Below are 56316 nucleotides of genomic sequence, written 5' to 3' on the forward strand. Positions count from 1 at the left end.
CCCCGATAGCCCACATCCCGCCCACATCCCGCCCACATCCCGCCCACATCCCGCCCACATCCCGCCCACTTCAAGCCCGCATCGCGCCCACTGCTTCCTGCCCGGCAGCCAACGGGCGCGGCCGGTACAATCGCAGGTTTCGCATCGACGCAGTTTTCATCCGGATTCCCATGAGCAAACCCGCCCTGACCCTCAAGTTCAAGTGCAAGAAGTGCGCAAAACCCGTCACGCTGTATCTGCAGAAAACGTCGGCTTGCTCGCACATCACCCCGTACCAGGGCTTCTGCAAGTGCGGCGAGATGATGCGCCACGCCACCGGCGACAAGGATGCCGTGGAGTCCTTCGTGCATTCGATGGATAACAGCTGGATGCATCACCACCATCACCATCACTAAGATGACCGAAGGCTGGCGGCCGGGCGTCAAGGACCCGATGCGATTCCTGGGCGGCTATCCGCCCAATGTGCTCGACCAGGTGCGCGCCGCAATGGCTGCCGGCACGCTGGGCGACCACATCGCGCGCCGCTACCCCGCGCGTCACACGATCCAGACCGACCGCGCGCTCTACGACTACACTGCCGAGATCAAGCAGGAATACCTGCGCAGCGCCCCGCCGCTGCACAAGGTGGGGTACGACGCGCGGCTGGACACCGCGCAGCACGCGCTGGGCCTGCATACGGCCATCTCGCGCGTACAGGGCGGCAAGCTGAAGGCAAAGAAGGAAATCCGCGTGGCGTCGCTATTCAAGGAAGCGCCGCCCGAATTCCTGCGCATGATCGTCGTGCACGAATTGGCGCACCTGAAGGAATCGGACCACAACAAGGCGTTCTACCGGCTCTGCGAGCATATGGAACCGCAGTATCACCAGCTGGAATTCGATACGCGGCTGTTCCTGGCGTGGCGGGAAACGGAAAAGGCGGACAGCCGCGAAGCCGCCCGCCCGTGACTACTTCGTAGTCGTTTCTTCAATATTCAAACGGTCAGTCGCAGCTGTAGCGGAACTTGTCGTTCAACGCGAGCGGCAGCACCAGTGTCCGCAGGTTCAGCGCCTGCGCCTTGGCGCACAGCTTCTGCCGCGTGGCGGCATCCTTCCACTTCGACTGATATTCGACGTTGAACACGGGCTTGCCCTGCACCGTGAAGGCCGAATAGCCGCTGCACTCGTTGTACTGGAAGCACTGCTCGTTCACCGCAAAATCGAACGACGGCGCCAGGTCGCTCAACTGGGCGACGGCATTCTTCAGCCCGATGGCCAGGCCCCGGGCATGCGCCTGATCGGCCAGGAAGCGGTTGTAGTCGAGCTGCGTGGCAGCCGTAAGCGGCAGACCCGGGTTGTTGGTATAGCCGTCGACGTTGTCCGCATCGATGCCATCGCAACCCTTCGACTTCGCCAGGTCCATGCGGGCCTGCATGATGGCGCGCACGTTGGCCGAGCGTGTGTCGAGCCAGCGCTCGCCCGCCCAGCCGTCCAGCGCATTACCCATATCCGCCGGCTTGAACTTCGAGAAATCGGGGCGCCAGTCCTCGCTGCTGCCTGCCGAGAAATAGCACACCACCCGCTTGCCCTGCGCCTTCAGCGCGTTAATGGTGGCTTGCGGCGTATCGAACAGATCGATGTCGTAGACCGCGACGTTGTAGCTGGTGTTGATCGTGCCTTGCAGCTGAAGCTGCCATGTGTCGGTGACCGACGGCATCCACCGCGTGGGGCTGGCCGTGACACTGCTGCTGACGGCCTGCGTCGAAAACGTGGATGCCTCGGAAACGCGCACCACCGATCCGCCACTATCGTCCCCGCCCCCGCCGCAAGCGGCCAGCGTGGCGACGAGACTTGCCAGGGCCAGTCGCACCGGGCGACGGCCTGCCAGTTTGCTTTGCATGTTTGACCTCTCCTGTTGTACCCAACAAAGAACTACCAGCTATGTATTGCCCTTTTCGGAAAGGGTCGATTTGGCGTGACACCGATTATGCGCGAGACAAGCGCTGATGCCATAGCTTCGAGGTTGACCGCCCCAGCCATCGCACCAGACGCCGCAACCCTGGAGGGGACTTGTCTGCTTTAGCGTTATCGGATGGCGGTGGGCAAACTGAAGGGATGCTCGGGAGCGTCGGTGCCGCAATAGTAGGGTTGACGAGATGGTTTGCTTTGAGAAAATTCTGACAACCAATCAGAAAGAGGCAACTATCAATGCCGCCCACCGGATCGCCCCCAAATTCGCCCCCGGAGCTGCCGCACTTCGTAGTAGGCAAAGCCTATAGCCGGCGTAAAGAAATCACTGGACGGTTCGGAGGCAGTTGGCAAAGCGGCATCGCGCCATCCGACCAGTCGCCCGCGATATTCCTTTTTACCGGAACCAGTGGCGAGAAATACGGCTATCGCGACGGATTCACCAACGACGGTTATTTCCGATATTCCGGTGAGGGTCAAGTTGGCCCCATGACTCTGAGCGGGGGCAACCTTGCGATTACCGCCCATACCTCGAAGGGCAAGGCTCTCCACTTATTCGAGTACACGGGGAAGGGCAAGCCATATATCTACCTGGGCGAATTCGTCTATGGTTCCCACGTCGTTGAGCGAGGCCCTGATCGAAAGGGGGATTTACGCGACGTAATTATTTTTTGCCTCGTTCCCGTGGATTTTCCGATGCGTTTTGAGCGAGAAGAAGACCTGGAAGATGGTCCCTCCCTTGAGAATTCTGACTCTGCCCCCCAAGACCTCACGACCCTACGCGCAAAGGCACTGAGCGCCTGCACTGTGCCTGCAGGCAGCATTGCTCCGAAGGAAGCCATAAGAGCGATTTACCATCGCAGCGTCCAGGTGAAGCGTTACGTTTTGGCTCGAGCGGCGGGACATTGCGAGCTATGCAACGCACCTGCGCCGTTCAAGAAGAAGGACGGGAGTCCATACCTCGAGCCACACCACATCAATCGCGTCTCAGACGGCGGTCCGGACCATCCATTACACGTCGGAGCCATTTGTCCTACGTGCCATCGGAATATCCACTTTGGATTGGATGGCAACGAGGAAAACGAGAGGCTTCGGAAGATCGTAGCGGCGCGAGAAGCGTAAAACGAAAAAAAGCCACGCTCTCGCGTGGCTTTTTCACATGAAACTGGTGCGGCTGCAGGAATTCAATTCATCTGGCAAATTCTTGATACACAAGGATTTTTAAAATTCGCAAACTCCTCAATGCCCCCAAAAATGCCCCCATCCCGGGGGGCCTGCCAGTATTTTGACGTTGGCTTGTTGGGCCTTCCCCCAAAGTCACAAGGCCAGCCGGAGCATCGCGCATATTATCCGCCGTCCCACGCCCAAACAATCCAGTACCGTCCGCCAGTCTGCAAGACCTGCTCATCACCGGCGCGCGATTGGGAAACTCGCTCCTATTCCCAGTGGTGATGCCTCCGACAAGATCGCAAAGTGGGCCCTCGATGAACGCCAAACCGACCGCCCTCTGCACCTACCTCGCGCACTCTGCCACTGTCCGCTTCCTCGTTGCGATGGGCATTAGCGACGCTAGATTAGTGGGACTTACACGCCAGGTTTCGAAGCAACCTTTACGCCACTTCAATTTGGGGCTAAGGTTGGGCGATTACCAACCCTCTGTTAGACTTTGCTCTGTTTTTATCTACTTTAGGCGATTTGGATAGGTAAGAGTGGACACAATGACCTCAGAACCTTGGGTTTCCGTCGAGCAAGTCGCTCTGCACTTGGACGTGGCCAAGGACACCATCTACCGCTGGCGCGAACACCGGGGTCTGCCCGCGCATCGCGTCGGCCGCCTGTGGAAGTTCAAACTGTCTGAAGTGGACGACTGGGTGCGCATGGGCGGCGCTGATGAAAGTGCGCAAGAAATTGACGAATCGAAATGAAGCGCATCAAAGGGCGAATCGCGTGAGCCTGAGCGGTCAGTCCTTGCGAGCGGCCACTGGCAAAGGCCGTGAAATGTAACGGGTTCGCCAACAACTACATCGCGTTCGGAAACGTTCATACCGAAAAAGTTAATTAACGCGGTTCGTGCGCTTTGGGTGTAACAACGCACAAGCGGCGGTACTGGTGCGTCAGAGAGGCTATCGGACAACTGCGTCTTACCGCGATAGTTGGGATACACCGGCTCAGCGCCCATGAATCAAAGGCTTCACCGAGGCCACATGTTGGTGGCGCAACGATCGCCAAGTCAGCGACTAGGGCTCTTAGGATGAAACAGGTGTTTCATCCCCAGGTTTCGGGAGAATGAATGGACAAATCCCAGCTCAGTGAGCGCGATATCTGCACCAAATTCATTACGCCCGCCATCCAGCAAGCGGGGTGGCAGCAACATCAGTTTCGTGAGGAGGTGAGCCTCACCGACGGCCGCGTAATGGTGCGCGGTAGGCTCGCAGCGCGCATCAAGAACCCCGAAGCCAAGGGCGGCCCCAAGCGTGCCGACTTTGTGCTCTATGCCCGGCCCAACGTGCCGATAGCAGTGGTTGAAGCCAAGCAAGCGAAGTTTTCGACCGGCCACGGCATGCAGCAAGCTTTGGCTTATGCCGAGATGTTAGATGCACCCTTCGCCATCAGCAGCAACGGCAATGGTTTCCTTCTGCACGACCGCAGCGGGCTGACATTCCCCATTGAGCGCGAGCTCTCGCTCAATGAATTCCCGTCGCTGGATGACCTGTGGCCGCTTTACCAGCAATGGAAGGGCCTTGCTGAGCCAGCCGCGGTCAAACTGGTCGAGCAGCCGTTCTACGCCGATGGCACTGGCAAAGAGCCACGCTACTACCAGCGCGTTGCCATCAACCGCGCCATTGAGGCTATCGCCAAAGGCCAGCAGCGCGTGTTATTGGTCATGGCCACGGGCACAGGCAAGACTTACACTGCCTTCCAGATCATCTGGCGGCTTTGGAAGGCCAAGGCCAAGAAACGCATTCTGTTTTTGGCTGACCGTAACATCCTGGTTGACCAAACCATGCAGCAGGATTTCGCCCCCTTTGGCGAGGTGATGCACAAGGTCACGAATCGTGAGGTCAAGAAGAACTACGAGATCTATCTGGCGCTCTATCAGGCGGTGACAGGCCGAGAGGAATGGAAGCAGATCTACCGCCAGTTCCCGGCGGATTTCTTCGACCTGGTGGTCATCGACGAATGCCATCGCGGCAGCGCTGCCGATGATTCCGCCTGGCGCGACGTGCTTGACTACTTCTGCAGCGCCACCCATTTGGGCCTGACCGCGACGCCCAAGGAAACCAAGGACGTGAGCAACATCGCCTACTTCGGCGACCCTGTCTACACCTACTCACTTAAGCAGGGCATCGAGGACGGCTTTCTCGCTCCCTACAAGGTCATCCGCATTGCCACGGACGCCGACGCCGTGGGCTACACGCCCGAGAAGAGCAAGATCGACAAACTCGGCCAAATCGTTGAACAGCGGCAATACAATATCAAAGACTTCGACCGCAACCTGGTGCTGGAAAAGCGCACCCGGCTCGTGGCCAGCAAAGTTTGGGAATACCTTAAGGCCACCGACCCGATGGCCAAGACCATCGTCTTCTGCGACGACCAAGACCATGCCGAACGCATGCGCCAGGAGTTGGTGAAGATCATCCCCGCTGCCGCCAGCAACCGTCGCTACGTGATGCGCATCACTGGCGACGACAACGAAGGCAAGGCCCAGCTCTCCTACTTCATCGACAACGACGAGCCGTATCCGATCATTGCCACCACCTCCAAGCTGCTCACCACCGGAGTGGATGCCAAGACCTGCAAGCTCATTGTGCTGGACCAGAACATCAGCTCAATGACCGAGTTCAAGCAGATCATAGGTCGCGGCACTCGCCTTCGGGAGGACTACCAGAAGCTCTACTTCACCATCATGGACTTTAAAGGCGCCACGCGCCTGTTCGCCGACCCTGATTTCGACGGCGAACCTGTGACGATCTATGAGCCCAAGCCCAAAGAGCCAGTGCTACCGCCCGAGGAACTCAGCCCAACTGACTTCGGTGAGTTGGAGCTCCCGCCCTACGAGCTCGACACTACAGGCGGCGACGACACCCCGCCTGGCAGCAATAATGGCGGCGGCGCTGGCGAAGGCCGCGTGAAATATGTGATCGACGACGTGGAGGTGCGCGTCGCCGTCGAGCGTTCGCAGTACCTCGATGCCAACGGCAAGCTCATTACCGAGGACTACCGCGTCCTGCTCAAGGACGACATCAAGAAGGCGCTGCAAGCCGAGTTCGGCAGCCTCACCGAATTCCTACGCCGTTGGAACAGCGCGGAGCGCAAGCAAGCCGTACTGGAGGAATTGGCTGATCACGGCGTGCCACTGGACATCCTGCAACAGGCCGTGCCCAACGGCAGCGAGCTCGATGTCTTCGATCTAGTCGCGCATGTCGCCTTCGATCAGAAGCCGCTTACCCGCCGGGAGCGCGCCAACCAGGTCAAGAAGCGCGATGCCTTCGGCCAGTACGGCGAACAGGCCCGCGCCGTGCTCGAAGCCCTACTTGACAAGTTCGCCGACCATGGGGTGCAGGACATCGAAGATGCTCAGGTGCTGGAACTTCCGCCGTTTGATCAATTTGGCAGCAAGACCCAGATCCGGCGCGGCATCTTCGGCAGCGTCGAGCAATACACCCACGCCGTGCAGCTGCTCGAACAGGCGCTCTACGACCAGAATAAACTGAAACTGGCCTGATCCACGTAAGGCTACGTGAAGCGAGAACAACGCAATGAATCTCAGCAGTACCATCAAGTCCATCCAGGACATCATGCGCAAGGATGACGGTGTCGATGGCGACGCCCAGCGCCTGGGCCAGCTCACTTGGATGCTCTTTCTCAAGGTCTTCGACCAGCGAGAAGAAGAGTGGGAAGATGACAACCCCAAGTACCGGTCGCCGTTGCCCGCGCGCATGCGCTGGCGCCACTGGGCCGCTTACGTGGCAGGCCCCGATGGCAAGAAGAAGCCACAGATTTCCGCCAGCGAGGTGATCGGTTTCGTCAATAACGAGCTGTTTACCACGCTCAAGGACCTGGACGCGAATGCTAGCCCTCAGCACAAGGTGATCCGCAGCGTCTTTGAAGACGCCAACAATTACATGAAGTCAGGTCCCCAATTGCTGGCTGTGATCGAGAAGCTGGAAGAAGCTATCAACTTTCACGACTTCAAGACTCGCGCCAACCTGGGCGACGTGTACGAGCAATTGCTCAACGATCTGCGCGGCGCCGGCAACGCTGGTGAGTTCTACACCCCGCGCGCCATCACGCAGTTCATGGCCGATCGTGTGAATCCGAGTCTCGCCCAGCGCGAATCGGTAATGGACCCGGCCTGCGGCACTGGCGGCTTCCTGACCGCCGCCATCGACCACCTGCGCAACCAGCTCTCCACCAAATCGTCGGCCGCCGACAAAGCCGCCATCGAAGCTCTGATCCGCGGCATCGAAAAAAAACAGCTGCCACACTTGCTTTGCACCACCAACATGCTGCTTCACGGCATCGACGTGCCCAGCCAAATTGAGCACCGCAATACCTTGGGCATCGGCTGGAACGAATGGAGCGCACATGACAAGGTGGATTGCGTCATCACGAACCCGCCTTTTGGCGGCTATGAGGAAGATGGGGTAGGCAACACCTACCCGGCCGACCTGCGCACCCGCGAGACGGCCGACATGTTCATGGCCCTCATCGTTAAAAAGCTCCTTAAAGAAAACGGCCGCGCTGCCGTGGTGCTGCCCGACGGCTTCCTCTTTGGCGACGGCATCAAGGCTACGCTGAAGAAATTGTTGCTGCGCGACTGCAAGCTGCACACGATCGTGCGCTTGCCCAAAGGCGTGTTCGCGCCCTACACCACTATCAAGACCAACCTGCTGTTCTTCACCAAGTGCTCAGTGGTGGACGACGGCACCGAGCACTTTCACACCGACACCATCTGGTATTACGAGCACCCCTACCCGCCGGGCTACAAGAGCTACAGCAAAACCAAGCCCATACGCTTAGAGGAATTCAAACCTGAGCAGGACTGGTGGGGCAGCGAAGCAAATGACTTCGCTGACCGCGTGGAAAACGAATTCGCCTGGAAGGTGGACTTCAAAGTCAAGCGAGAACAGGCCGAAGCCGCCGCGCAGCCGCATTGGAATCGCGCCGAACAACTGGGCAACGACGCCAGCACGCTAGAAAACCGAGTGCGCGACCTGCGCGAATCCATCAAGGGCATGAGCGACGCAAAGCAGCGCAAGCCGGTGGAAGACGAGATCGACACCCTGCGCGCCCAAGCCGACGGCCTGCGCCTGCAAGCCCGCGACGCCCAGGCCGCCGGCGACCGCCTGTACTGGCCCATCTACAACCTGGACCTGAAAAACCCCAACGCGCCGGAGGACGAAAGCCACGACCCCGACGTGCTGCTGGAAAAATACAAGACCCTTCTCGGCCAGATTGAGGAAACCGAGAATCACCTAAAGAGCGAACTCGCTGCCGCACTGGCGCACCACTTTGTCAGCGAGGACGCCTGATGGACGCGCAGCAGTTTCTTAGCGAATTCGGGCATATCGCCAATGCGCCGGGGGGTGTGGCGCGATTGCGTGAGTTGGTCTTGGCGATGGCAGTGCAGGGGCGTCTAGTTCTTCAAGACGAGTCAGAGGAACCTGCCGCCAAGCAGCTGGAACGCATCAAGACAATTGCATTGAACAGACCAGCGGTAGGGAGACGGAAGAAGGCACCCGCAACAAGCCATATTGACGGCACGGCAACTTCGCAATTGCCACGAGGTTGGGTCAATACCCGTCTGTCTGCTCTTGTGCGCGTTCTCAATGGACGCGCTTATTCAAAGCAAGAGCTATTGGAAGCGGGGACACCAGTCTTGCGCGTTGGAAATCTGTTTACGTCGGACCATTGGTACTACTCCAACTTAGAACTGGACGATGACAAGTACATCGACGCTGGTGACCTACTCTACGCATGGTCAGCGTCATTCGGTCCGTTTATTTGGCAGGGTAAGCGCGTCATCTACCACTACCATATCTGGAAATTGGATCTTTTCAGTGACGCGGACGTCGACAAGAAATTCCTCTACACTTGGCTGCTTGAAAAGACTCAAGAAATTAAAGCTGCGGGTCATGGAATTTCCATGGCACACATGACAAAAGAGAAATTCGAGCAACTCGTCATTGCGCTTCCACCGCTGAAAGAACAAACCCGCATCGTCGCCAAAGTCGACGAGCTGATGGCCTTGTGCGACCAATTGGAGAAACAGCAGGCAGACCGCCGGAAACTGCAAAACGCCTTGCGCCAGTCCACCCTGCAAGCCCTCGCCAGTGCCCAAAGCCCGCACGAACTGCAAGACAGCTGGCAACGCCTGCAAACGAATTTCAGGCGCTTGTTCAGCGCACCTGAGGACGTAGACGGGATGCGCGGCCTCGTCCTCGATTTGGCGGTCCGAGGATTGCTAGTAGAGCAATCAGATTCGGATGAGCCCGTTGTATCTTGGTTGGCAAGAGTTGCGACGCTGAAAGCGGATCTGGCGAAGAAGAAACTTATTGCCAAACAGACCACCTTCGTTGATGTTTCTCTGGAGGACTATCCGTTTTCTGTGCCGAGTGGCTGGGCGTTTGTGCGCCTCGGCCAAGTTGCCAACAAGATCGGTTCAGGGAGCACACCGCGAGGCGGGCGGGAAGTCTACGTAAAGGAAGGCGTTCCATTCCTGAGGTCGCAAAACGTTTGGAACGACGGTCTTCGACTAGCTGGTGTCGCTTACATCACCAATAGCGAACACGAGCGGATGGCTGGCACGACGGTGTTGCCGAATGACGTACTCCTCAACATAACAGGCGCGTCTCTCGGACGCTGTGCACTTGTTCCCTCTGACTTCGGCGAGGCAAACGTCAGCCAGCACGTGACCATCATCAGGCCTACAGATCCCCAGGTACGCGAATATCTTCATTTGTGTCTGTTGTCACCATATTGCCAAGCGCTCATCTGGGGCCGACAGGTCGGTATGGCGCGAGAGGGGCTTAGCAAGAAAGTGCTGGAACAGTTCGAGATCCCATTCCCGCCGATTCCCGAACAACATCGAATCGTGGCACGCGTATCTGAGTTGATGCGGTATTGCGACGAAATTGCAGAACAGCTTCGCAGCACGCAAAAGGCGGCTGAACGATTCGCAGCGTCGGTTGTCACCGCCCTCACCGGCATCTCCATCGAACAAGAAGAGGAGCCCCCCATGAAAGCCCCGCAAACTGAACTGGTCGCACCGCTGCGCTTAGGTACGCCACCCGACCTAAAGGCTCAGGCCCCGCTGGCCACCCTGCTGGCCCGCCACAAGGGCGAGATGTCGGCCCGTGACCTGTGGCAGCGCTTTGGCGGCGAGATCGATGCCTTCTACGCCCAACTTAAGGCCGAGGTGGCGCACGGCTGGATCGCCGAGCCTGCGGTGGCCGAAGTGCGCGAAAGGCTGACCGAAGCGGCAGGGGGCTAAGGATGCAGCTGCGGCACCTGGCTATTCCACACTTCCGCAATTTGCGCGAGGTGGTGATCGACTTCGCGACGCAGATGTCGCTCATGCCGGGCGAGGCCGCCGGTACGGCGCCCAAGTCCATCCGCAGCCATGCCTTGATCGGCCAGAACGGGACCGGCAAGTCCAACCTAATCGAGGCGCTGATCACAATCTTCCGCGACGTGGATCTAGACCGCGACGCGGCGCACGACTATACGCTGGAATACGAGATCCGCGGTTATACGGTGCGTCTGCAGGCCGATACTCGCAAGCAGAAGCGGCCCTTCGTGTGGGTTGACGGCAAGAGCGAATCACAAGGCTATCTGCTGAAGAACCGCGAGCTGCTGCCCTCGCACATCTTTGCCTACTACTCCGGCCGCAACGAGCGCATAGAGACCCTGTTCCAGGAGCACCAGCGCCGCTTTAACCAGCGCCAGGAAATCACGACCGACGAGGTGTTGCCCGAACAGTTGCTGGAGAACTTCACCGCGAGCGAAGCGGACATCCGTGCGCTGGAAGAAGCCAAGCGCCGTCGTGAGGTCCGGCTGAAGCAGGCGGGCGACGACCGCCTTCGCCGACTGTTCTACTGCCGGGGCGGCCACAGCCAATTGGTGCTACTGGCCTGCCTGCTGTCAGACGACCCGGTATTTCAGAAGGTGCTGAAGAACCTGCACATCGAGGCGCTGGAGTCCGCCCTGTTCGTATTGAAAGAGCCGCACCGCCTGCGCGAGAAGCGCCGGGGCGGCAAGTTCGATGAGAACGAGCTGAACGAAGGCGATCCGCGCTTTTGGTATGCACGCGGCAATGTCGTGAGCGAATTCCTCGACAAGCTTTGGCAGGTCGCCTGGGCGCCCATCGAGGTGGAAGCGACCCGGCAGATCGACTTCCGAGGCCGCACCGAGAAGCAAAAGCAACTCTACTTGTTCGTGTCCAGCCACGCCAAGCTCAAGCAGTTGGGCGGACTAGTGGGTGGCACCGACAGCTTCTTTCGCTACGCCGAAGGTGCCTACATCGGTGACCTGATCGACGAGGTGCGCATCACGGTGAAGAAGCGCGAGATGGGCGACGGACACGACGGCAAGGTGAGCTTCACTCAACTCTCCGAGGGTGAGCTGCAGATGCTCACCGTGCTGGGCCTGATGCGCATTACGCGCGAAGACCACTGCCTGTTCCTGCTCGATGAGCCCGACACCCACCTGAACCCTATCTGGAAGCTCCGCTACTTCGACGACATCGAAAGCGTTCTAGGTGACACCCATGAAGCCGGTTTCAATAGCGCCAGCGTTAGCGGCGCCTTTGATGCAGCTTCGGGGCAATCGCAGATCCTTGTCACCACCCATGACCCGATGATGGTGGGCGGACTCAAGCGCGAACAGGTGCACATACTGCGCCAACAGAACGAGCGCACCGTGGTGGAGGTACCCGACGAGCACCCGCAGGGCATGGGCGTGACCGGGCTGCTGAAGAGCGAGCTTTTCGGTCTATCTTCCACGCTGGACATCGAAACCGAGCGGCGCCTGTTCCGGCGCAACGAGCTGTTCGTGAAGTCGCCCCGCACACCCCAGGAAGATGCCGAGCTTTCCCGCCTATCCGCCGAGCTGGCTGACCTAGGTTTCTCCACCGCGGACTTCCGCGACCCGGATTACGCGCTGTTCGTGCGCAAGATGGCGCAGCATCGCAAGTTCCGCCAACCCTCGCTTACGCCGGAAGAACAGGCCGAACAGGACCGCATCGCCGATGACATCATTGACGAGATCCTGCGTGAGGAGGGAGGCAAATGATCTTCATCGATCTCGAAAACAAGCTGCCCACTGATATGGACTTACCGGATGATGTCCGCTGGTCCCAAGCAGACTGGGATGCCTGGCTAGTTGAGTCTTCGCGTCTGGTTGGCGAGCTTGCGATGCTTGATGCAGCGGCGAAGATCAAGGCTCGCAATGAGCTTATCGACAAGTACAGTGGCCATTGGGGAAAATTGAAGCCTTGGCTGCTGGCATTGTCTGGTGGAAAGTGTTGGTTTACCGAGGCCCGGGACATTGCATCGCACCTAGATGTCGAACACTTCCGTCCCAAGAAGGCTGCTCGCGGCAGCAAGGGGCCCGAGCGCGATGGTTATTGGTGGCTGGCCTTCGACTACATGAACTTCCGCATCGCCGGCACCGTGCCGAATCGAAAGAAGGGCGCTTGGTTTCCACTCCGATACGGCTCCCGATGCTCGACGTACAACCAACGTTGCGAAGGGGATGAAGTCCCTCATTTCCTCGACCCAACGAATGCCTACGACGTTACGCTGCTGGCGTTCGATGAAGAAGGGAAAGCCGTTCCTGCACCTGGCATCCCACGTTGGGAACATGTGCGGGTGAAGCGCACAGTGGAGCGGCTGAAGCTCACAGAGCACAAGGCGTTAGCTGAGGAGCGGCGGAAGGTTTGGCAGAACACCACAAAGCTGATAAATAAGTATCTGCAAGCGCTGTCGGAGACACGAAGTTCTGCGGCCGCCCGCGAACGCGCGAAGGCCACAGCTCGCGACATTGTCTCCCTTACCAAGCCAGACGCAGAGCTTTCGGCAGTGGCGAAATGGTGCATTCGTTTGCGCAACGATCCAAGTGTTTCAAGACTTTTAGGTTGAAGTAAAAGCAACTCGGCGTTTTAGTTGAGATGCCCACAAAGCCGCAGCAACCTGCGCCAGTATCAATAAGCGCGGCGACCGCGGCCTGCACAGCAAGCTACGGCACATTGCGTGCTTCCTGTGCGCTATCCGTGCCACTTGCAAAACGGCAACCAAGCGACCTTCTCTTCAAAATTGCTGAGAGAAGGCCGCTAAATCAGTCCTGATAAAGATCAATACGTTAGCCGAGGGGGGTAGTTCTACGCCGTTGGTACGGGCTCAAAATCCCACGCCTTTGCAAGAGTAGCGAGGCTGACCAGCATTTGCTCGGCCGTCGAGAGAAGAACGCTGGCTACCAGCCGCCCCTCGACGAGGGCAAAGCCTTGTACGGTCATTTCCCCCACGAATCCATGCGGGAGCATGGAGGTTCCGTCGGTTTCACGCACGCCTGCGACGATCAACAGCCCTTGCTTGTCGCGCTCCACTTGGACCGGCAAGCGGCCGTGCCGACCTGCGAACCAAGCAGAAATGAAAGGCTCATCCTCGTCGGATGAGACGCTGACATAGTGGATGGAATCACCCGTTTTCAAGACGGCCAACAGGCGCCGATAGAGCACGTAGGTGAGCAGTTCGGCGTGTTCCCCGTTCATCCGGGCCTTGCGTAGCAGGTACAGGCGGCCCGCCGCTCCGCGGCGCACGTTACGGCGCCCACAATAAGCAATTGCCTCGGGGTGCTGCACGATTAGAGCGCGCCAGAGCTCGTCCGGCGCCTGACCCTGCACGAGTGTAGCGAGCGAGACCTCCACACCCCGGCCGAGGTCGATGCGGTCAAGCACCGTCTGCACCAGCTTGCGCTTGGTCGAGGCCCCGTCGCCCTGGCCGGCGCGGAGCAATCGCTTCCAGCTCTCGTCACGCTCAGCGTTGTGCAGAAAGCTGTGGTTACGGCCAGAATGCAGCAGGTAGTCCCCATGTACCAGCAGCGCTCGCTCCCACAAGTGCTGGGGCAGTGGACGTAAGCCATCTTCCCCGAAGACGCAGCAGGCTTTGTCCCGGTAGTTGTTGAAACGAACAAGGCGGTCGGCTTCCTGCTCTGGGTTCCAGGTGAAGCCGGCTTGTTCGTTCCAGTCGTCAAGCACGCCAGCGAAATCCAGCAAGAATTCGACTTGCCCGGCGAAGTAGCCGTGCCGCTCGGCAGACTCAATGGCGTTCCGCCAGTCATCCTCGCGTAGCATAAGGAACGCCTTGATGCGCTCTTCTCGCACTTGCTGTCCGTAGAATCCCTTCACCCCTTTCCCAGCAGGAGAGGCCAAGTACGACAGAATCCCTGTCGCGTGCGCCAGCAGTTCTTGCACCGACTGCGCACTGCGGTTGAAATCGTCCAGCCGATCGTACGGTGTGTTCAAACTGAGGTTCACCACCACCCGCATCCAATCTCCGAATGCTGAAGCGCCGCCATTGGGGTGGCCGGTGAGGAAACCGCAGTAGGCGCTGAACTGCACCAGCTCCGCGTAGCTGAGCCGAGTCGCATCCTTAAGCAGTCGCTCGATGAACGCCCGTTCGTCAAAGGCGCAGCCCTCGGGCAGCATCGGCCGGATTCCAGCCTCGTAGCCCGCCCACGCATCCAGCAGCGTTACGAAAGTACGCGTGAAAGCCTCGTCCAGACACCCGGCCTCTTGATAGCGGACGAATGAGAATCCCTGCTGGCCATTGCGCAGTGCGTGCATCAGCGCGTCGTGCAATTTTTGGCCGGGACGCCGGGTCACTGTCACTACAGCGCGCACCAGATTCATGAATCGGTCGTCAAACAGTGCGGTCTGTCGGTCGCGATAGTGCCACAATACATCGGCCCATGTAGTGTCAATCCGGTGACTGATGTACTCGCTGGCACGCATGGGCCGATCGTGCAACTCGAAACGATCGTCGGGCACCACCGAGTCGACATGGTGCTCCAGGCGAGCTTTGAAGGTCTCAAAGCTGGTCAGTGGCTTGCCCCGCGCGTTCATCTTGATGTAGAGATCGTCCGACAGGCCGAAGTCCTGCAGGTTAAGCAGTTGGAATGTGACTGCCGGCCGATCGGGACTCGTCAGCCGTCTGTACAAACCCTTTCCATCGGCAAAGCGCGCGTCGATCTCGTCCAGCATAGTCAGCGCAGACTGAATGGTTGGGTCCATCTTCCAGGACAGGAAGAACCACGGCTGGTCTGTGATATCGACAGAGAGTTTTGCTCCCTGCCGTTGTTCTGGCTGCCACTCCAGTAGCGCGTCGAAGAATTCACGGCTGCTGGGGCGTACCGCATAGGTGAACCTCGCGCCGCGCGCTGGGGACGCCCTCCGCATGAAATCAGGGGCGCATCCATCTTTCACGGCGAGGTACCAGTGCAGAAGCAGCAGCGTCGTCAGCCGCTGTTGTCCATCCAGCGGCGCGAATGCGCCGCTACCGTCGAGGCTGCCATAGATGAAGTCCAGATCCAGAGGCAATGTGTGATCGTCCTCGGACTTGTCTAACGCATCCCGCAGAGCTTGCAGGAACGCCGCGCGCACTTCCGCCTCGCCCGCGCGGCCTTGGACATAGTCCCGTTGCAGGATGGGAATGCACACATCGGGATGCCGCTCAAATAGGGCCACGAAGCTCAATCTTTCCCCGGAGCTCATGCAGCCTCCCCATGAACAGTGAAAAATTTCGAAAGAGTTGAAGCTATCTCCGCGCGGTAGCTGTCCGCGTCACGCGGCGACCAGAACAACATGTTGGCGATGTCCTTGCTGTAGCACTTGAGAAAGACGTTGCGCGTGCATAGCGGCACGAAGGTACCCGCCTCGTCCAACCCCAGAATCCACCGGCGCTTGACCGGGAAGATGGCGTTCTTATAGGCCCGGTTAGTACCTTTGTCGAGCAGCGCCAGATTGCCGATCCCGTTATCCACATCCGGGTCGTTGGCTTCGCCCACACGTCGCAGGATGTCGTCATATAGCGCGTCGAATGCCTGCCCATAGGTACCCTGCTCGGTCAGCAGCGCGCGGATGCGTATGCTCAGGTCCTGGTCCTGGTCCTCAGGACAATGCGCGAAGTAGTCGGCGACGTTGCTCAGCCAGAGCCGCTGGGCGTCGGCCTTGTCCGGCCTGTCCGAGGCGACCGCTTTTACATGCTCGATGTCCCACGCCTCCTTCTTAAATGCATCGAACGGAAACCGGAGGTTGGAACGCGGGTTAGCCAGCAAAGTGGCGACGTTGAACAACAGTAAAATGGACCTGATCCGACGCGAGTCACGTCCATACTCTAAATCAGCCAAGCGCACTTCGATGACCTCGCGCACAGCATTCGGGTCGCCCCAGTCACAGGCGAGGCCGACCTTGCGCGCAATCCGGTCGCGCAACCTAGCCTGGAAGGCCCTCTTCGCTGCGCCCTGCGCCAGCACCCGGAGCCCCTGAATATCCTCCCCCTCGTGGACCAAGAATCCGACCAAATGGTAGAGGACACGGTCATTGAACCACTCTTCTAGGGACATGAACGACTGCTTCACCCGCAGCCACTCGTCCTCCGCTAGGCGCTTCTCCTCCTGAAGCCTGTGGTTGAAAAAGTGGAAGGTCTTGTAAGGGTCCCCCGGCTCCGTCTGCCAGCCCTCGATTCGGGCATGGAGGTCGAATAGGTACTCGATCCGGTTCTGTGGAATACCGGCACCGCTGTGCATGAAGTACCAGAACTGGTCCGACTGAAGCACCTTTTCAATGGTGTCCCATTCCTGCGCGATGCGCAGTTGTTCCTGGGAGACGGCCGGCGCCGCGAAATTGCCTGAGCGCAGGAAGAGCGCACGCACCAATTCCGAGTTCGTCAGCGGGATCTTGCCCACATTAAGTCGAGTGAACGCTGGGATCGCGGCCTGCGCCTCCGGAAGTTCGTACCAGATAACCCTCACGTTTCTTCCTGCCTTGTCGTCATTGACTAAGGCCTGTAGGACCTTCATACGATGGCTGCCGTGCCGGCCCTGGAACCAGGTTTCGATAGCGGCATAAGCGTTGCAGATGTGGAAGTAATCGATATTCTTGTCGGCCTGGGCGGAGTCGATCCGCTGCAAGAAGGCCTCGCTGTCCTTACGCGTCTCATAGGCGAGCCGGAACGGGTCCTGGTCCAGGGCCTGCATAAGGTCGCGCAGGAACGTCAAGACGAGGTGGATGGTGGTGAGACGTTGCTGGCCGTCCACCAGCTCCCAGTCTCCCAACTCAGCGCGCCGTTTAACCACGATGGGTTGCAAGCAGTAGAAGGCGCTTCCACCGCCATCCGCCAAGGCCTGAAACTCCCATATGTCGTCCAAAAGCTCAGTCACCTGACGCTTGGTCCAGCGGTAGCCTCGCTGGTAGGAAGGGATAAAAAATCTTTCGCCCAGCAGGTCGCTAATGGGCCTTAGTGATAGTTGCGCTGCCATTGACTCTCCCTTCTCTTCCTTTCCGCTCCCGCGCAATTGAGCACTGTACTAGAAAGAAGTGGTGTCAGCGTTTTACGATTTCTAACTTTGACATCAAGACGCTCAGGCTTGTGGGCGCGCAAGCTCGGCTGCCTCGCGATCGAGCTGGCGATTCGCTTGGGCTTGCTCAATCGCTTGGCGGCACGTCCCCTACATTCAGTACGTATTGCTCGCGCTCGCAGATTGAAAAATAATTCGAACACATATCACTCCTGGGTGTGCGGTGAATGTCCATCGCATCGAACCGCGTAGCCCGGATCTATAACTATCCATGGAGAGATCATGACGTTCAGTAATTCCCCTCTCGAATACTTGCTCGCATTCGCCATTGTCTTTCTGATCGGTGCGTGCTGGAGGAGTTTCGACAACAAAAAGTACATGCCATGACGCCTAGTTGCCCACAATGCCTCTCATCACGAGTAGTGACCCGCGACTACGCACGAAAGGCCACCGGCATTATCGGCGCTGTCGCCGGTGCAGCCAGCAGCTTTGGTGCATCCCTGAAGGGTGCGCGCGCAGGCGGCTGGGCCGGTGGCCGGGTTGGATCCATTGCCGGCCCCACCGGCATGACGCTCGGCGCTATCACTGGCGCCATCCTGGGCGCACTGGCCGGTGGGGCGGCGGGTTGCTCCGCCGGATCAGTGCTCGGCGAATTGATCGACGACAAGATCCTCGACAACTACCGCTGCCTGGACTGCAAGCATACGTTCGCCTCGGCCGGGTCTCGCGCCCCCCGGCGATCGCCCTCCGACAACGCGTCCGCGCAGGCGTACGGAATCGATCCCTTCGATCTGAGCGAGGGCGACGAGCCGTTCTCGCTGCCTCGCACCTAACGCTTTAGTAGGCGCTGTCTCAGCGCCGTTTCTGTACTGCCCCCCCACTCTCTCATCCGCCCGGCACCTGCCGGGCTGTATGCACTTGTCTTCCCAAAGGAGCAATTCATGCATCTCGTCCAATCGATGGCCTACGCCAACGAAACCCCGTGGCACGGCCTCGGCAACCAGCTTGCCTCCAACCAGCCGCTCGAGGTCTGGGCACGCCAAGCCGGTATGAACTGGACCATCGAATCATCCGAAGTGCGCTTCGTTTCCGGCAACGCTGGCCTGGGCGCAATCCATGCCTTTCCCGACCAGCGGGTGCTGTACCGTTCAGACACCAAAGCGCCACTGTCGGTTGTCTCCAGCCGCTACCAGGTGGTGCAGCCCTCGGAGGTGCTCGAGTTCTACCGAGATCTGACCGAAGTCGGCGGCTTCGCGCTGGAAACCGCTGGCGTCCTCAAAGATGGTAAGAAACTGTGGGCCCTCGCCAAGACGGGCCAGTCCGGGCTTCTCAAAGGCCGCGACAAGGTGGAGGGCTACCTGCTGCTTGCCACCGCATGCGACGGCACCCTTGCCACCACTGCCCAATTCACATCCGTCCGTGTGGTCTGCAACAACACGCTGCAGATCGCACTTGGCAATGGCACCTGCGCCGTCAAGGTGCCGCACCGCAGCCAGTTCGACGCGCAGGCCGTCAAGCGCCAACTGGGCATCGCGATCTCCTCCTGGGAGGCGTTCATGGTCCGCACCAAGGCGCTCGCAGAGCGCAAAGTCAGTGACGCCGCCGCCGAAGCCTTTTTCCGGCGCGTGCTCACCTACCCCGCCACGAACAACGGCGACCGCGAGGTGGCCGTCGTCAACGAGCGGGCGATCAAGGCCGTGGGGCAGCTTTATGCCGGGCGCGGCAAGGGCGCCGACTTGCCGTCCGCGGCAGGGACGGCATGGGGCCTCGTTAATAGCATCACCGAGTATGTCGACCACCACCGTCGCGCCCGCAGCGACGATCACCGGCGCGATGCCGCCTGGTTCGGCCAAGGCGCACAACTTAAGCAGAAGGCTTGGGACGACGCTCTGAAGCTTGTCCTTTGAATGCGCTCCCCTTATGCATCTTCCACAACCCGGCAGTCTCGACTGCCGGGCTTCGTCTATCTGGAGGTTCCATGAATGCCCTGCTGCCCAACCCGGCACATAAGCGCCAAGCCGCGCTGCGGCTGGTCAAAACAACAGAACTGAACCGCGACGACTGGTTGGCGGTACGCAGAACTGGCATCGGTGGATCGGATGCCGCAGCCGCGGTCGGCCTCAATCCCTACAAGAGCCAACTGGAACTTTGGCTGGAGAAGACCGGCCGGGATGCCGATCTGCCGAAACCCGATCCTAACGACACGAGTGAACCCGTATATTGGGGCGCACTCTTGGAGCCCATCGTAGCGGCGGCCTATACCCAGCAAACCGGGCGACGCGTGCGCAAAGTCAATGCCGTGCTGCGGCATCCGACTGTGTCCTTCATGCTCGCCAACATTGATCGGGAGGTCGTCGGGGCACCGGACGTGCAGATTCTCGAGTGCAAGACGGCTGGCGAATTCGGCGCCCGACTGTGGCGCGACGGAGTGCCCGAGTACGTAGCTCTTCAAGTGCAACATCAACTAGCCGTCACCGGTAAACAAGCCGCGGATGTCGCGGTGCTGCTGTGCGGCCAGAAACTGGAGGTCCATCGAATCGAGCGGGACGACGCGCTCATCGGGCGACTAATCACTCTGGAAGCCGCATTCTGGCATCACTGCCAGACCGACTCCCCGCCGCCAGCGGATGGCTCAGAGTCTGCGGAAGCCGCGTTGCGCTGCCTCTATTCCAAAGACTGCGGGCAGACCGTGGACTTCACGGACGACCGGACGCTGAGCGCAGCCTTTGCCGATCTGGTCGCGCTGCGTGCCGGTCTGGCCGAGCGTGCTGAGGCGGAGGCCAAGCTCAAGCAGGCTATCCAGCAAGCAATGGGAGACGCCTCCCGCGCGTTGTTCGAAACCGGCGAAGTCACCTTCAAGCGCAGCAAGGACGGTACCGGCGTCGATCTCAAGCGACTGCTGGCCGACCACCCGGAGTTGCAAGAGCCCTATGCCCTTACCAAGCTCGGCACCCGCCGCTTTTTGTTGTTTCCCCAAGGAGAATCCACATGCTGAAAGGATTGGCCATCACACCCCCCGTCATCGGGCGCATTTCCATCGGCCGCGTCATCGAAAAGAACGGCAAGCGGCTTCCCGAGAAGGACGATCAATTTACATTGACGACTCAGGTCCAGAGCCGGGACGGCTGGATGCTGCATCCGCTCAACGAATCGCTGCGCAAGGCCACGCCGGGCAAGTTGCGGGCGATTCCGGTGCGGATGCTGTTCAACGATCCGGATCTGAACCTGCGCGCCAAATACACGCTGTTCGATCGCGAAACCGGCCGGCCAGTTTGTGTCGGCAACGGAGAGGTCTGCAAGCGCGTGGAGCGCGATGGCATCACCAGTCTGCCTTGTCCGTCGCCGGAGCGCTGCCAGTTTGGTGGCTCGGGCGGCTGCAAGCCGTATGGCCGGCTTAACGTGATTGTGGGGGATGAGGACGAAATGGGTTCATTCCTGTTCAGGACCACCTCCTACAACAGCATCCGAGCGCTTGCGGCGCGACTGCACTACTTCAGTGCCGTATCCGGGAACCTACTGGCCTGTCTCCCGCTGGAACTGAAATTGCGTGGGAAATCAACGGCACAGAGTTATCGGTCGGCCATCTATTACGTCGACCTGGGCGTTCGGTCGAGCAGTACGCTGGAGGAGACGCTGACCCAGGCGCGAGAACTCGACGGGCGTCGCAAGGCGTCCGGCTTCGACCAGACGGCCTTGGATGCAGAGGCTCGGCTTGGCTTTGCCAATGGAACCTTCGAGGATAGCCCTGAAGAGGCTACGGCCATCGGGGATGAGTTCTATCCTGACGCTCCCGAATGTGCGCTCGAGCCGGACGAGCCGGAGAAGGCTGATGCAGGGTTGCCCACGTTGCGCGACAAGCTTGACCGCAAGGCGGCGCAACTACGGGGAGCAGTGGCATGATCGGGCCGTCCCGCTGGGTAGTGCCGCTCGCGATCGGCGCGACGGCCACAGCGGTCTGCCTCTCAGTGCTGGCCAGCTGGCAGCGTGGCGGGGCACTGGCGGAGCGGCTGGTGTGGGTGGCGACCGGTCTCGTCCTGGTCTTGTGCGCACACCTGCTGCCCGCCCTGATCCGGGATGCTCGGCCGGCCGTACGCGGCATGGTGGCCGTCTTGTGGCTCGCCTGCATGGTCACTGCCTGCTACGGCCACCTGACATTCTTCCTGCTGGCGCAGCTGCGTGCGGGAGAGCAGCGGGCGGCTTCAGTCGCCGCACCAACTCCGCCACTTGAGCGCAATCTCACGGCGGTGATGGCAGAACGGGCGACGGTCACGGGGCAGTTGGCGAGAGCGAATGCCCGCGGCTGCCAACGCGACTGCGAGTCACTGGAAGCGCTTCGCGTGACGCTTGCCGCCAAGCTTGACGCGCTGAATGCCGAAGCCGACGAAATCAGGCGTCATCAGGCGACAAATGACCGGGCTATGGCTCAACGTGACGCCATGGCGACCGACCCGGTCACGGCGCGACTGGCCGGACTGCTTGGCACGACTGGTGCGCGCATCGATCTACTGTCGGGGTTGGCATTTGCGGCAGTCCTGGAAGGCGTCGCCTGCCTGCTGTGGACGGTCGGGCTGCAGTCGCGTCCGCAGGCTCCCGATCCCCTCTTACGACCGGCTCCTATCAATCGGAGTCATGCGTCCGCACCGGCGAGCCAGAAGGTCGTCACGAATAGTCGTCGCCCGGAAGCACCGCCAGTCTCATCGTTGGTTGGCATGAAGTCCGGCTATACGGACGCCGACGTAGCGCAGCTCGCCCAGGACATCGCTGCCGGGCTCGTGCGACCGACCGTTGCCGAGATTCGCCGGCACCTCGGTTGCTCCCAGGCCCGCGCGACTGCGTTACGCCGACAAGTCGCTGCCATCTGTCCGGCGGCATAAACCGTAGATCCCGGCCGGCAGTCTCTCACTTCCTTCCTATTCGACGTGCCCGCATCCGGACGCTCCGGAGGTCTGCGCACATCTGTTTCATCTGGAGAACACCATGACGAATCCTCATGCCCCTGCGGCTAATGCGCCGCGCTTCCGGCTTGGCCGCTTCGTGGCGACCCTCTCGCCCTGGCTGCGCTCCGACACGCAGAATCTCATCCCATTGCCTTGCTGGTCCGCCACATGCGTGGCGACTGGGGCGAATTGGACGACGAGGACCGCGCGCAGAACGAAACGTCCCTGATCACGGGGAAGCGGCTGCTGTCCAGCTACACCCTGGACACCGGCACGAAAGTCTGGGTAATCACCGAGGCGGACCGGTCGGTCACGACCATTCTGTTGCCGGATGAGTATTGAAGGAAAGCGATGACGGGCAGTTTCAGCGCCGGGCGAGCCGCGTCGCCAGCTTCTCGACCATCTCCACCAGCATGCCTCGGTCGCCGCTGCTCACTCTGGATAGCAGGCGGGTGAGATGGTGGGCCTGGTCACTGGCGCGATTGCTGGCTTCCGTCAGGAAATCTGCCATTTCGCACTGAAAGATGTCCGCCAGCTCGGCAAGTCGGCCGATCGTCGGCATCACGACGCCCCGCTCCATGCGGGATACCGCCTCATTGCCAATCCCCAGCTGTTCCGCCACCTGTTCCTGCGTCAATTCGGCGGCGATGCGCTGCCTGGCAATCGCTCGCCCCACCACGCCAGCCAGCTGGCCCATGTCCGTTTTGTGCATGCCATCTCCAAATCGACCTGAATGGTTGGGCATCGCCTTTTCGACATGAAGTGCTTTAAGAGTTGAATTTCAACCTTTTAAGTCGTTAACATTCTCGATGGTTTGTCGGTAGGGGACCATCGGCTTCCCTTGGTCAATTCCTAAGAACGAAGAAAATCACAATGGATTCAAATACTTGCAAAGAAATGGAGCGTCGCAACGGTGCGAACCGCGTTGCGCCAAACTCGAGCTCGAAGAGCACTGCCCTGAAAGCAGGCATCTTCAGTGCTGCCCTCCTGATGTTGGGTGGGTGTGGCGGTGGTGGTGACGGCTCGACAGCTTCGAATGGCAATCCCCCCTCGCCCCCTCAGCAACCGCCCGCGGGCGGCATCACCGGCAAGGCTATTGACGGCTATCTAGTCAACGCCAAAGTCTGCTTCGACGATGGCCAGGGCGGCTGTGATACCTCACTGCCGATGACAACGACCGATGGAAGTGGTGGCTACACGCTCAATGCACCGGGTGACGTGATTGGCAAGCAGATCAATGTCATCGTCACACCAGAAACCACCGATCTCTCGAATCCTGGTGTGCCGTTCAGTTCCACGTTCACGCTTTCGGCTGTTGTGTCGGGCAAAACCCAGAACATCACGCCCCTCACGACAATGGTGGTCTCGCAGGTGAAGGCCGGGCGTACGGCAGAACAGGCGTTGCAGGCTGTGCAAAACCTTACTGGTTCGGCTTCCATCGATCCTGCTGCCGACTTCATCGCGTCAGGCAGCAAGGACACAGCAGCAGTTGCAGCCAGCATGGTTAGCCGACTGACTGCCTTGGGAGGCCAAGGGCCGATTTCATGGGCGCAAGTCCAGGCCACGATGAATGCCTACGCAGCCAAGGGGAATATCGACGGAGTGCAGCAGGCCGATGTCAACGCCCAGCTCGCCCGTTCTTCGCTCAGTGCCGAGGCTGACGCGACCGCCGTCCTGGCCAGCCCCCTTTACACGGTGGATGGCGATCTGATGCAGTCCATTATCGGCATCACGCCCGATGGCACGCTCTCGCCCGTGCGCGAAGCGTTCGCCCTCGCCGGATCCACCCTTTCCGTCGTTCAGGAGGTACAGCGCAACGGGGCCTGGTCACCTGCTTCGCCGGTTGGCAGCTATGACGGCTGGTTTAGCGGTTCGTGGATTTCACAGAACGGAGGCGCCGGCGCCTACGAAATGAAGGCGGACGGCTCCTGGACCAACTGGCTGCCGGCTGCACAGATGCATCCGTCTTACGCACTGTCGTCGGTAGGTTCGAAGCTGGTTGGTACGGACCCCAACACAAATGACCAAGTGACAGTGTCGTACCGGACGATTGATGTGGGCGGTAGCCCGCTGTCCAGCAGCCTGCATATCGACTACCGGAACCCCGTACGGTCTGCCATGGTCGGTACGTTCGCTAGCGGCACCACCGCCTATCTTGCCACGATGGCATACGGCAACGATCGACTGATGCTGGTTAATCAAGGCATCGGCCTGCCTTGGATCAATGGCCAAACAGTCAACGTTCCAACTATGGTCAATGGCTCGGCGCAATACTCGCTGGGCGATCCTGCGCAAACCTATACCTCGATAGAGGATGCAATCGGCACCCAGACAGATATCGGAGGGGGCTGCGTGTTGTTGAACATTAAGTCCAACGGTGTGGCAGAAGTCGACAGGAGCAACAAGGAGGGCTGCAACTACGCCAACAATCCGCTGAACTTCCCGGTGGTGGGTAGCTGGTCAATCTATCCGCGGAATCCGCAGGTAATGACGATTAACCTTCCCAAGGCGGTGAGCGCAGCTAACGTGCCTATCAATGATCGCGTCAAGAATCCCGTACTTTCGGGAGGAGCGCTACTAGTCGGCCTGATCAATGGCAAGCTCCTGACTGGATATCTGCAGCCGGCCAGTCAGCCGACCACAGTGATGCAGTTCCGTGCAGATCTGACAGATGTCGTGGCTGCATCGATGCGCGAAGCGGCCATTCATATCGGCCAGCGACAGAATCCGTGATCACGATTTACCAGCGCGTCGTCTTGCGCTGGCTCGAGGGCCCTCAGGCCCTCTTTGTAAATCACCCCTCCGTCGTCGGGTGCGATACACCAAAAAACTGCCGATGGCCATAAGCAGGGCCGTTGATATCCACAACTCACAGAAACCATTTCAGAAATTTACAGAGCGCCGTCTGGATCGAGGCACTCTACTCTTTTTCCAGGATAACTTTCGTGCGTACCTATATTATCGCTATTGTTCTCGCTCTCTCAGCATCCAGCGCCCTTGCCGTCAACACTTGCGACACGATGTCCACCAAGGCTCAACGGGAGAACTGCTGGTCCAACCAGATCGGAGCCTCTCAGGAAGAGGCAGACGATTACAATTTCGCTGTCCAGGAATCCAAGAAGGTTCCTGCTACGGTGAAACGCAACGTGGAATTGAAGCGTCAGGCCATCTCGAAGGATGCTGAAAGGCAGTGCCGGAAGGACGAACTCGGCTATCCGGAAAACAAGTGTTACATCGACGTAATCCAGGGTTTCAAGGATTACACCTACAAGGAAACGTCGAAGTACGGCGTGCCCGATATGCGATTGAATTGAAGCAGCAGGCTAACATTCCTGACAACCGGCTCCCCTCCAGGAGAAAGATCATGAAAAAGTTCATCGCAACCCTCATCCTCGCAGTCGTTGGCACCCAAGCCTACGCCTATGTCGACATTTGCAACATGAAGCGTTCGCAGGCCGAGCAGCAGCAATGCTATCAATACGGCGCCAGCGGCGGCATGACCCGTATGAGGGAGAACAACAAGCGCGTCTTAAATTCTGCGCGGGTGTCTGATAGCGAAAAGAAGGCTATCCAGGATAACCAAAAGAAGTGGGAGGCAGCGGTTGACCGTAAGTGCAACGATAACGTTTGCTTCTACCACGCAGTGGCCTCACGCAACGATGAAATCCAGGAGTTCATGCGGAGCCGGGGCATCCAGCCGATGTAAGCCCGCGCGGCATAAACGAGGGGAGTGGGCGTAATGCTCACTTCCCTCTATGTCGCCTGTTTTTTTATTTTGTCCCTGGCCCGATAAAATAAAGGGCGGCCCCTAGACCTACAGATAGGAGCCCTCATACTGGCATTCGCGCACCTCATGCCGGAGTGCCTAGCTCACGTGCGAGCTTTGGCAACCACGGCCGCACCCGATGAATAAGGCCGCACGTAATGCCTTGATTAGAAAGAGAGGGAGAAAAAACGGATATGCATGTTCAGCACAGAGGACGCTGGTGGTCGGCGCCCACAACGCTCCTCGTGCGCGGACGCCCTCCTGCCCCTTTGCGTTGCCTGCGGATAATTACAGTTTGAAACAGGCGACATTTCGGATAGGGCACGACCTGGACAATCTGGCTGATTTTGGAGAAGTACTGCATCGCATTGCGTAACTTCTCCCGTTTAGCACCGTCCCAATGGTCGATCCGCCCGAGCGCCCAGTTATCACCGTAGCTCGACTTTTTTCGGTTGCAGTTTTCGAAATACCCCCGACCTTGAGTAATAACATCCCTCCAGTAGCACCCGATTGCCTGCGCATAATACTCATGCTTCTCGACAAACTCACCGTCAAAAAACAGCATGACATGCATGTGATAACCGGCGCCACGCGTGTATTCGATACGCCAAATATAGCCAACCAGATGTTTGAACAATGAAGGCTTGCCCTTCATGTTCGCGAAGAATCGCTTCCGGTCCTTCTGCACCTCCTCCAATGCAATACGGCCTTCGATGGTTCCCGGTGCGTAGATATCAGACCCAGCCATATAATCAGCCAAATCGCACTCCTTCTGCTCCACAACCTCTGCGCACAACTCCTCTACCTCCTTATCGGTGAAGATGGCCTTGTGATAGTTGAAATCCAGACGGATCACCATCAAGCGCGCATAGTCACGGAATAGTTCAGCCTCGAATTTGACGAGGCGATCGCTTCCTTCCTCGAACTTACCATTCCAATCTGAAATTCTCTTCTTCAACTTCGTTACCAGAGCCTCACGCCGCATCGTCGTCACGAAGTCATTAAACAGATCGGAATCCGACCCATCCGGATCGAATTTGTTGAGCAACAGTGCACAATCCTTAATCGGATGCTCGCGATACTGCTCAAAGAAGAAGGCGATCAAGGGCGAAAACGTGTAGCCACTCGAATAGAGACGACTGTAGGTGTGCAGACGCTCGATGTGCTCCCCCAATGGGGAAACCTTTCTCACAGGAGAACCGTTTTCTCTCGTGGACTCCAAGTAAAACAACAGATCCTTGTAAACCACCATGTTCATAAATTTCATGAGATCAACGATCCCATCCATGAAATATGGCAAGATGTAATTTACGTCTTGCGATCTAATTACGTGCAAGTTGATTTCAGCATTCATCACTACATCCTTCGATGATCCAGGATCCACTCAATCAGCCATAGGCATTGAGTGGAGATATATTCTTTAGCAATAGATACTTATCTAGTATCTATCTTACTAATAACCAGAACCACATCATGCAGAAAACCGCCACGCCTTACGGACGCGCGGACATCTCGATCCCAATCAGCCACGGGCATTGGCGTAGCTTTAGCAATATGCTTGGTTATTCCGACAGATGGCTGGCGTACAAGAAGCACGGATGCACTGCAAGTGCACCCGTGCGGGGCCGATCACCAATCCAAAGGCGAGTAAGCGAGATCGAACAGGATCCACGGTTTATTGAGATGCCGGATGACGCTGACTCGGCGCTGCTCGCAAAGGACAGCCAACGCACGGTTGAAGTGTGACGACGTCAGGCCCAGGTTAAGTGCAGCAGTACGCAAATCGGCCGGGGAACACCCGAATATCCCCCTCATCAAGCAGGGGCCAATAATTTCTTGCGCGATTTTGTCGGCACTTACCTCCGCTTGCGTGAGCTTCGGTGGCTCGTAGAATATCTGAGCGAACGACTCGACGTACCAATTCCCAAGGCTTTCTGCGCGTTCGAGCGTATCCAATGAGATTTCACCGTCCAACCCATGTTCGAAGACGTGGAGCACGCCGGCTAGGCGCAGCGTGCGCTCCGCGTGGCGCACGATGTATTCGGAGAACGGGAACCACCGGGAATTGGGTGTGCATTTCTTCCGGGCCTCTCCATCAATTTCGATAAGACATTGATACGCCTCAGTGGTGAGACTCAACGTCGGACGCCGCCGATTTCCTCGCTCGAGGTGCTCGACAAGTACACCAACGCATTCATGAACCCTCTCTTCATAGGCCTGCGCCACTTCCTCCGACAGCCGGACATCATGAAGCGCACTCGCGCTACAACGCCCGGTGGAGTGCATGAGGTAAAAGCGGTTGACCATGCCAACACCGCCCTTGCGCCCACCGAGTAGCGGCTTGGTTTCGTCGAATCTGTCGGGCTGCTCCATCAAGAGCATGCAAAAGCGTTGCTCCTTAAGCGCGATGCGACCAGTGGACACACGAGCACTACGCAGCGGGGTTCCATCCAGCAGTTTGACCAACGTCGCCGAATCCTTCAGCAGCTTTTGGGTAACGCCACCCTCATCAGTAAAAAGTCCTGCGACCGGGCAGTCGTCGAGGCTTTGCACAATTGCTGGACGCGTCGGGTCCTCCTGCAACAGACCGCAGTGCCAGCCCTCCGGGTCGGCTGCGATCAGGTGCTCAAGGTGTTTCTCGATCGGCCGCATGAACCAGTTGTAAACCACCGTCTTTCCGCTGCCCGAAGGCGATACAACGATCGCATTAGCGCCAATCGAGCTCGCCTGCCCGTTGGGCCATGAGATGTCCGCTAGCCCTTGGGTAAGCAATGACATGGCGGCTATCGCTACGCTTCCCACGATTTCAGGAGCAACAGCTCCGCTGGCAGTGAGATCACGTACTAACGAGCCGGACAGGCCCGGGAAGCTGCCAATGGGATATGAGGAGCGACTCGGCACAAGGGGACTCATCCGGGCACGGCCCTTTGGTCGCACAAGCGAGTACGTCGGTGTGCGATCTGACATCGGTTCGGGATAGAACATCGTTTCCTCCGATTTAGGCGGCAACGCGCGAGTTGGCGCGCGCGGTGATCCAGGCATCCACCTCGAATTCGAGCCAGCCGACGGTGCGTGCCGTCAGCTTGATCTTGCGCGGAAAGGTGGGGTCCCCTGCCATGAGCACGTACAGCGTCGCACGCGACAACCGCGTGCGCTCAATCAGTTGCTTCATGCGCAGGATGCGCGGTGCCTTGTCGACTGTGGGCGCAATCGGGGGCGCCTCAAACGAGGCCCTATTGCATAGGAAACTCGGCTGCCGCGTGGCGGCATAGGCTTGCGTGGTCATGGAGTCTTTCTCACAAGTTAGGGCCGGGAATCTGTCCCGGCCGTGGGGTCCGGCGGGATGCCGTGTGTGAGAAATCTTCCGGGCGGAAGTATGCTTCCGAGCAAGCCTTATTTGTCGATTTCCGTCCAGCCTTGTCTGGCAACGCCTGCCAGCGCCAATCGGAAGTTCAGTCGGAAGATGCTCGGAACCATTTAGGGCAGTCGAGCAGAAAGCCCGGTCCCAGATAGAAGGGTGTCTCGGCTCATCCCCGCTTGTTGAAGAACGCTCGAGCCAAGGACGGAGGGCTCGGCTCCATGGCCTTTGCCTCCCTGATCAGCGCACGAATCCGGCTCGTGCTAACGCCCAACTCTGTTGCGAGTTGCTCTGTAGGATTCCTTACCCCTTCAGCCACAAGTTTTGCGCGGCGTTGCGGAAGCAGCTCGCGATCGCTCTGACTGAGCTTTGCTTTCCCTACTGTAGTTGAGGACTTGATTTCGCTCCCGAGGCTCTTTCTCGCGTCCTCGTCGTACGCCAGACCATGCTGCTCCAAATACGCAATGGCATCCTTGCGAGTCAGATGCGCTCCGATCTCCACGGCCTCAAGAGGAACGTGATTAGCGTCGACCGGAACGAGCCGCCCAGCCCGGCACTCCTTTCGTATCGCCGCGATATGCCGATCCATGATCTGGTCGTGTTTGATTTTGCGGCCGAGAATCGTCTCTTTTGTCACAAGGACTGGCACCCACATGGGGCGGTTCGGCAGCTTTGCATAGGCCTCCGTGAATGAAGCGATATCTTCTTCCGACATCGGATACTTTAGGGGAGGCAGCTTCGGCAATACCTTGGCAAGCTCCTGCCGATCAGCTTCATCCAGGTCGTGAGGTACGTCTGTGCCAGCGTATGGACTCGGAACGCCGGCAGGGTAGCTCTTAGCCTCGACACAGTCAATGCCCTTCGGATTCTTGTTGATCGGTTGAAGAGCTTCGGCGATTAGGCGGCAGAATTTCCAATAGTGGATCAGAGGGCCGGATGGCAGTTTGACGGGGGCTGACACCTATAAACTCTCAGGAAAAAGGCAAAGCTGCAATTTGAACCGAATCGCTGAACGAGCGCATCGACAGGAAAACCGTATACGGGCTGAAGAACCAGTTCATTCGCCGATAATGGTACGGCTGTCCGAACCAGCCGCCACTGTCAGTATCATGCGGCTTCGCCGCCAAGTTTGATTACGTCGGCACCAGCCTTCAGCTTGTCCAAATAATCGGCCCACTTCTGCATCATCGCCCGCCGCTCCTTGATGAACTTCGTGCGGTTGTAGGCTTTGCCGAGCGTATCGGGCACGGCATGGGCAAGCTGGTGCTCGATCACCTCGGGCTTCTGCTCCAGCTCTTCATGAAGAATGGTGCGCGCCATCGCCCTAAAGCCATGGCCGGTAATCTCGGTGCGAGTGTCGTAGCCCAAGCGACGCAGGGCTGCATTGATTGCGGCGTCGCTCATCGGGCGCTGAGCCGAGCGCGCTCCCGGAAAGACGTAACGACCGTTGCCGGTGAGTGCGTGAAGCTCCCGCAGAATCTGAACGGCTTGCGATGCGAGCGGAACCAGATGCTCGGTCTTGGTCTTCGTGACAAGGTATCGCCACTCACCCTTGTCGAGATCGAACTGAGCCCATTCGGCCTTGCGCAACTCGCCAGGCCGGGTGAACAACATGGGCGCAAGCTTTAGCGCACACAGAACAGGGAAAGTGCCGGAAAACCCGTCGAATGCCCGAAGCATGGCGCCGACCTTCGCTGGCTCGGTGATCGAAGCGAAGTGCGTCGTCTGCGCCGGTGGGATGGCATTGACCAAATCACGAGCCGGGTCAAACTTACAATAGCCCTCCTTGATTCCATAGCGGAATGCGCGACTGATCTCACCGCGGACCTTGTGAGCCGTGAAACGAGCACCACGGCTGTCGATCCGTTTAAGGACAGTCAGCACTTCAGGGGCATCGATTTCCGCTACCGGTCGCTTGCCGATCCAAGGGAAAACGTCCTTCTCGAAGCGAGCCTTGGTCTTCGCCATAGATCCAGCCGTAACATACGGCTTGAGCTCGTCCATCCAGCCAAGCGCAACTGCCTCGAAGGAATTGGTCGCCGCCAGACGTACCGCCCGCTTATCGGCTTTCTTAGCTTCGCCTGGATCAATGTCGGCCGCGAGCTTCTTCCGCGCGTCATCGCGCTTCTCACGCGCTGCCGCCAACGAAACATCCGGATAGACGCCCAGCGCGAGCCGCTTTTCCTTGCCGGCGAAGCGGTACTTAAGGCGCCAGTACTTCCCGCCCGAGGGCGCGATCTCCAGATACATGCCGCCCCCGTCAGCAAGGCGGTACGGCTTTTCACGAGGCGTCGCTTTGCGGACGGCGATGTCGGTCAATGGCATGGGGCACCTTACAACCCGAGGGGGCACTTTTCTCGGGGGCACTTACCAAAGGACTAGATTCCCCCAGAGGTGCCCCCACATGCCCCCGGATTCAGACGGGCAGCGCTGGACAACGCTGGAATAAAAAAACCCGTGAAGCCTTATGCTATCACGGGTTTCAAGACTTCCAAGGATGTCCTTGGATAGGTGTTTGGTGCCGGCTGCAGGACTCGAACCCGCCACCTGATGATTACAAATCAACTGCTCTACCTGATGAGCTAAGCCGGCATGTTTGGTGCAGACCGCGATTCTACTGCATGCGGTGTGTCTTGGCGATGGCTTATTTGACCACCTTCAGGGAAGGCTTCTTGCCGCCGATGCGTGGTACGGGCGGCGGGTTCGGGTCGTCGTCCGAGCCCTCTGCGCCCTCTTCCGCCGTGACCGGTGCTGGCGTGTCGGCATCTACCGGTGCCAGCTTCGGGGGCGGGTTGTTTTCGCGCTCCGTGGCGGCCTGGGTTTCGGGGACGCTGCGTTCCACCGGGAATGCCATGCCCTGCCCGTTTTCACGTGCGTAGATCGCCAGCACGTTTTCCACGGGCACGTCGATCTTGCGCGAGACGCCACCAAAGCGAGCGCTGAAGGTAATCCACTCGTTGCCCATGTCCAGGCCGCTGGTCGCGTCGAAGCTCACGTTCAGCACGATTTCGTTGTTTTTCACGAACTCGCGCGGCACGTTGGTGTTGCCGTCGACAAAGACTGCGATATACGGCGTGAAGCCGTTATCGGTACACCATTCGTAAATGGCGCGGATCAGGTAGGGCTTGGTGGAAGTTTCTGGCATTACGCTTGTGCGGTGGCGTCGGGTCCGTCTTAGCGACGCATGACCTTTTCAGACGGGGTCAGTGCCTCGATGTAGGCCGGGCGGCTGAAGATGCGTTCCGCGTACTTCAGCAGCGGTGCGGCGTTCTTCGACAGTTCGATGCCGTAATGGTCCAGGCGCCACAGCAGCGGGGCGATGGCCACGTCCAGCATCGAGAACTCTTCGCCCAGCATGTACTTGTTCTTGACGAAGATCGGCGCGAGTTGCGTCAGGCGGTCGCGGATGGCGGCGCGGGCACGCTCGTGGTTCTTCTCGGCAGCCTTGCCCTTTTCGTTCTCCAGCACGTAGACGTGGGTGAACAGTTCCTTTTCGAAGTTGAACAGGAACAGGCGGGCGCGGGCGCGCTGCACCGGGTCGGCCGGCATCAGCTGCGGGTGCGGGAAGCGCTCGTCGATGTATTCGTTGATGATGTTCGATTCGTACAGGATCAGGTCGCGTTCGACGAGGATCGGCACCTGGCCGTACGGGTTCATCACCGAAATGTCTTCCGGCTTGTTGAACAGGTCAACGTCGCGAATCTCGAAGTCCATGCCCTTTTCGAACAGGACAAGGCGGCAACGTTGGGAAAACGGGCAAGTGGTACCCGAATACAACACCATCATGGTTGAATTCCTTGGGTGTGAAGTGCGCCAAATCTATGGAAATTTGACGAACTTGGCGGTGCTAGGTCTGGACAGGGCAAACATTCTGTCAGAACGGCCCATTGAAAAGCAAATTAGTTACAAATAGCCAGCCGGGCCGATGAGCGTCCTTTGTGGCACTTTCTCCCCGGAGAGCGCAAAATAAAAGGGCCGGCGCGGTGCTGCACTGCTGCAACTTCCGCGCCGGCCCTTCGGGCGGCGAGTCCTGCGTTGTTACATATTCGGTTACAACTACGGGGCCCCGCGCGGCCACGGCCTTACTTCACGTCCTTCCAGAACGCGGCGTTCAGGCGCCATGCGAACACGGTGAACACGCCCAGGAACAGCAGCACCCAGACGCCCAGGCGCTTGCGGTGGCTCTGAGCCGGCTCGGCCATCCAGTTCAGGTAGTTCACCAGATCGGCCACGGCCTGGTCGTACTCCTGCGTGCTCATCTTGCCCGGCGTGATCTGCTCCCAGCCGGCCAGCTTGTGCACCTTTTCACCGTGCTCTTCCGCTTCGACGTACTTCGGCGCGCGCTGGCCCTGCAGTTCCCACAGCACGTGGGGCATGCCCACGCTCGGGAAGACCAGGTTGTTCCAGCCCGTGGCGCGCGCGTCGTCGCGGTAGAAGGTACGCAGGTAGGTGTAGAGCCAGTCGTTGCCGCGGGCGCGGGCGATAACCGACAGGTCCGGCGGAATGGCGCCAAAGAAGGCCTTGGCATCCTTCGGCGGCATGGCGATCGTCATCGTTTCGCCAACCTTGTCGGCCGAGAACAGCAGGTTCTGACGGATCTGGTCGTCCGTCAGGTCCAGGTCCTTGAGCCGGTTGTAGCGCATCATCGACGCGCCGTGGCAGTTCAGGCAGTAGTTGACGAACAGCTTGGCGCCACGCTGCAGCGACGAGACGTCGCTAGTGTCCAGCGGAGCCGGTTCCAGCGGATAACCGCCTTCTGAGGCCATCGCGGGCAGCGCGGCAAGGCATGCGCCGACCAGTGCGAAGATCGAAAGCAACTTTTTCATCTTGTGTCCTTGTCCTCTTGTAGGGTCGCGCAGCGTCTTAGTGCGGATGGAACGTGACGCGCTCCGGCACCGGCTTGAACGTGCCGGCACGGCTCCACAGCGGCATGGTCAGGAAGAAGGCAAAGTACAGCAGCGTACCGAGCTGCGACACCTTCTCACCCACCGGCGACGGCGGTTGCACGCCCAGATAACCCAGGACCAGGAACACCACCACGAAGACGACCAGGATCGACTTGTGGAAAGCGGGACGATAGCGGATGGACTTGACCGGCGAGCAGTCCAGCCACGGCATGAAGAACAGCACGATGACCGAGCCGCCCATCACCAGCACGCCCCAGAACTTGGCGTCGATGAACTTGAAGCCTGCGGCCAGGATGACCAGGATGACCACCGAACCGATCTTGATACGCACATCCTTGCTGCGCAGGAACACCATGCCCAGCACGAACGCAAAGAACAGCCACAGGATCGGCAGGAAGTTCGACGTCGTAGCCCGCAGCATCGAGTAGAACGGCGTGAAGTACCACACCGGCGCGATGTGCGGCGGCGTCTTCAGCGGGTCAGCCGGGAAGAAGTTGTTGGCTTCCAGGAAATAGCCGCCCACTTCCGGGAAGAAGAAGATCACGGCCGAGAAGATGATCAGGAAGCCGGCCACGCCCAGCAGGTCGTGCACGGAGTAGTACGGGTGGAACGGGATGCCGTCCAGCGGCACGCCGTTCGCGTCCTTCTTCGCCTTGATTTCCACGCCGTCCGGGTTGTTCGAACCCACTTCGTGCAGCGCGATGATGTGCGCCACCACCAGGCCCAGCAGCACCAGCGGCACCGCAATGACGTGGAACGAGAAGAAGCGGTTCAGCGTGGCATCGCTCACCACATAGTCACCGCGGATGAACAGCGACAGGTCCTGGCCGATCACGGGAATTGCCGAGAACAGGTTCACGATCACCTGCGCGCCCCAGTACGACATCTGGCCCCAGGGCAGCAGGTAGCCCATGAACGCTTCGGCCATCAGGCACAGGAAGATCAGGCAGCCGAAGATCCAGACCAGTTCGCGCGGCTTGCGGTACGAGCCGTACAGCAGCCCGCGGAACATGTGCAGGTACACCACGACAAAGAATGCCGAGGCGCCGGTGGAATGCATGTAGCGCACCAGCCAGCCCCACGGTACCTCGCGCATGATGAATTCCACGCTGGCGAACGCCACGGGAATGCCGGCGGCGTTCAGCGTGCCGTCCGGCTTGTAGTTCATCACCAGGAAGATACCGGTGACGATCTGGATCACCAGCACCAGCAGCGCCAGCGATCCGAAGAAGTACCAGAAGTTGAAGTTCTTCGGTGCGTAGTACTTGGAGAGGTGGTCTTCCCAGAGCTGGGTCGCAGGGAAACGGGCGTCGATCCAGCCCAGCAGCCCGGTAGTCTTGACTTCTTTTTCGGCCGCCATGATCACGCTTCTCCTTTCTCGTCCTTGCCGATCACGATCTTGGTGTCGGACAGGAACTGGTACGGGGGTACGTCAAGATTCTGCGGTGCAGGCTTGTTCTTGAACACGCGGCCGGCAAGATCGAAGGTGGAACCGTGGCACGGGCACAGGAAGCCAGGGTCTGCGCCAAGCTGCGGGTTGGAACCCGAGGCGAACGGACCGGAGGGAGAGCAGCCAAGATGCGAGCAGATGCCGACCACGACCAGCAGGTCCTTGTGTTCGGCGCGCGAGCGGGTCTCGTTCTTGCAATAGTCCGGCGTCTTCATCGTGAAGGGAACGTCGGAATCGGGATCCGCCACCTCTGCATCGGTCTTCTTGAGCGAGGCAAGCATTTCAGGGGTACGGCGCAGAATCCAGACCGGTTTGCCCCGCCATTCAACCGTCATCATCTCGCCGGGTTTCAGGCCGCCAACGTCGGCTTCAACAGGCGCGCCGGCGGCCTTGGCCTTTTCCGACGGTGCAAAGGTGCTGACAAACGGTACTGCTACTGCAACGCCTCCTACGCCGCCCGCGACGGATGTCGCGATCAACCAATTGCGGCGACCTTTGTCTACGTTCTTCACGTCTTGCTGGTCACTCATTCCAAACCCCAGGGGATGTCATCAATTGAATCCTGCGTCAACAAAAAATTATACCTGAGGCACATCTGGCGACGATAGGCGAACTACTGATAGCCGTGGCGCCGATAATCGGTCATGGGAACGGATGTGGGATCGCTGCGGAAAGCGTTCTGATGCGGCATCCAGACTTGCACTCGAGGTTGCGATGATGCAGGCTTTGTCAAACACAAACGTTAATCTGGAACAACAAATTGGAGAAAAACCGATGGGAATGATGAGCGAGTTCCGAACTTTTGCGATGCGTGGCAACGTGATCGACCTGGCCGTGGGTGTGATCATCGGCGCTGCGTTCGGGAAGATCGTCGATTCTGTCGTCAACGACCTGATCATGCCGCTGGTGGGCCGCGTGGTGGGCAAACTCGATTTTTCCAACATGTTTGTCGTGCTGGCCGAGCCGCCCCCGGGCGTGCCGCACACGCTCGATGCCTTGAAGAAGGCCGGCGTGCCCGTGTTCGCCTACGGCAATTTCCTGACCATCGTGGTCAACTTTGTCATCCTCGCATTCATCATCTTCATGATGGTCCGCGCGTTCAACAACATGCGGGAGAAGGAGCAGGAAGCCCCGAAGCCGGCCGAAACACCCGAGGACATCAAGCTGCTGCGCGAAATCCGCGACAGCCTGAAGGCCCCGGGCGCCTGATGGTGCCTGACCTGGATTGCTGACGTTTCCGGACCCGGGCGCTCAGACCGGGTTCGGAATATCGATGAAGGTATGGCGCAGGTCGAAGCGCTGCGCCAGATGTTCGCCCACGGCCCGGATGCCATAGCGCTCTGTTGCGTGATGCCCGGCCGCGATATAGGCCACACCGCTCTCGCGCGCCAGATGCGTGGTGGGCTCGGACACTTCCCCACTCAGGTAAACATCCACGCCGGCCGCCACGGCGGCCGCGAAATACCCCTGCGCGCCGCCCGTGCACCAGCCCACGCTTCGAATCATCTGATCCGGATCTCCAATGGTCAGCGGCTCGCGATCGAGCACGCCGCCTACGTGCGCGGCGAACGCATGCAGCGGCATCGGCTGCGGCAGCGTGCCTGTCCAGCCAAGTTGATCGTCGCTGAAACGGCCGTTGGGTGCGACGCCCAGCTGCAGGCCCAGTTGCGCGTTATTGCCCAATTCCGCGTGATTGTCCAATGGCAGGTGAAAGGCCATCAGGTTGATATCGGCCGCAAGAAGTTTCTTCAATCTTGCGTGTTTTTGACCGATGACCCGTGCATCTTCGTTCTTCCAGAAGTAACCGTGATGCACCAGGATTGCATCGGCGCCGGCCTCGATGGCTGCGTCGATCAGCGCGAGGCTAGCTGTTACACCAGTGACGATATGGGTGACTTCGGGTCGACCTTGCACTTGGAGCCCGTTCGGGCAATAGTCCTTGAAGCGGGAAACTTCCAGCAGGTCGTTCAAGTACAATTCCAGCTCTTTGGTTTTCATTTTCTGGTCAAAACTCCGATATGTTGCGCCGATTCTGGCTGTTCTTTGCTCAGGCCGTCACGGTCGTGCTGGCCGTGTGGTTCGTGGTAGCCACGCTCAAACCCGAGTGGCTGCAGCGTGGGCGGGTGGCCGTGCAGTCGGGGTCGCCCATCGTGGCACTGAAGGAAGTGGTGCCAAGCGTGGCCGGCTCTGCGGCACAGGGTTCCTATAGCGATGCCGCCAAGGAAGCCATGCCCGCCGTGGTCAACATCTTCACCAGCAAGAACGGCACGAAGCGGTCACCCAATCCGCAGGCGGAGGATCCGTGGTTCCGGTTCTTCTTCGGCGATCGGCTGCCGGAACGCCAGGAGCCGGTGTCCAGCCTGGGTTCGGGCGTGATTGTCAGCGCCGAGGGTTACATTCTAACCAACCACCATGTGGTGGATGGCGCCGATGAAATCGAGGTGGCGCTGACCGATGGCCGCAAGGCCAACGCCAAGGTCGTCGGCTCCGACCCCGAGACCGATCTGGCCGTGCTGAAGATCACACTCAAGGATCTGCCTGCGATCACGCTGGGCCGCATCGAGAACGTGAAGGTCGGCGACGTAGTGCTGGCCATCGGCAATCCGTTTGGCGTGGGCCAGACCGTGACGATGGGTATCGTTTCCGCGCTGGGCCGCAGCCACCTGGGTATCAATACCTTCGAGAACTTCATCCAGACCGACGCAGCCATCAACCCGGGCAACTCGGGCGGCGCGCTGGTGGACGCGCAGGGCAACCTGCTCGGCATCAACACCGCCATCTATTCGCGCTCGGGCGGTTCGCTCGGTATCGGCTTCGCCATCCCGGTGTCGACCGCCAAGCAGGTGATGGAATCCATCATCTCGACTGGCAGTGTGACGCGCGGCTGGATCGGCGTGGAGCCCCAGGACCTGACCCCCGAGATCGCTGAATCGTTTGGCTTGGACGCGAAGGAAGGCGCGCTGATCGCGGCCGTGGTCCAGGGCGGCCCTGCCGACAAGGCAGGCGTGAAGCCTGGCGACGTACTGGTATCGGTCGACAACCAGGTGATTTCCGATACGACTGCGCTGCTCAATGCCATCGCCCAGCTCAAGCCTGGCGCCGAGGTGAAGATGAAGGTCATTCGCCGCGGCAAGCCGGCCGAACTCGCCGTGATGATCGGCAAGCGCCCGCCTCCGCCGCGCCGCGCCATGCCGCTGGATGAGGAAGAGTGATGGTTTGCAGGCGGCTTCGCAGCCGCCCTCTGGCTGGCTGACGGTCAGCCGGGCCAAAGCGTTACAGCTTCATTGCAAAAGCCCCTGCCAGTGATGGCCGGGGCTTTCTTGTATTCCGGCAGGTGCCTGCCGGTAATCGATACGACCTGCAATATGGGCTGCGAACCGATGATGCGACCACGGTCGCGGCAATCGATCTCGCCTCGCACCAGCTGTGCACCATCTGGCAGGAGGCCTGTGACAAGGGCGCAGGACAGGAACGCAACACGAGACCGAATTGCGCGCGGATCTTCCCTCCCGCCCAATGCTGTACAAATGCCATCGGGAACGATCAGCCGGGTCTGACGCCGAGGGCGTCGCTTGTGATGCGGGGCGTCCCGCGTCACAAAACAAAACGCCGGCATCCTTGCGGATGCCGGCGTTTTGATCAAGCCGAATCTGAAGCGGGCTTACACCCGCGTCAAATTAGAACTTGTGGCGAACACCAACCACAGCGCCGAACTGGTTGTACGAACCTTGGGTCGTACCGAAGCCAGTGCTGTTGATCGAGCCCGGGCCGATCGAGGAAACGCCCAGGGTCGAGCCGTCCTTGTTCTTGGCGTACGACACGTTGAAGTACGCGTCGGTGCGCTTCGAGAAGGCGTAGTCCGTCGACACCACGAACGACCACGGATCAGCCTTGGTGTTGCGGAAGTCTTGGTAGTAAGCGGCGCCGGTCAGCGACAGAGCCGGCGTCAGCTGGTAACCAGCACCCAGCCAGTACAGATTCGACACGTTCACAGCCGAACCACCGGCGGTGCTCGTACCGGCCGGAACCGAACCCGGCAGGATTGCGCCTTGCAGGGCGTGAGCGTAACGGTAGCCACCGAAGATCTTGGCCGGACCGAAGGCGTACGTACCTGCGACCGAAGCGCGCTGAACCTTGGCGCTGGCGGTGTTCACGCCGACCACAGCCGGGTTGCCCAGGTTCGTTTCGTCGAAGACCGCGCCGATCGAGAACGGGCCGCCGTTGTAAATCAGGCTGGCACTGTACTCACGACCGGTCTTGTACGAACCCGGAACTTCACCCGAGACACCTTGGTAGGCGTTGGCCGTAGCCGTGCCGCCCGGCGTGTTCGCGCCGGTGCTGTACAGCAGCGCGGCGGTCAGGCCACCGAACGTGCCGATGTACTTGATCGAGTTGTCAGCACGGCTGGCGAAAGCCGAGTCTTGAGCGGTGATCGAGTAGTTCGACGAAATGGCCATCGGATCGAAGGCCAGACCGAAGTCATAGAACGGCGTCTGATGACGACCCAGGCTCAGCGTGCCGTACTGGCTTTGCAGACCCACGAAAGCTTGACGACCGAACAGACGGCCACCTTGGCCCGACGTGCCGGTGTCAAGGTTGAAACCGCTTTCCAGCACGAAGACACCCTTCAGGCCACCGCCCAGGTCTTCCACGCCACGCAGGCCCCAACGGCTGCCGGACATGTTGCCCGAGGTCAGGCGCACGACGTCGTGGCTGCCGGTCACGCCCGGCTGGTGGTTAGCGTACTCAACGCCAGCGTCAACCACACCGTACAGGGTCACGCTCGACTGGGCATAGGCACCGCCGGCGGCCAGAGCGGCAACGGCAGCTGCAAACAGTTTCATCTTCATATCGACACTTTCCTTGTCAACTGATTGGGAAATCTTGGTTGCCCAAGTGCTTGGGCGACGCATTAACCTTCACGTCTGCGTCGTATTATGTGTCACCCCCCCAGCGCGTCAGAAGTCTTTTTCGCCGTAAACACGGTTTACCGACGCTTCTTGTTGTGACGAAGCAACAGCAAACAACGTGAAATTCACCATTTTGGTGCGAAACGCAGCATTCAGACCGTGGGGATACAGCCCGTTAACAACTGCTCAGGAACTTAGTCAGCCTGCGTTTCACCTTCGGCGGGGGTGCCAAGCGGCTGCCTGGTCACAAAACGGGCCATCAGCAAGCCCAGTTCGTACAACATGACCAGCGGCACGGCCAGCAACAGTTGCGACATCACATCAGGTGGCGTAACAACGGCGGCGATGATGAATGCGCCAACAATCACGTACGGGCGGATCTGCTTGAGCTTTTCCAGCTCCACCACGCCGAATTTCACCAGCACGATCACCACCACCGGCACCTCGAACGTGATGCCGAATGCCAGGAACGTGGTCATTGCAAAGCTCAGGTACTTGTCGATGTCGGTCGACATCTCGGCCCCGAGTGGCGCGTTGTAGTGCGCCATGAAATGGAACACCGTCGGGAACACCAGGAAGTACGCGAATGCCACGCCGCACAGGAACAGCAGATAGCTGCTGCTTACCAGTGGCATGATCAGCTTCTTCTCATGCTGGTACAGGCCCGGCGCGACAAAGCGCCAGATCTGGTAGAGCACCCACGGCAGCGCGATCAGGAACGACACCAGCATCGTGACCTTCATCGGCACGAAGAACGAGCCGGTGACATCGGTCACGATCATGCGGCCGTTCTTGGGCAGCGACTGCGTCAGCGGCTTGGAGAACAGGTTGAAGATCTCCGCCGCCCAGTAGACCAGGCCGAGAAAGACGATGATGACCCCGGCCACCGCCTTCACCAGCCGCTCGCGCAGCTCGATCAGGTGGGAAATGAAAGTCTCTTGCTGGGACTCGCCGTTGGGATCGTTAGGATCGTTGGGGTCTTGGGTGCCCGCCATGCTTACTCGAAGAAGGAACGGTTACGGCCGCTGGCCGGGCGATGGCGCTTCACGCGGGCTGCGCCCGACTGCACCCAGACGCGCACGTTCTGCTGACGCTTGAACCAGAGCGGCCGGGCGCCTTGCTTGACGCGCCAGCTTTTGCGGCCGTTGTGCGATTTGTGCGCGCTGTCCCAGCTGGGCACGTACCCGGCGCTGATGCCACTGGCATCGGAGCCGGATGTACCGGAAGCCTCCACACCGCCCAGCGCCTCGTTCAGCGCCTGGGTGTGCTCGTTGACTTCCTTGTGGATGGTCTGCTCGACGTCACGCGCGGCGTTCTCGAATTCCGTGCGCATCTTGCGCAGTTCCTCGAGCTCCACCTCGCGGCTGACTTCGGCCTTCACGTCATTGATATAGCGCTGCGCGCGGCCGACCAGTGCGCCGACCGTGCGCGCCACCTTCGGCAGACGCTCGGGGCCGATCACGATCAGCGCCACGGCGCCAATCAGTGCCAGCTTGGAAATGCCGAGATCGATCATGCGAAAACCGGAACTGAGACACAGGACAGGCGGGCCGCGCCGTGCGCGGCCGCCGGGAGGATGACTGACAAGGAAAGATCAGCCGGCGGATTATTCCTGGCGCTGCTTTTCCTTGGCTTCCACGTCGATCGTGGTGGTATCGCGCAGTTCCTTGGCCGCGGCCGGCTTGGCGCCAGGTTCCTCCGCGTTACCGTCCTTCATGCCGTCCTTGAAGCCCTTTACCGCACCACCCAGGTCCTGGCCGATGTTGCGCAGCTTCTTGGTACCGAAGACGAGCATGACGATTACCAGCACGATCAGCCAGTGCCAAATGCTAAACGAACCCATTTCTTGCTCCTGATAAAGCCGCGGGCGTCGGAATATGATCGCCCGGCCCCGTAGTTCCGTCCTTCAAAGGCTGCGCCGGGCGACGGTACCCGACGCAACATCTGGCCGGGACATCACTGTCCCGGCCCCTTTTTCATGCCCTGGCTGTCCTGGGTTGCCGTTCAGAACGCCGGTGACTTCCACTGGTCGCGCGGGCCGCCGAGTACGTGCAGATGGAGATGGAACACCTCCTGTCCGCCGTCCGTGCCGGTGTTGATCACCGTACGGAAGCCGTTGTCGCAGCCGGCCAGGCGCGCCAGTTCGGGCACCTTGAGCATTATTCTAGCAAGCACACCCGCATCGCCGGGTCCGCATTCAGCCAGCGAATCCACATGCGATTTCGGAATTACCAGAAAGTGTACCGGCGCTTTGGGATGGATATCGTGAAACGCCAGCAGATCGTCGTCCTCATACACCTTGTTGGACGGGATCTGGCCGGCCACGATCTTGCAGAAAATGCAATTGTCCTGGGATTTCATGAAGTTCTTGTTGCAGCCTGTCAGCACATTGCAGGAAATCGTGCCGTCCTGCTGCCACTTTTCTCTTGATCTTGCCGGGATGGCCTCAGAACGCCTCGCCCGGGTACATCGGCTTGCGGTCGTTCAGGTACAGCCAGCCCTTGACGATACGATACAGTATCCACAGTGACAAAACGCAGAAAACGGCGATTGCCACCGGGAACAGCAACACTGTCACGAACATGAAGCCGCCCACCACATACCAGACGATCGACCACCAGAACGTGCGGATCTGCCAGGCGAAGTGCGAGGCATAGACCGTGCCGCGCGTATCGTCGCGCTTCACATAGTTCACGATGATCGCGATCAGGGCGGTGATACCGCCAGTAAACCAGTGGATCGCATAAAGCGCGTAAAGGATGTGCGTCAGCTTGCGCAATCCGTCGAGCTTGTCCGCATCAGCGGTTGTGGTCACCTGCGTGGTGTAGTCCGTCGCCATCGTGCCCTCCAGCGTTACAGCGCGTATGCCGTGCCCGGAACATTTCCGGGCGGCCATAGGCTCAATGCTACTCCTTGCGACTGGCTTTCTCGACCAGCCCCGACAGCCCCTCGCGGCGCGCCAGTTCGTTGACCACGTCAGCCGGCGTGGCCCCGATGTGCGAGAGCAGCACCATCGTATGGAACCACAGGTCGGCCACTTCGTAGATCACCTTCCCGACGGCTTCGTCGCCCAGGCCGGCCGCACGGGCGTCCTTGGCGGCCATCACGGTTTCGGTCGCTTCCTCGCCGATCTTCTTCAGGATGGCGTCATCGCCCTTCCTGAACAGCTTGGCCACGTAGGATCTGTCGGGATCGCCGCCGTTTTCGGGCTTGCGCGATTCCAGCGTGGCGGCCACGCGGGCCAATATGTCTGCCGAGCCAGCCAGGCCGGTCGTCTGGTTGTCCTGGCTCATGGCTTGCCGGCGTAGATCGTGGACGGGTCCTTGAGCACCGGCTCAACGGTATGCCAGTCGCCCGACTCGACATCGCCTTCGAATTTCTGGAAGAAGCACGAGTGCCGGCCGGTATGGCAGGCGATGCTGTCGACCTGGGTTACCTTCAGCAGCACCACATCCTCGTCGCAATCCAGGCGGATTTCATGCACCTTCTGCACGTGGCCCGACTCTTCGCCCTTGTGCCACAGGCGCTTGCGCGAGCGCGACCAGAACACGGCCTCGCCCAGCTCAACCGTACGCTGCAGCGCCTCACGGTTCATGAACGCGAACATTAGCACGTCGTTGGAGCCCGTCTCCTGGACGATCACCGGCACCAGGCCGTTGTCGTCCCACTTCACCTTGTTCAACCACTTCTTTGCCATGATCAGATCCGGACGGGGATGCCCTCGCGGGCCATGAAAGCCTTTGCTTCGCCAACGGTGTGCTGGCCATAGTGGAAGATGCTGGCTGCCAGCACCGCGTCGGCGTGGCCGAGCTTGATGCCGTCGGCCAGATCCTGCAGGCCGCCCACGCCACCTGATGCAATAACGGGTACCGGTACCGCGTCGCTGACCGCGCGCGTCAGTTCCAGGTCGAATCCGCTCTTCGTACCGTCGCGGTCCATGCTGGTCAGCAGGATCTCGCCCGCGCCGCGGCGCGCCATCTCGCGCGCCCATTCCACGGCGTCCAGGCCGGTCGCCTTGCGGCCGCCATGGGTGAAGACTTCCCAGCGGGCCGGCTCGCCCGGGGCCGAGCTGCGCTTGGCATCGATGGCGACCACGATGCACTGCGAGCCGTACTTGCCGGTGGCGTCCGAAACCAGTTGCGGATTGGCGATGGCGGACGAATTCACGCTGATCTTGTCCGCACCGGCATTGAGCAGCCGGCGCACGTCTTCCACGGCACGCACGCCACCACCAACCGTCAGCGGAATGAACACCTGCGAAGCCACGGCCTCGATGATGTGGAGGATCAGGTCGCGCCCGTCGCTGGTCGCGGTGATGTCCAGAAATGTGATTTCATCAGCACCTTGCTCATCGTAGCGGCGAGCAATTTCCACAGGGTCTCCGGCATCGCGCAGTTCGACGAAGTTGACACCCTTGACCACCCGCCCGTTGGTGACGTCCAGGCAGGGGATGATACGTTTGGCTAGCATGTGATTCCTTGCCTGCCGCCCCCTTGCCCGGGAGCGGCTGGTTGTGGCGTCCTGCCTGGCAGCGTTACTCGGCGCCCAGCTTGTCCGCGTGCGCCTGGGCGTCAGAGAAGACCAGGTCGCCCGAATAGATCGCGCGGCCGCAGATCACGCCTTCCACGCCTTCCCGCTCCACGGCGCAGAGCTGGTCGATGTCGGCCATGTTCGACAGGCCGCCGCTGGCGATCACCGGGATCGACATCGACCGGGCCAGCTTGACTGTGGCGTCGATGTTGATGCCCTGCAGCATGCCGTCGCGGCCAATGTCGGTGTAGATGATGGCTTCCACACCGTAGTCTTCGTATTTGCGTGCCAGATCCGCCACTTCGTGGCCGGTCAGCTTGCTCCAGCCATCGGTGGCCACCTTGCCGTCCTTGGCATCGAGCCCGACGATGATGTGGCCGCCGAACGCCGAGCAGGCGTCCTTGAGGAACCCGGGGTTCTTCACGGCAGCGGTGCCGATGATCACGTACGACAGGCCGTCGTCGAGCCAGCGCTCGATGGTGTTGAGGTCGCGGATACCGCCGCCGAGCTGCACGGGGATCTCGTCGCCCACTTCGGCGATGATGGCCTTGATGGCCGCCTCATTGCGGGGCTTGCCAACGAAAGCGCCGTTCAGGTCGACCAGATGCAGGCGACGCGCGCCCTGGTTCACCCAGTGGCGTGCCATGGCGGCGGGATCTTCGGAAAAGACGGTAGCCTGGTCCATATCGCCTTGTTTGAGGCGTACACACTGACCGTCCTTCAGGTCGATGGCCGGAATGAGCAACATAGCGTAACGAGCGTGGTGGTTGTGTAAAAAGGAAAAGGGCAGCGATGCCAGCGCGGCTGCGCGGGCGCTCAGGTCATGTCAGTTTTGCAGTGGATGCAGTCTGGGTCGGTGGCTCTGAACGACAGGTATCGCTGTTGATCTTGTGGCGCTTCTGGTAACAGGTGCTTCTGACGCTTTACGGATTCCAGTGCACGAAATTCCGGTATAGCTGCAAACCCATCGCGGCGCTCTTCTCCGGGTGGAACTGCGTGGCGAAAATATTATCGCGTGCCACCGCACTGGTAAACACGACGCCATACTCCGTCTCGCCGGCGATATGCGCGGGCTCCTGCGCCTGCACATAATAACTATGTACGAAGTAAAACCAGCTGTCGTCCGGGATGCCCTGCCACATCGGGTGGGGCAGCGCCTGACGCACGCGGTTCCAGCCCATCTGCGGCACCTTGAAGCGCGAGCCATCGGGCTGCGTCATCCCTTCCAGTTCAAAGCGGATCACCTCGCCCGGCATCAGGCCCAGTGCCGGCGTACTGTCCGCACCCGACCTGACTTCACTGCTGCGTTCGAACAGCATCTGTTCGCCAACGCACACACCCAGCATCGGCTTCGACGCCGCGGCTTCCAGCACGGCCTGCTGCAGGCCCGATTCCCCCAGGGCGCCCATACAGTCGGGCATCGCACCCTGTCCCGGCAGCACCACGCGGTCGGCCGCGCGGATCGCCTCGGGGCGGTCCACAACCTGCACGTCCGCTTCCGGTGCCGCGGCACGCAGAGCCTGCGCCACCGAGCGCAGGTTGCCCATGCCGTAATCCACAATTGCTATGGTAGTCATGATTTCAAAACAGGCAACAATGTCTTCAGCCCGTCCACAATGAATTCAACGGCCAGCGCCGACAGGATCAACCCCATCAGGCGCGTGCCGATATTGATCCCGGTCCTGCCAACCACCCGTGCGATGGGATCCGCCGCACGGAACGTGCCATACACCACCAGGCCCAGCACCACGCCGATACCCACCAGGATCAGCAGTTCGTACCAGTGGTGCGTCTTGCCCGCATACACGATCACGGTACTGATCGACCCCGGCCCGGTCAGCAGCGGCAGCGCCAGGGGCACCACCGCGATGCTGGTCTTGGCCTCGGCCTCGTCCTCTTCCTCGGGCGTGGCCTTGGTGCGGCCGGTCTGGGCGTTCAGCATGTTCATGGCCATCATGATCATGATCAGCCCGCCGCCCACCTGCAACGACGCCACCGAGATATTGAAGAACTCAATGATCTGCTGGCCCAGCAACGCCGACAATCCCACCACGATCGCCACGGCAATCGACGCCGTCTTGATCGTTTTCAGCTTTTCCGCCTCGGTCTGCTGGCTGGTCAGGCTGATAAAGAACGGGATCGCCCCGATCGGATTGATCAGCGCCAGCAGCGAGATGAAAGACTTGAGCGTATCCATCGGATGCGGGTGTGTCGAAGGTTGTCAGCGTCGCCGCAACCAGCCGGCACGCCTGCTTTTATGGGGGCGCAGGTCAGTGGTTCAGGTCAGTAGACAGTATGGGTCAGAGCGTACCCTTGGTCGATGGAATCTGGTTGGCCGCACGCGGGTCCAGCTCCACCGCCATGCGCAACGCACGGCCAAAGGCCTTGAACACGGTCTCGCACTGGTGGTGGGCATTGATGCCGCGCAGGTTGTCGATATGGAGCGTCACGCCGGCGTGGTTGACGAAGCCGCGGAAGAACTCGATCGTCAGGTCGACGTCGAAGCTGCCCACCCGGGCGCGCGTGAACGGCACGTGGAATTCCAGGCCCGGACGGCCCGAGAAGTCGATCACCACGCGCGACAGGCATTCGTCCAGCGGCACATAGCTGTGGCCGTAGCGGGTAATGCCCTTCTTGTCGCCGATGGCGCGCGCCACGGCCTGGCCCAGCGTGATGCCGACGTCTTCCACCGTATGGTGGTCGTCGATATGGGTGTCGCCCGTGGCCTCGACCTCCAGGTCGAACATGCCATGCCGGGCAATCTGGTCCAGCATGTGGTCGAGGAACGGCACGCCGGAAGCCAGCTTCTGGCGGCCGGTGCCATCAAGGTTCAGTGAAACGCGGATCTGCGTTTCCGAGGTATTGCGGGTGACCTCTGCAACACGCATGGTGGGGTTAATCCTGCAACGAGGCGTTGAAAGCCTCAAGAAACTGCGCGTTTTCTTCGGGGGTGCTGACCGTCACGCGCAGACAGTTGGCCAGCAATGCGTGCATTTTACTCACGTTCTTGATCAATACCTTACGCGCCAGCACTCGCTCGAACGTCTGTGCCGCATCCGGCACGCGCACCAGCAGGAAATTCGCGGCGCTGGGGTAGACCGTCACGCCAGGCATGGCGGCCATGGCATCGGCCAGCTTCGTGCGCTCGGCACGCAGCTGGGCGGCCTGATCGTCCAGGACGTCCACATGCTCCAGCGCGAACAGCGCGGTGGCTTCGGTCAGCACGTTGACGTTGTACGGCGGGCGCACCTTGTCCAGCTGCGCCAGCCATTCCGGCGACCCCGCCATGTAGCCCAGGCGGATACCGGCAAGGCCCAGCTTCGACACCGTGCGCATCACCAACAGGTTGCCGAACCCGGTCAGGCGCGGCATCCAGCTTTCCTGGGCAAACGGCTGGTAGGCCTCGTCCACCACCACCAGACTCTGGCAGACCTCACCCTGCGCAGCGCGCACGATGGCTTCCATGTCGGCAGCGTCGAACAGGTTGCCAGTGGGGTTGTTCGGGTAGGCCAGGTAGATGATGGCGGGCTTGTGCTCGGCCATCGCGGCCAGCATGGCGGCGCGGTCCAGCGTGAAATCGGCGCGCAGTGGCACGCCGACAAACCCCAGGCCGGCAAACTGCGCCGACATCGCATACATGACGAAGCCCGGCACCGGCGCCAGCACCTTGGCGCCCGGCTTCGCCGCGGCCAGCGAAATGATGCTGATCAGTTCGTCCGAACCGTTGCCCAGCATCACGTCCATGCCGGCCGGCACCTTCATGACCGACTTCAGCTGCGCGCGCAGCGCTTCGCTGCTCGGCACCGGATAGCGGTTCAGGGCCACCTCGCCCAGCCGCGCGGCCAGCTGCGCGCGCAGGTCGGGCGGCAACCGGTACGGGTTCTCCATCGCGTCGAGCTTCACCAGTCCGTGCGAATCGGCGACATGGTAGGCGCCCATGGCGCGCACGTCGTCACGGATGATGCGTTCGATCAGGGATGGGTCTACGGCTGACATGATGGTCCTATGGTTTCGTGCCCTGCGGGCATTCAGGAAACCGCTTCACAATGAAGCGAAGCGGTTCTGGCCTGGCGCGCGGCCGCAGACAGTACAACCAGTACGGCAAGGCCGCGCAACGACGCCAGAATCATTTTGAAGTGGTTTCTTAACGTTTGAAACGGTACTCGGCAGATCTGGCATGCGCCTGCAGGCCTTCGCCATAGGCCAGTTCGGCGGCTATCTGGCCCAGCATCTGCGCCCCGCCCTCGCTGACCTCGATCAGGCTCGAACGCTTCTGGAAGTCATACACGCCCAGCGGCGACGAGAAGCGCGCAGTGCGCGAGGTGGGCAGCACGTGGTTGGGGCCCGCGCAGTAGTCGCCCAGCGATTCGCTGGTATAGCGGCCCAGGAAGATGGCGCCTGCATGGCGGATCTTCTCGCTCCACTGGCGCGGGTTCTCGGCGGAAATCTCCAGGTGCTCGGGCGCGATGGCATTGGCGATCTCGCAGGCCTCTTCCATGTCGCGCACCTTGATCAGCGCACCGCGTCCCGCCAGCGAGGCGGCGATGACTTCGCGGCGCGGCATCGTCGGCAGCTGGCGCTGGATGCTGTCTTCCACGCGGTTCAGGTAGGCCTCGTCCGGGCACAGCAGGATCGACTGTGCCAGCTCGTCGTGCTCGGCCTGCGAGAACAGGTCCATGGCCACCCAGTCCGGATCGGTCGTACCGTCGCAGATCACCAGGATCTCGGACGGGCCGGCGATCATGTCGATGCCGACCGTGCCGAACACGCGGCGCTTGGCGGCAGCCACATAGGCGTTGCCGGGGCCGACGATCTTGTCCACCTGCGGCAGCGTGGCGGTACCGAACGCCAGCGCGCCCACAGCCTGCGCGCCGCCGATCGTGAACACGCGGTCCACGCCGGCAATCTGCGCGGCGGCCAGCACCAGTTCGTTGCGCACGCCACCGGGCGTGGGCACCACCATGATCACTTCCTTGACGCCGGCCACGCGCGCCGGAATCGCGTTCATCAGCACCGACGACGGATACGCCGCCTTGCCGCCAGGCACGTACAGGCCCACGCGGTCCAGCGGGGTCACCTTCTGGCCCAGCATGGTGCCGTCGGCCTCGGTATATTCCCAGCTATGGCTGCCGCATTCGATCTTCTGCTTCTCGTGGTAGGCGCGCACCCGTGCGGCGGCGGCCTCCAGCGCGGCGCGGCGCTTCGGCTCCAGGTCTTCCAGCGCCGCTTCCAGTTCGGATTGCGACAGTTCCAGCGCGCCCATCGAGGCGGCTTCCAGACGGTCGAAACGGCGCGTGTATTCGAGCACGGCTTCGTCGCCACGGCGGCGCACGTCAGCCAGGATGTCGGCAGCGGCGCGATCGATGGCCTCGTCTTCCGACGCCTCGAACGCCAGCACCTGGCGCAGGGCATCGGCAAAACCGGGCTCGGTCGAGTCGAGCCGGCGGATCGACAGGTTTTCCATATCGGTTTCGTTCATGACTGCTTGTCCTCGCAGAATCCCTGACGGATTCCCGGTCGGGTTCAACTTGTGCGTACCTCAGGCGAGCGCCGCCGAGGCCCGTTCGAATGCTTCGAGAATCGGCGTCAGCCGTTCCCGCTTGAGCTTCAGCGCGGCCTGGTTGACCACCAGCCGCGACGAGATCTGCACGATCTCTTCCACTTCGACCAGGTTGTTCGCACGCAGCGTGCCGCCGGTGCTGACCAGGTCGACGATGGCATCGGACAGCCCCACCAGCGGGCCCAGTTCCATCGAGCCATACAGCTTGATCAGGTCGACGTGCACGCCCTTCTTGGCAAAGTGCTCGCGCGCCGTCTCCACGTACTTGGTGGCCACGGCCAGGCGCGCGCCCTGCCGTACCGCCTTGGCGTAGTCGAACCCGGCCGGCACCGCCACCGACATGCGGCAGCGCGCGATGTTCAGGTCGATCGGCGCGTACAGGCCGGTCATGCCATGCTCCATCAACACGTCCTTGCCGGCCACGCCGAAGTCGGCTGCGCCGTATTGCACGTAGGTCGGCACGTCCGATGCACGCACGATGATCACGCGCACGGCCGGATCCGAAGTCGGCAGGATCAGCTTGCGCGAGGTCTCGGGGTCCTCGGTCACCTGGATGCCGGCCGCGGCCAGCAGCGGCAGCGTTTCGGTAAAGATGCGGCCCTTGGACAGTGCCAGCGTCAGCTGGTTGGGCGAGGCGTTGAAAGCGGGGCTCATCGTCAATTCTTCTAGGTTCGGGGCGGCTTGAGGCGGCTTGAGGCGGCTGTTCTGGCTCAGGCGATGCGGCGGATCTTCGCGCCGACGGCCGACAGCTTGTCTTCCATGCGGTCGTAGCCACGATCCAGGTGGTAGATGCGGTCGATCGTCGTTTCGCCATCTGCCACCAGGCCGGCGATGACCAGGCTGGCCGATGCACGCAGGTCGGTGGCCATCACGTTGGCGCCGGACAGGCGGGGCACGCCGGTCACCACGGCCGTATTGCCCTCGGCCGTGATGTTCGCGCCCAGCCGGTTCAGCTCCTGCACGTGCATGAAGCGGTTCTCGAAAATCGTCTCGGTGATGCGCGCCGTGCCGTCGGCCACGGCATTCAGCGCCATGAACTGCGCCTGCATGTCGGTCGGGAAGGCCGGGTATTCCGACGTGCGGAAGCTCACGGCCTGCGCGCGTTGCGACATGGCCAGGCGGATCCAGTTGTCGCCGGTCTCGATCGTGGCGCCGGTCTCGCGCAGCTTGACCAGCACGGCGTCCAGGATCAGCGGCGGGATGTCGCGCACGACGATGTCACCCAGCGTCGCGGCGGCGGCGCACAGGAACGTGCCGGCCTCGATGCGGTCGGCCACCACGCTGTGCTGTGCGCCGTGGAGCTTGTCCACGCCCTGCACGATCAGGCGGTCGGTGCCGATGCCGTCGATCTTCGCGCCCATCTTGACCAGCAGTTCGGCCAGATCGGTCACCTCGGGCTCGCGGGCGGCGTTTTCCAGCACGGTCTCGCCTTCGGCCAGCGTCGCGGCCATCAGCAGGTTCTCGGTGCCGGTCACGGTGATCATGTCCGTCACCACGCGCGCGCCCTTCAGGCGGCTGGCGCGGGCATGGATGAAGCCGTGCTCGATGTTGATCTCGGCGCCCATGGCCTGCAGGCCCTTGATGTGCTGATCCACGGGGCGGGCGCCGATGCCGCAGCCGCCCGGCAACGACACGCGGGCCTCGCCGAAGCGGGCCACCAGCGGGCCGAGCACCAGGATCGACGCGCGCATCGTCTTCACGAGGTCGTAGGAGGCTTCCGGCGAATTGATGTCGGCCCCGTTCAGCGTGGCCGCGCCGTTTTCCATGTCGGCCTGCATGCCCATCTGGCGCAGCAGCTTGAGCATCGTGCGCGTGTCCTGCAGGTCCGGCACGTTGGACAGCGATACGGTATCGGCGGTCAGCAGGCCGGCGCACAGGATCGGCAGCGCGGCGTTCTTGGCGCCCGAGACGCGGACTTCGCCCTTGAGCGGCCCGTTGCCCTGGATCTGGAATTTGTCCATGTTTCTGTCTTGTCAGCCGGCGGGCTTGCATCCGCCGGTGTGTTGTCTGTTGGGGTGTCGACGCGCCTTACCTGGCGCCGTCGGCCTGCCATTCGGCCGGCGTCAGTGTCTTCATCGACAGCGCATGGATCTCGGCACGCATGCGGTCGCCCAGCGCCGCATAGACGCGCTGGTGCCGCTGGATCAGGCGTTTGCCTTCGAACTCCCCGCTCACGATCGTGGCGAAGAAGTGCTGGCCGTCGCCCTCCACGTGCAGATGTTCGCAGGGCAATCCTTGGGCAATGTAGTCCCTGACTTGTTCCGGAGTAGGCAGCATGTCTGTCTCTGTGAATTCGGTGATTTGCGGCAAATCAGTGCCGCAGCTTGTAACCCTTGCTCAGCAGGCGCAGCGCCAGCGCGGCCAGCACCACGAACGCCACGGTCACCACGGCCAGGCTGTGCAGCGGCGGCACGTCGGACACGCCGAAGAAGCCGAAGCGGAACCCGTCGATCATGTAGAAGAAGGGGTTGGCGTGCGACACGGCCTGCCAGAACGGCGGCAAGGAATGAATCGAATAGAACACGCCGGACAGGAACGTGGCCGGCATGATCAGGAAGTTCTGGAACGCGGCCAGCTGGTCGAACTTCTCGGCCCAGATGCCGGCGATCAGCCCCAGCGTGCCCAGGATGCCGGCACCTGCCAGCCCGAACAACAGGATCCAGAGCGGATGCGCGAAATGCAGGTTCGCAAACCAGGCCGTCACCACCAGCACGCCCAGGCCCACGCAGAGTCCGCGCACGATCGACGCCACCACGTAGGCGCCGAACATTTCCCAGTGCGACAGCGGCGGCAGCAGGATGAACACCAGGTTGCCGGTGATCTTTGACTGGATCAGCGACGACGAACTGTTCGCGAACGCGTTCTGCAGCACGCTCATCATCACCAGGCCTGGCACCAGGAAGGCGGTGTAGCTGATCTGGTCGTAGACGCGCACCCGGTCTTCGAGCACATGGCCGAAGATCAGCAGGTACAGCACGGCGGTCAGCACCGGCGCGGCCACGGTCTGGAAGGACACCTTCCAGAAACGCAGCACTTCCTTGTAAAGCAGCGTACGGAAGCCGACCAGGCCGCCGACGCCCATCGACGCGAGGCGCTGTTCCTCGCGCTGGGCCATGTTGACCTCCACGGGATTCTTCATGCCGCGGCCTCCATGGCGGCGTTCGGCGTACTGCCGGGCATCTCGCCTTCACGGCGCATGATCTGCACGAACACGTCTTCCAGGTCTGCCTTGCTGATTTCCATATCTTCGACTTCGCAACCGGCAGCGCGCAGCGCGGCCAGGATGGGCTCCACGGCCTCGTAGCCCGACAGCCGCAGGCGATGCGCTCGCTCGCCCGGGTTGCCCGGCGTGCGCAGCGCTTCCAGTTCGGCCGGCAGCGTGCCCTTCGAAAGCGTCAGCACCAGCTGCAGGCCCGCGAACTGGTTCAGCAGGCTGCTGGTGCGGTCCAGCGCCACCACCTCGCCGAACTTGAGCATGGCGATGCGGTCGCACAGCGCCTCGGCTTCTTCCAGGTAGTGGGTGGTCAGGATGATCGTGTGGCCTTCGCGATTCAGCCGCGAGATGAACTTCCACAGCGTCTGGCGCAGTTCCACGTCCACGCCGGCGGTGGGTTCGTCCAGCACGATCACGGGCGGACGGTGCACCAGCGCCTGGGCCACCAGCACGCGGCGCTTCATGCCGCCCGAAAGCTGGCGCATGTTGCTGTCGGCCTTGTTGGTGAGATCCAGGTTGGCCATGATCTCGTCGATCCAGTCGTCGTTGCGCTTCAGGCCGAAATAGCCGGACTGCAGCCGCAGCGTTTCGCGCACCGTGAAGAACGGATCGAAAACCAGCTCCTGGGGCACCACGCCCAGCATGCGGCGCGCCATGCGGTAGTCGTCCACCACGTCATGGCCCAGTACGCTGACCGTACCCGAATCGGCGCGGTTCAGGCCGGCCAGGATGGAGATCAGCGTGGTCTTGCCCGCGCCGTTGGGACCGAGCAGGCCGAAGAATTCGCCGCGCTCGACGCTGAAACTGACACCCTTGAGCGCCTGCAGGTTGCGGTAGCGCTTGCGGACATCGGTAATTTCGATGGCTTTCATGGCCGAATGTCTTGGGATGGGGCCGCTTGGCGGTCAGCCTTATCTGGATTTGGGGGAGCGCCCCTGAGGTTAGCCGCGCAGCACCTGTGGAATCGTGTCAGGACACTTGGGGGCGACTTGGGGACAAACAACCCGGAATTATAGGGGATGCGGGGGTTCCCCCGCTTTGCCCGGCGCGGCGCCAGGCCCTCGGCCCGACGCCGTGGCATCGCATGGCCGCACGCAATGGCACGCGCGGCAACGGATGCCGGTTCAATGTCGGTGGTGGTGGTGTTCCGGGTGGGTAGCGGTGGCGGCGGTCAGGCCCAGCAGGCCGTCGACCCCGTAGAGGCTGGCCAGCGACCGCAGTTGCGGCGAGGCACCGGCAATGGCCAGCGACTGGCCACGCTCGGCGGCAGCCCGCTGCCAGGCCAGCAGCACGGCCACGGCGGAGGAATCCACCTGCGCCAGCGCGCTGCAATCCACCGTCACGTCGCCCTGCTGCACGCGCGACAGGCCGTCACGCAGCACGGTGGCGGCGTTGCGGTTGGTCAGCGAGGAGCCGAGGGCTGGCATGGATGGAAGGCGCTGGAAACGTGGACGGGCGTGTCGAAAATGAAAACTCCCGCCCGGGGGCGGGAGCGTCCGGTCATTGTAGACCAGTTTGGCCGCGCCGTGCTGCAGCGCAACCAGATTCGCATGAACCGGCCGTTCAGCTCTTGGCGTTGGCCAGCTGGCGGTTGCGGTCCTGCAGCGTCTTGATGACGCCGTCCACGCCCTGCTGGTTGGCGATGGTGTTGAAGCTGCCCTTGTACGCTTCGGTCAGCCAGGCGCCCAGCACGTTGATGTCATAGACCTTCCAGCCCTCGGGGGTCTTTTCCAGGCGGTAGTCCATCTGGATCGGCTCGCCCTTGTTGATGACCTGGGTGCGGATGGTGGCATCGGTGTCGTCAGCCGTGCCGCGATACGGACGGAACTGCACCTTCTGGTCGCGGATCTGGGCGATGGCGCCGGCGTACGTGCGGATCAGCAGCGTCTTGAACTCGTCGGTAATCACCTTCTGCTGTTCCGGCGTGGCCTTCGACCAGTTGCGGCCCATGGCGATCTGCGTGGTACGCGTGAAGTTGGCGTGGGGCAGGATCTTCTGCTCGACGAGCTGGGTGATCTTGCCGATATTGCCGGCCTGCATGTCCTTGTCGGCCTGCACCGTGGACATCACCTCGTTCACCACGCCCTTGACCAGGCCATCCGGCGTCGAGGCGTCAGCCTGCTGGGCCTGCGCAGCGCCAGCACCGGCAAAGGCAACAACA

Annotated in this window: 57 protein-coding genes and 1 tRNA gene (1 of these 58 only partly in view); 20 read left to right on the forward strand and 38 right to left on the reverse strand. The window is 60.7% G+C overall.

The annotated features are described in order from the left end of the window. The first annotated feature begins 170 nt into the window (after nucleotides 1-170). Both A9J21_RS01165 and A9J21_RS01170 read left to right on the forward strand, forming a co-directional pair. Nucleotides 171-395, forward strand: coding sequence for a hypothetical protein (locus A9J21_RS01165; RefSeq protein ID WP_066731071.1), 225 nt, complete (start codon nucleotides 171-173; stop codon nucleotides 393-395). 37 nt (nucleotides 396-432) lie between these two features. Continuing rightward, the gene (locus tag A9J21_RS01170; protein ID WP_066731267.1) at nucleotides 433-945 is read left to right on the forward strand and encodes a M48 family metallopeptidase; all 513 of its coding nucleotides are present in this window, start codon (nucleotides 433-435) and stop codon (nucleotides 943-945) included. A 34-nt stretch (nucleotides 946-979) separates the two neighbouring features. Here A9J21_RS01170 and A9J21_RS01175 read toward each other — a convergent pair whose 3' ends face one another. Further along, a complete protein-coding gene (locus A9J21_RS01175; RefSeq protein WP_066731073.1) occupies nucleotides 980-1876 on the reverse strand; it encodes an endo alpha-1,4 polygalactosaminidase in 897 nt (298 codons plus the stop codon). 308 nt (nucleotides 1877-2184) lie between these two features. On the opposite strand from A9J21_RS01175, the gene A9J21_RS01180 reads away from it, so the two are divergent. The 7 genes from A9J21_RS01180 (at nucleotide 2185) to A9J21_RS01210 (ending at nucleotide 13088) form a co-directional block, all read left to right on the forward strand. Beyond that, nucleotides 2185-3066 carry an HNH endonuclease signature motif containing protein gene (locus tag A9J21_RS01180; RefSeq protein ID WP_082926166.1) on the forward strand — a complete coding sequence of 294 codons (882 nt, stop codon included), beginning with the start codon at nucleotides 2185-2187 and terminating at the stop codon, nucleotides 3064-3066. Between the two features lie 596 nt (nucleotides 3067-3662). After that, nucleotides 3663-3869, forward strand: coding sequence for a helix-turn-helix domain-containing protein (locus A9J21_RS01185; protein WP_066731079.1), 207 nt, complete (start codon nucleotides 3663-3665; stop codon nucleotides 3867-3869). A gap of 365 nt (nucleotides 3870-4234) precedes the next feature. Further along, complete coding sequence (gene hsdR, locus A9J21_RS01190; RefSeq protein WP_066731081.1) at nucleotides 4235-6670, forward strand: EcoAI/FtnUII family type I restriction enzme subunit R; 2436 nt, start codon at nucleotides 4235-4237, stop codon at nucleotides 6668-6670. 34 nt (nucleotides 6671-6704) lie between these two features. Beyond that, nucleotides 6705-8480 carry an N-6 DNA methylase gene (locus tag A9J21_RS01195; RefSeq protein ID WP_066731083.1) on the forward strand — a complete coding sequence of 592 codons (1776 nt, stop codon included), beginning with the start codon at nucleotides 6705-6707 and terminating at the stop codon, nucleotides 8478-8480. Then, on the forward strand, nucleotides 8480-10441 hold the full coding sequence (locus A9J21_RS01200; RefSeq protein ID WP_066731085.1) for a restriction endonuclease subunit S: 1962 nt from the start codon (nucleotides 8480-8482) through the stop codon (nucleotides 10439-10441). Before A9J21_RS01195 ends, A9J21_RS01200 begins: the two co-directional genes overlap by 1 nt. Nucleotides 10442-10443: 2 nt before the next feature. After that, nucleotides 10444-12240: an AAA family ATPase gene (locus A9J21_RS01205; RefSeq protein ID WP_066731087.1), complete on the forward strand. Its 1797-nt coding sequence runs from the start codon at nucleotides 10444-10446 to the stop codon at nucleotides 12238-12240. Continuing rightward, a complete protein-coding gene (locus A9J21_RS01210) occupies nucleotides 12237-13088 on the forward strand; it encodes a hypothetical protein (RefSeq protein ID WP_066731089.1) in 852 nt (283 codons plus the stop codon). The genes A9J21_RS01205 and A9J21_RS01210 overlap by 4 nt, the downstream gene beginning before the upstream one ends. 239 nt (nucleotides 13089-13327) lie before the next feature. Here A9J21_RS01210 and A9J21_RS01215 read toward each other — a convergent pair whose 3' ends face one another. Next, complete coding sequence (locus A9J21_RS01215; protein ID WP_066731091.1) at nucleotides 13328-15718, reverse strand: DUF262 domain-containing protein; 2391 nt, start codon at nucleotides 15716-15718, stop codon at nucleotides 13328-13330. Further along, nucleotides 15715-17484: a DUF262 domain-containing protein gene (locus A9J21_RS01220; RefSeq protein WP_066731093.1), complete on the reverse strand. Its 1770-nt coding sequence runs from the start codon at nucleotides 17482-17484 to the stop codon at nucleotides 15715-15717. The genes A9J21_RS01215 and A9J21_RS01220 overlap by 4 nt, the downstream gene beginning before the upstream one ends. A gap of 461 nt (nucleotides 17485-17945) precedes the next feature. On the opposite strand from A9J21_RS01220, the gene A9J21_RS01225 reads away from it, so the two are divergent. From A9J21_RS01225 to A9J21_RS32640, 6 genes are all read left to right on the forward strand, one after another. After that, complete coding sequence (locus A9J21_RS01225) at nucleotides 17946-18356, forward strand: hypothetical protein (RefSeq protein ID WP_066731095.1); 411 nt, start codon at nucleotides 17946-17948, stop codon at nucleotides 18354-18356. Between the two features lie 108 nt (nucleotides 18357-18464). Next, nucleotides 18465-19430 carry a DUF932 domain-containing protein gene (locus tag A9J21_RS01230; protein ID WP_066731097.1) on the forward strand — a complete coding sequence of 322 codons (966 nt, stop codon included), beginning with the start codon at nucleotides 18465-18467 and terminating at the stop codon, nucleotides 19428-19430. A gap of 71 nt (nucleotides 19431-19501) precedes the next feature. Beyond that, entirely contained in the window at nucleotides 19502-20518 is a 1017-nt protein-coding gene (locus tag A9J21_RS01235; RefSeq protein ID WP_066731099.1) for a YqaJ viral recombinase family protein, read from the forward strand. After that, nucleotides 20512-21423 carry a phage capsid protein gene (locus A9J21_RS01240; protein ID WP_066731101.1) on the forward strand — a complete coding sequence of 304 codons (912 nt, stop codon included), beginning with the start codon at nucleotides 20512-20514 and terminating at the stop codon, nucleotides 21421-21423. The genes A9J21_RS01235 and A9J21_RS01240 overlap by 7 nt, the downstream gene beginning before the upstream one ends. After that, nucleotides 21420-22397 (forward strand): hypothetical protein, encoded by a 978-nt coding sequence (locus A9J21_RS01245; RefSeq protein ID WP_066731104.1) that lies wholly within the window; start codon nucleotides 21420-21422, stop codon nucleotides 22395-22397. The genes A9J21_RS01240 and A9J21_RS01245 overlap by 4 nt, the downstream gene beginning before the upstream one ends. 231 nt (nucleotides 22398-22628) lie before the next feature. Continuing rightward, a complete protein-coding gene (locus tag A9J21_RS32640; RefSeq protein ID WP_404851334.1) occupies nucleotides 22629-22802 on the forward strand; it encodes a plasmid related protein in 174 nt (57 codons plus the stop codon). 22 nt (nucleotides 22803-22824) lie between these two features. Here the strand turns inward: A9J21_RS32640 and A9J21_RS01255 are convergent, their stop codons facing one another. Beyond that, nucleotides 22825-23172, reverse strand: a complete 348-nt coding sequence (locus A9J21_RS01255) for a helix-turn-helix domain-containing protein (RefSeq protein ID WP_066731105.1) — start codon at nucleotides 23170-23172, stop codon at nucleotides 22825-22827. Between the two features lie 161 nt (nucleotides 23173-23333). Between A9J21_RS01255 and A9J21_RS01260 the strand changes: the two genes are divergently transcribed. From A9J21_RS01260 to A9J21_RS01270, 3 genes are all read left to right on the forward strand, one after another. Further along, nucleotides 23334-25193: a hypothetical protein gene (locus A9J21_RS01260; protein ID WP_404851335.1), complete on the forward strand. Its 1860-nt coding sequence runs from the start codon at nucleotides 23334-23336 to the stop codon at nucleotides 25191-25193. A gap of 212 nt (nucleotides 25194-25405) precedes the next feature. Then, nucleotides 25406-25774, forward strand: coding sequence for a hypothetical protein (locus A9J21_RS01265; protein WP_156545589.1), 369 nt, complete (start codon nucleotides 25406-25408; stop codon nucleotides 25772-25774). Nucleotides 25775-25824: 50 nt separating this feature from the next. Beyond that, nucleotides 25825-26166 carry a hypothetical protein gene (locus A9J21_RS01270; protein WP_066731110.1) on the forward strand — a complete coding sequence of 114 codons (342 nt, stop codon included), beginning with the start codon at nucleotides 25825-25827 and terminating at the stop codon, nucleotides 26164-26166. A 262-nt stretch (nucleotides 26167-26428) separates the two neighbouring features. Here the strand turns inward: A9J21_RS01270 and A9J21_RS01275 are convergent, their stop codons facing one another. From A9J21_RS01275 to petA, 11 genes are all read right to left on the reverse strand, one after another. Beyond that, on the reverse strand, nucleotides 26429-27580 hold the full coding sequence (locus A9J21_RS01275) for an inovirus-type Gp2 protein (protein WP_066731112.1): 1152 nt from the start codon (nucleotides 27578-27580) through the stop codon (nucleotides 26429-26431). 275 nt (nucleotides 27581-27855) lie between these two features. After that, nucleotides 27856-29268, reverse strand: coding sequence for a DUF3987 domain-containing protein (locus A9J21_RS01280; protein ID WP_082926167.1), 1413 nt, complete (start codon nucleotides 29266-29268; stop codon nucleotides 27856-27858). Next, a complete protein-coding gene (locus A9J21_RS32165; RefSeq protein ID WP_231906772.1) occupies nucleotides 29225-29398 on the reverse strand; it encodes an AlpA family transcriptional regulator in 174 nt (57 codons plus the stop codon). The genes A9J21_RS01280 and A9J21_RS32165 overlap by 44 nt, the downstream gene beginning before the upstream one ends. A gap of 355 nt (nucleotides 29399-29753) precedes the next feature. Continuing rightward, nucleotides 29754-30545 carry a hypothetical protein gene (locus tag A9J21_RS01290; protein ID WP_156545591.1) on the reverse strand — a complete coding sequence of 264 codons (792 nt, stop codon included), beginning with the start codon at nucleotides 30543-30545 and terminating at the stop codon, nucleotides 29754-29756. A gap of 146 nt (nucleotides 30546-30691) precedes the next feature. After that, nucleotides 30692-31909 carry an integrase arm-type DNA-binding domain-containing protein gene (locus A9J21_RS01295; RefSeq protein WP_066731120.1) on the reverse strand — a complete coding sequence of 406 codons (1218 nt, stop codon included), beginning with the start codon at nucleotides 31907-31909 and terminating at the stop codon, nucleotides 30692-30694. A gap of 191 nt (nucleotides 31910-32100) precedes the next feature. Then, nucleotides 32101-32176: transfer RNA gene (locus tag A9J21_RS01300), tRNA-Thr, on the reverse strand. A gap of 52 nt (nucleotides 32177-32228) precedes the next feature. Next, a complete protein-coding gene (locus A9J21_RS01305) occupies nucleotides 32229-32729 on the reverse strand; it encodes a ClpXP protease specificity-enhancing factor (protein WP_066731122.1) in 501 nt (166 codons plus the stop codon). 29 nt (nucleotides 32730-32758) lie between these two features. Beyond that, nucleotides 32759-33370 (reverse strand): glutathione S-transferase N-terminal domain-containing protein, encoded by a 612-nt coding sequence (locus tag A9J21_RS01310; RefSeq protein WP_008643086.1) that lies wholly within the window; start codon nucleotides 33368-33370, stop codon nucleotides 32759-32761. 296 nt (nucleotides 33371-33666) lie between these two features. Next, complete coding sequence (locus A9J21_RS01315) at nucleotides 33667-34410, reverse strand: cytochrome c1 (protein ID WP_066731124.1); 744 nt, start codon at nucleotides 34408-34410, stop codon at nucleotides 33667-33669. Nucleotides 34411-34447: 37 nt separating this feature from the next. Then, a complete protein-coding gene (locus tag A9J21_RS01320; protein WP_066731126.1) occupies nucleotides 34448-35851 on the reverse strand; it encodes a cytochrome bc complex cytochrome b subunit in 1404 nt (467 codons plus the stop codon). A 2-nt stretch (nucleotides 35852-35853) separates the two neighbouring features. Continuing rightward, complete coding sequence (gene petA, locus A9J21_RS01325) at nucleotides 35854-36471, reverse strand: ubiquinol-cytochrome c reductase iron-sulfur subunit (protein WP_066731128.1); 618 nt, start codon at nucleotides 36469-36471, stop codon at nucleotides 35854-35856. Nucleotides 36472-36715: 244 nt separating this feature from the next. On the opposite strand from petA, the gene mscL reads away from it, so the two are divergent. Next, complete coding sequence (gene mscL, locus A9J21_RS01330) at nucleotides 36716-37150, forward strand: large conductance mechanosensitive channel protein MscL (RefSeq protein WP_066731130.1); 435 nt, start codon at nucleotides 36716-36718, stop codon at nucleotides 37148-37150. Between the two features lie 42 nt (nucleotides 37151-37192). Here the strand turns inward: mscL and A9J21_RS01335 are convergent, their stop codons facing one another. After that, nucleotides 37193-37939, reverse strand: a complete 747-nt coding sequence (locus A9J21_RS01335) for a Nif3-like dinuclear metal center hexameric protein (protein WP_066731133.1) — start codon at nucleotides 37937-37939, stop codon at nucleotides 37193-37195. 20 nt (nucleotides 37940-37959) lie between these two features. Between A9J21_RS01335 and A9J21_RS01340 the strand changes: the two genes are divergently transcribed. Then, a complete protein-coding gene (locus A9J21_RS01340) occupies nucleotides 37960-39153 on the forward strand; it encodes a Do family serine endopeptidase (RefSeq protein ID WP_066731135.1) in 1194 nt (397 codons plus the stop codon). Nucleotides 39154-39618: 465 nt separating this feature from the next. On the opposite strand, the gene A9J21_RS01345 is transcribed toward A9J21_RS01340, so the two are convergent. The 22 genes from A9J21_RS01345 to A9J21_RS01450 form a co-directional block, all read right to left on the reverse strand. Continuing rightward, nucleotides 39619-40791, reverse strand: coding sequence for a porin (locus tag A9J21_RS01345; protein WP_066731136.1), 1173 nt, complete (start codon nucleotides 40789-40791; stop codon nucleotides 39619-39621). 254 nt (nucleotides 40792-41045) lie between these two features. Beyond that, nucleotides 41046-41846: a twin-arginine translocase subunit TatC gene (tatC, locus tag A9J21_RS01350; protein ID WP_066731137.1), complete on the reverse strand. Its 801-nt coding sequence runs from the start codon at nucleotides 41844-41846 to the stop codon at nucleotides 41046-41048. Nucleotides 41847-41848: 2 nt separating this feature from the next. Further along, nucleotides 41849-42367, reverse strand: coding sequence for a Sec-independent protein translocase protein TatB (gene tatB, locus A9J21_RS01355; RefSeq protein WP_066731138.1), 519 nt, complete (start codon nucleotides 42365-42367; stop codon nucleotides 41849-41851). 90 nt (nucleotides 42368-42457) lie between these two features. Beyond that, complete coding sequence (gene tatA, locus A9J21_RS01360) at nucleotides 42458-42694, reverse strand: Sec-independent protein translocase subunit TatA (RefSeq protein ID WP_066731139.1); 237 nt, start codon at nucleotides 42692-42694, stop codon at nucleotides 42458-42460. A 161-nt stretch (nucleotides 42695-42855) separates the two neighbouring features. Continuing rightward, entirely contained in the window at nucleotides 42856-43212 is a 357-nt protein-coding gene (locus A9J21_RS01365; RefSeq protein WP_066731271.1) for a histidine triad nucleotide-binding protein, read from the reverse strand. Between the two features lie 85 nt (nucleotides 43213-43297). Further along, entirely contained in the window at nucleotides 43298-43690 is a 393-nt protein-coding gene (locus A9J21_RS01370; protein WP_066731145.1) for a hypothetical protein, read from the reverse strand. Between the two features lie 67 nt (nucleotides 43691-43757). After that, on the reverse strand, nucleotides 43758-44144 hold the full coding sequence (locus A9J21_RS01375) for a phosphoribosyl-ATP diphosphatase (RefSeq protein ID WP_066731148.1): 387 nt from the start codon (nucleotides 44142-44144) through the stop codon (nucleotides 43758-43760). Then, on the reverse strand, nucleotides 44141-44548 hold the full coding sequence (gene hisI / locus A9J21_RS01380) for a phosphoribosyl-AMP cyclohydrolase (protein WP_066731150.1): 408 nt from the start codon (nucleotides 44546-44548) through the stop codon (nucleotides 44141-44143). Before hisI ends, A9J21_RS01375 begins: the two co-directional genes overlap by 4 nt. Before the next feature lie 2 nt (nucleotides 44549-44550). Then, the gene (gene hisF / locus A9J21_RS01385; RefSeq protein ID WP_066731152.1) at nucleotides 44551-45321 is read right to left on the reverse strand and encodes an imidazole glycerol phosphate synthase subunit HisF; all 771 of its coding nucleotides are present in this window, start codon (nucleotides 45319-45321) and stop codon (nucleotides 44551-44553) included. Nucleotides 45322-45385: 64 nt separating this feature from the next. Continuing rightward, complete coding sequence (gene hisA / locus A9J21_RS01390; protein ID WP_066731155.1) at nucleotides 45386-46129, reverse strand: 1-(5-phosphoribosyl)-5-[(5-phosphoribosylamino)methylideneamino]imidazole-4-carboxamide isomerase; 744 nt, start codon at nucleotides 46127-46129, stop codon at nucleotides 45386-45388. 175 nt (nucleotides 46130-46304) lie between these two features. Then, nucleotides 46305-46958, reverse strand: coding sequence for an imidazole glycerol phosphate synthase subunit HisH (gene hisH, locus A9J21_RS01395; protein ID WP_066731158.1), 654 nt, complete (start codon nucleotides 46956-46958; stop codon nucleotides 46305-46307). Further along, entirely contained in the window at nucleotides 46955-47578 is a 624-nt protein-coding gene (locus A9J21_RS01400) for a YchE family NAAT transporter (RefSeq protein ID WP_066731160.1), read from the reverse strand. The genes hisH and A9J21_RS01400 overlap by 4 nt, the downstream gene beginning before the upstream one ends. A 103-nt stretch (nucleotides 47579-47681) precedes the next feature. Next, nucleotides 47682-48269, reverse strand: coding sequence for an imidazoleglycerol-phosphate dehydratase HisB (gene hisB, locus A9J21_RS01405; RefSeq protein WP_066731163.1), 588 nt, complete (start codon nucleotides 48267-48269; stop codon nucleotides 47682-47684). 7 nt (nucleotides 48270-48276) lie between these two features. After that, the gene (gene hisC, locus A9J21_RS01410; RefSeq protein ID WP_066731165.1) at nucleotides 48277-49377 is read right to left on the reverse strand and encodes a histidinol-phosphate transaminase; all 1101 of its coding nucleotides are present in this window, start codon (nucleotides 49375-49377) and stop codon (nucleotides 48277-48279) included. Nucleotides 49378-49525: 148 nt separating this feature from the next. After that, nucleotides 49526-50860 (reverse strand): histidinol dehydrogenase, encoded by a 1335-nt coding sequence (gene hisD, locus A9J21_RS01415; protein WP_066731168.1) that lies wholly within the window; start codon nucleotides 50858-50860, stop codon nucleotides 49526-49528. A gap of 60 nt (nucleotides 50861-50920) precedes the next feature. Further along, nucleotides 50921-51595 carry an ATP phosphoribosyltransferase gene (hisG, locus tag A9J21_RS01420; RefSeq protein ID WP_066731170.1) on the reverse strand — a complete coding sequence of 225 codons (675 nt, stop codon included), beginning with the start codon at nucleotides 51593-51595 and terminating at the stop codon, nucleotides 50921-50923. A gap of 56 nt (nucleotides 51596-51651) precedes the next feature. Further along, nucleotides 51652-52902 (reverse strand): UDP-N-acetylglucosamine 1-carboxyvinyltransferase, encoded by a 1251-nt coding sequence (gene murA / locus A9J21_RS01425; RefSeq protein ID WP_066731172.1) that lies wholly within the window; start codon nucleotides 52900-52902, stop codon nucleotides 51652-51654. Between the two features lie 67 nt (nucleotides 52903-52969). Then, a complete protein-coding gene (locus A9J21_RS01430; protein ID WP_066731174.1) occupies nucleotides 52970-53218 on the reverse strand; it encodes a BolA family protein in 249 nt (82 codons plus the stop codon). 34 nt (nucleotides 53219-53252) lie between these two features. Beyond that, nucleotides 53253-54056 carry an ABC transporter permease gene (locus A9J21_RS01435; protein ID WP_156545599.1) on the reverse strand — a complete coding sequence of 268 codons (804 nt, stop codon included), beginning with the start codon at nucleotides 54054-54056 and terminating at the stop codon, nucleotides 53253-53255. A 20-nt stretch (nucleotides 54057-54076) separates the two neighbouring features. Beyond that, on the reverse strand, nucleotides 54077-55027 hold the full coding sequence (locus A9J21_RS01440) for an ABC transporter ATP-binding protein (protein WP_066731177.1): 951 nt from the start codon (nucleotides 55025-55027) through the stop codon (nucleotides 54077-54079). A gap of 252 nt (nucleotides 55028-55279) precedes the next feature. Next, nucleotides 55280-55582 carry a lipid asymmetry maintenance protein MlaB gene (locus A9J21_RS01445; RefSeq protein WP_066731178.1) on the reverse strand — a complete coding sequence of 101 codons (303 nt, stop codon included), beginning with the start codon at nucleotides 55580-55582 and terminating at the stop codon, nucleotides 55280-55282. A gap of 136 nt (nucleotides 55583-55718) precedes the next feature. Next, nucleotides 55719-56316 carry the 3' portion of a phospholipid-binding protein MlaC gene (locus A9J21_RS01450; protein WP_066731181.1) on the reverse strand. Its footprint extends 32 nt past the window's final position, so the window shows 598 of its 630 coding nt (coding positions 33-630); its start codon lies off the right edge, out of view; its stop codon occupies nucleotides 55719-55721.

The sequence above is a fragment of the Cupriavidus sp. D384 genome, from assembly GCF_001652915.1.
Lineage (GTDB): Bacteria > Pseudomonadota > Gammaproteobacteria > Burkholderiales > Burkholderiaceae > Cupriavidus.

Coding starts and splice junctions, on each gene's coding strand:
- A9J21_RS01165 (WP_066731071.1), top strand. CDS start 171: ATGAGCAAACCCGCCCTGACCCTCAAGTTCAAGTGCAAGAAGTGCGCA.
- A9J21_RS01170 (WP_066731267.1), top strand. CDS start 433: ATGCGATTCCTGGGCGGCTATCCGCCCAATGTGCTCGACCAGGTGCGC.
- A9J21_RS01175 (WP_066731073.1), bottom strand. CDS start 1,876: ATGCAAAGCAAACTGGCAGGCCGTCGCCCGGTGCGACTGGCCCTGGCA.
- A9J21_RS01180 (WP_082926166.1), top strand. CDS start 2,185: ATGCCGCCCACCGGATCGCCCCCAAATTCGCCCCCGGAGCTGCCGCAC.
- A9J21_RS01185 (WP_066731079.1), top strand. CDS start 3,663: ATGACCTCAGAACCTTGGGTTTCCGTCGAGCAAGTCGCTCTGCACTTG.
- hsdR (WP_066731081.1), top strand. CDS start 4,235: ATGGACAAATCCCAGCTCAGTGAGCGCGATATCTGCACCAAATTCATT.
- A9J21_RS01195 (WP_066731083.1), top strand. CDS start 6,705: ATGAATCTCAGCAGTACCATCAAGTCCATCCAGGACATCATGCGCAAG.
- A9J21_RS01200 (WP_066731085.1), top strand. CDS start 8,480: ATGGACGCGCAGCAGTTTCTTAGCGAATTCGGGCATATCGCCAATGCG.
- A9J21_RS01205 (WP_066731087.1), top strand. CDS start 10,444: ATGCAGCTGCGGCACCTGGCTATTCCACACTTCCGCAATTTGCGCGAG.
- A9J21_RS01210 (WP_066731089.1), top strand. CDS start 12,237: ATGATCTTCATCGATCTCGAAAACAAGCTGCCCACTGATATGGACTTA.
- A9J21_RS01215 (WP_066731091.1), bottom strand. CDS start 15,718: ATGAGCTCCGGGGAAAGATTGAGCTTCGTGGCCCTATTTGAGCGGCAT.
- A9J21_RS01220 (WP_066731093.1), bottom strand. CDS start 17,484: ATGGCAGCGCAACTATCACTAAGGCCCATTAGCGACCTGCTGGGCGAA.
- A9J21_RS01230 (WP_066731097.1), top strand. CDS start 18,465: ATGCATCTCGTCCAATCGATGGCCTACGCCAACGAAACCCCGTGGCAC.
- A9J21_RS01235 (WP_066731099.1), top strand. CDS start 19,502: ATGAATGCCCTGCTGCCCAACCCGGCACATAAGCGCCAAGCCGCGCTG.
- A9J21_RS01240 (WP_066731101.1), top strand. CDS start 20,512: ATGCTGAAAGGATTGGCCATCACACCCCCCGTCATCGGGCGCATTTCC.
- A9J21_RS01245 (WP_066731104.1), top strand. CDS start 21,420: ATGATCGGGCCGTCCCGCTGGGTAGTGCCGCTCGCGATCGGCGCGACG.
- A9J21_RS32640 (WP_404851334.1), top strand. CDS start 22,629: ATGCGTGGCGACTGGGGCGAATTGGACGACGAGGACCGCGCGCAGAAC.
- A9J21_RS01255 (WP_066731105.1), bottom strand. CDS start 23,172: ATGCACAAAACGGACATGGGCCAGCTGGCTGGCGTGGTGGGGCGAGCG.
- A9J21_RS01260 (WP_404851335.1), top strand. CDS start 23,334: ATGGATTCAAATACTTGCAAAGAAATGGAGCGTCGCAACGGTGCGAAC.
- A9J21_RS01270 (WP_066731110.1), top strand. CDS start 25,825: ATGAAAAAGTTCATCGCAACCCTCATCCTCGCAGTCGTTGGCACCCAA.
- A9J21_RS01275 (WP_066731112.1), bottom strand. CDS start 27,580: ATGAATGCTGAAATCAACTTGCACGTAATTAGATCGCAAGACGTAAAT.
- A9J21_RS01280 (WP_082926167.1), bottom strand. CDS start 29,268: ATGCCTGGATCACCGCGCGCGCCAACTCGCGCGTTGCCGCCTAAATCG.
- A9J21_RS32165 (WP_231906772.1), bottom strand. CDS start 29,398: ATGAAGCAACTGATTGAGCGCACGCGGTTGTCGCGTGCGACGCTGTAC.
- A9J21_RS01295 (WP_066731120.1), bottom strand. CDS start 31,909: ATGCCATTGACCGACATCGCCGTCCGCAAAGCGACGCCTCGTGAAAAG.
- A9J21_RS01305 (WP_066731122.1), bottom strand. CDS start 32,729: ATGCCAGAAACTTCCACCAAGCCCTACCTGATCCGCGCCATTTACGAA.
- A9J21_RS01310 (WP_008643086.1), bottom strand. CDS start 33,370: ATGATGGTGTTGTATTCGGGTACCACTTGCCCGTTTTCCCAACGTTGC.
- A9J21_RS01315 (WP_066731124.1), bottom strand. CDS start 34,410: ATGAAAAAGTTGCTTTCGATCTTCGCACTGGTCGGCGCATGCCTTGCC.
- A9J21_RS01320 (WP_066731126.1), bottom strand. CDS start 35,851: ATGGCGGCCGAAAAAGAAGTCAAGACTACCGGGCTGCTGGGCTGGATC.
- petA (WP_066731128.1), bottom strand. CDS start 36,471: ATGAGTGACCAGCAAGACGTGAAGAACGTAGACAAAGGTCGCCGCAAT.
- mscL (WP_066731130.1), top strand. CDS start 36,716: ATGGGAATGATGAGCGAGTTCCGAACTTTTGCGATGCGTGGCAACGTG.
- A9J21_RS01335 (WP_066731133.1), bottom strand. CDS start 37,939: ATGAAAACCAAAGAGCTGGAATTGTACTTGAACGACCTGCTGGAAGTT.
- A9J21_RS01340 (WP_066731135.1), top strand. CDS start 37,960: ATGTTGCGCCGATTCTGGCTGTTCTTTGCTCAGGCCGTCACGGTCGTG.
- A9J21_RS01345 (WP_066731136.1), bottom strand. CDS start 40,791: ATGAAGATGAAACTGTTTGCAGCTGCCGTTGCCGCTCTGGCCGCCGGC.
- tatC (WP_066731137.1), bottom strand. CDS start 41,846: ATGGCGGGCACCCAAGACCCCAACGATCCTAACGATCCCAACGGCGAG.
- tatB (WP_066731138.1), bottom strand. CDS start 42,367: ATGATCGATCTCGGCATTTCCAAGCTGGCACTGATTGGCGCCGTGGCG.
- tatA (WP_066731139.1), bottom strand. CDS start 42,694: ATGGGTTCGTTTAGCATTTGGCACTGGCTGATCGTGCTGGTAATCGTC.
- A9J21_RS01365 (WP_066731271.1), bottom strand. CDS start 43,212: ATGAAATCCCAGGACAATTGCATTTTCTGCAAGATCGTGGCCGGCCAG.
- A9J21_RS01370 (WP_066731145.1), bottom strand. CDS start 43,690: ATGGCGACGGACTACACCACGCAGGTGACCACAACCGCTGATGCGGAC.
- A9J21_RS01375 (WP_066731148.1), bottom strand. CDS start 44,144: ATGAGCCAGGACAACCAGACGACCGGCCTGGCTGGCTCGGCAGACATA.
- hisI (WP_066731150.1), bottom strand. CDS start 44,548: ATGGCAAAGAAGTGGTTGAACAAGGTGAAGTGGGACGACAACGGCCTG.
- hisF (WP_066731152.1), bottom strand. CDS start 45,321: ATGCTAGCCAAACGTATCATCCCCTGCCTGGACGTCACCAACGGGCGG.
- hisA (WP_066731155.1), bottom strand. CDS start 46,129: ATGTTGCTCATTCCGGCCATCGACCTGAAGGACGGTCAGTGTGTACGC.
- hisH (WP_066731158.1), bottom strand. CDS start 46,958: ATGACTACCATAGCAATTGTGGATTACGGCATGGGCAACCTGCGCTCG.
- A9J21_RS01400 (WP_066731160.1), bottom strand. CDS start 47,578: ATGGATACGCTCAAGTCTTTCATCTCGCTGCTGGCGCTGATCAATCCG.
- hisB (WP_066731163.1), bottom strand. CDS start 48,269: ATGCGTGTTGCAGAGGTCACCCGCAATACCTCGGAAACGCAGATCCGC.
- hisC (WP_066731165.1), bottom strand. CDS start 49,377: ATGTCAGCCGTAGACCCATCCCTGATCGAACGCATCATCCGTGACGAC.
- hisD (WP_066731168.1), bottom strand. CDS start 50,860: ATGAACGAAACCGATATGGAAAACCTGTCGATCCGCCGGCTCGACTCG.
- hisG (WP_066731170.1), bottom strand. CDS start 51,595: ATGAGCCCCGCTTTCAACGCCTCGCCCAACCAGCTGACGCTGGCACTG.
- murA (WP_066731172.1), bottom strand. CDS start 52,902: ATGGACAAATTCCAGATCCAGGGCAACGGGCCGCTCAAGGGCGAAGTC.
- A9J21_RS01430 (WP_066731174.1), bottom strand. CDS start 53,218: ATGCTGCCTACTCCGGAACAAGTCAGGGACTACATTGCCCAAGGATTG.
- A9J21_RS01435 (WP_156545599.1), bottom strand. CDS start 54,056: ATGGCCCAGCGCGAGGAACAGCGCCTCGCGTCGATGGGCGTCGGCGGC.
- A9J21_RS01440 (WP_066731177.1), bottom strand. CDS start 55,027: ATGAAAGCCATCGAAATTACCGATGTCCGCAAGCGCTACCGCAACCTG.
- A9J21_RS01445 (WP_066731178.1), bottom strand. CDS start 55,582: ATGCCAGCCCTCGGCTCCTCGCTGACCAACCGCAACGCCGCCACCGTG.